This window comes from Desulfoferrobacter suflitae (assembly GCF_022603395.1).
Classification (GTDB): Bacteria; Desulfobacterota; Syntrophobacteria; order Syntrophobacterales; family Syntrophobacteraceae; genus Desulfoferrobacter; species Desulfoferrobacter suflitae.
The window spans coordinates 171,042-228,712 of sequence record NZ_JAIBKA010000001.1; the positions used below are offsets into that span (position 1 = coordinate 171,042).

Annotated in this window: 54 protein-coding genes, 4 tRNA genes and 1 pseudogene (2 of these 59 cut by a window edge); 20 read left to right on the forward strand and 39 right to left on the reverse strand. The window is 54.0% G+C overall.

Annotated elements, in window-relative coordinates; all coding sequences use genetic code 11:
• From K1V27_RS00825 to mnmG, 7 genes are all read right to left on the reverse strand, one after another.
• Positions 1-490, reverse strand: partial view of a DUF1015 domain-containing protein gene (locus K1V27_RS00825; RefSeq protein ID WP_258927627.1) — the 5' end (the start) only. It extends 857 nt beyond the left edge of the window; only the first 490 of its 1,347 coding nucleotides appear in the window; the start codon lies at positions 488-490; its stop codon lies off the left edge, out of view.
• Positions 491-631: 141 nt separating this feature from the next.
• The gene (locus K1V27_RS00830) at positions 632-1,351 is read right to left on the reverse strand and encodes a DUF434 domain-containing protein (RefSeq protein WP_258927628.1); all 720 of its coding nucleotides are present in this window, start codon (positions 1,349-1,351) and stop codon (positions 632-634) included.
• Positions 1,352-1,354: 3 nt separating this feature from the next.
• Entirely contained in the window at positions 1,355-3,043 is a 1,689-nt protein-coding gene (locus K1V27_RS00835) for a long-chain-fatty-acid--CoA ligase (RefSeq protein ID WP_258927629.1), read from the reverse strand.
• Between the two features lie 154 nt (positions 3,044-3,197).
• Positions 3,198-4,187, reverse strand: coding sequence for an electron transfer flavoprotein subunit alpha/FixB family protein (locus K1V27_RS00840; protein ID WP_258927630.1), 990 nt, complete (start codon positions 4,185-4,187; stop codon positions 3,198-3,200).
• Positions 4,188-4,206: 19 nt separating this feature from the next.
• Complete coding sequence (locus K1V27_RS00845) at positions 4,207-5,004, reverse strand: electron transfer flavoprotein subunit beta/FixA family protein (protein ID WP_258927631.1); 798 nt, start codon at positions 5,002-5,004, stop codon at positions 4,207-4,209.
• 331 nt (positions 5,005-5,335) lie between these two features.
• Entirely contained in the window at positions 5,336-5,779 is a 444-nt protein-coding gene (locus K1V27_RS00850; protein WP_258927632.1) for a Fur family transcriptional regulator, read from the reverse strand.
• A gap of 154 nt (positions 5,780-5,933) precedes the next feature.
• Complete coding sequence (mnmG, locus tag K1V27_RS00855) at positions 5,934-7,826, reverse strand: tRNA uridine-5-carboxymethylaminomethyl(34) synthesis enzyme MnmG (RefSeq protein ID WP_258927633.1); 1,893 nt, start codon at positions 7,824-7,826, stop codon at positions 5,934-5,936.
• A gap of 184 nt (positions 7,827-8,010) precedes the next feature.
• Here mnmG and mnmL point away from each other — a divergent pair, with 184 nt between their 5' ends.
• The 9 genes from mnmL (at position 8,011) to K1V27_RS00900 (ending at position 16,605) form a co-directional block, all read left to right on the forward strand.
• The gene (gene mnmL / locus K1V27_RS00860) at positions 8,011-8,952 is read left to right on the forward strand and encodes a tRNA modification radical SAM protein MnmL/YtqA (protein ID WP_258927634.1); all 942 of its coding nucleotides are present in this window, start codon (positions 8,011-8,013) and stop codon (positions 8,950-8,952) included.
• A gap of 338 nt (positions 8,953-9,290) precedes the next feature.
• Positions 9,291-9,749: a type II secretion system major pseudopilin GspG gene (gene gspG / locus K1V27_RS00865; protein ID WP_258927635.1), complete on the forward strand. Its 459-nt coding sequence runs from the start codon at positions 9,291-9,293 to the stop codon at positions 9,747-9,749.
• Between the two features lie 230 nt (positions 9,750-9,979).
• Positions 9,980-10,067 (forward strand) — tRNA-Leu (locus K1V27_RS00870).
• Between the two features lie 60 nt (positions 10,068-10,127).
• The gene (gene tig / locus K1V27_RS00875; RefSeq protein WP_258927636.1) at positions 10,128-11,423 is read left to right on the forward strand and encodes a trigger factor; all 1,296 of its coding nucleotides are present in this window, start codon (positions 10,128-10,130) and stop codon (positions 11,421-11,423) included.
• An 18-nt stretch (positions 11,424-11,441) separates the two neighbouring features.
• The gene (gene clpP / locus K1V27_RS00880) at positions 11,442-12,047 is read left to right on the forward strand and encodes an ATP-dependent Clp endopeptidase proteolytic subunit ClpP (protein WP_258927637.1); all 606 of its coding nucleotides are present in this window, start codon (positions 11,442-11,444) and stop codon (positions 12,045-12,047) included.
• A 502-nt stretch (positions 12,048-12,549) separates the two neighbouring features.
• Positions 12,550-13,803, forward strand: a complete 1,254-nt coding sequence (clpX, locus tag K1V27_RS00885; protein ID WP_258927638.1) for an ATP-dependent Clp protease ATP-binding subunit ClpX — start codon at positions 12,550-12,552, stop codon at positions 13,801-13,803.
• Between the two features lie 71 nt (positions 13,804-13,874).
• On the forward strand, positions 13,875-16,331 hold the full coding sequence (gene lon / locus K1V27_RS00890) for an endopeptidase La (protein ID WP_258927639.1): 2,457 nt from the start codon (positions 13,875-13,877) through the stop codon (positions 16,329-16,331).
• 107 nt (positions 16,332-16,438) lie between these two features.
• Positions 16,439-16,514: transfer RNA gene (locus K1V27_RS00895), tRNA-Val, on the forward strand.
• 14 nt (positions 16,515-16,528) lie between these two features.
• Positions 16,529-16,605 (forward strand) — tRNA-Asp (locus K1V27_RS00900).
• Positions 16,606-16,822: 217 nt separating this feature from the next.
• Here the strand turns inward: K1V27_RS00900 and K1V27_RS00905 are convergent.
• The 5 genes from K1V27_RS00905 to K1V27_RS00925 form a co-directional block, all read right to left on the reverse strand.
• Positions 16,823-18,247, reverse strand: a complete 1,425-nt coding sequence (locus K1V27_RS00905; protein WP_258927640.1) for an aldehyde dehydrogenase family protein — start codon at positions 18,245-18,247, stop codon at positions 16,823-16,825.
• A 235-nt stretch (positions 18,248-18,482) separates the two neighbouring features.
• Positions 18,483-20,570 carry a molybdopterin-dependent oxidoreductase gene (locus K1V27_RS00910; RefSeq protein WP_258927641.1) on the reverse strand — a complete coding sequence of 696 codons (2,088 nt, stop codon included), beginning with the start codon at positions 20,568-20,570 and terminating at the stop codon, positions 18,483-18,485.
• 653 nt (positions 20,571-21,223) lie between these two features.
• Positions 21,224-21,649, reverse strand: coding sequence for a universal stress protein (locus tag K1V27_RS00915; RefSeq protein WP_258927642.1), 426 nt, complete (start codon positions 21,647-21,649; stop codon positions 21,224-21,226).
• Between the two features lie 119 nt (positions 21,650-21,768).
• Positions 21,769-22,017 (reverse strand): DsrE family protein, encoded by a 249-nt coding sequence (locus K1V27_RS00920; protein ID WP_258927643.1) that lies wholly within the window; start codon positions 22,015-22,017, stop codon positions 21,769-21,771.
• A 37-nt stretch (positions 22,018-22,054) separates the two neighbouring features.
• Positions 22,055-22,399 (reverse strand): DsrE family protein, encoded by a 345-nt coding sequence (locus K1V27_RS00925; RefSeq protein ID WP_258927644.1) that lies wholly within the window; start codon positions 22,397-22,399, stop codon positions 22,055-22,057.
• 666 nt (positions 22,400-23,065) lie between these two features.
• Between K1V27_RS00925 and K1V27_RS00930 the strand changes: the two genes are divergently transcribed.
• From K1V27_RS00930 to K1V27_RS00970, 9 genes are all read left to right on the forward strand, one after another.
• The gene (locus tag K1V27_RS00930) at positions 23,066-23,320 is read left to right on the forward strand and encodes a sulfurtransferase TusA family protein (RefSeq protein ID WP_258927645.1); all 255 of its coding nucleotides are present in this window, start codon (positions 23,066-23,068) and stop codon (positions 23,318-23,320) included.
• A gap of 13 nt (positions 23,321-23,333) precedes the next feature.
• On the forward strand, positions 23,334-23,774 hold the full coding sequence (locus tag K1V27_RS00935; RefSeq protein ID WP_258927646.1) for a hydrogenase iron-sulfur subunit: 441 nt from the start codon (positions 23,334-23,336) through the stop codon (positions 23,772-23,774).
• A gap of 79 nt (positions 23,775-23,853) precedes the next feature.
• The gene (locus K1V27_RS00940) at positions 23,854-25,215 is read left to right on the forward strand and encodes an FAD-dependent oxidoreductase (protein WP_258927647.1); all 1,362 of its coding nucleotides are present in this window, start codon (positions 23,854-23,856) and stop codon (positions 25,213-25,215) included.
• A 36-nt stretch (positions 25,216-25,251) separates the two neighbouring features.
• Entirely contained in the window at positions 25,252-27,183 is a 1,932-nt protein-coding gene (locus K1V27_RS00945) for a CoB--CoM heterodisulfide reductase iron-sulfur subunit A family protein (protein WP_258927648.1), read from the forward strand.
• Positions 27,184-27,202: 19 nt separating this feature from the next.
• Complete coding sequence (locus K1V27_RS00950; protein ID WP_258927649.1) at positions 27,203-27,499, forward strand: hypothetical protein; 297 nt, start codon at positions 27,203-27,205, stop codon at positions 27,497-27,499.
• Positions 27,500-27,616: 117 nt separating this feature from the next.
• The gene (locus K1V27_RS00955; protein WP_258927650.1) at positions 27,617-27,928 is read left to right on the forward strand and encodes a 4Fe-4S dicluster domain-containing protein; all 312 of its coding nucleotides are present in this window, start codon (positions 27,617-27,619) and stop codon (positions 27,926-27,928) included.
• Complete coding sequence (locus K1V27_RS00960; RefSeq protein WP_258927651.1) at positions 27,921-28,847, forward strand: (Fe-S)-binding protein; 927 nt, start codon at positions 27,921-27,923, stop codon at positions 28,845-28,847. Before K1V27_RS00955 ends, K1V27_RS00960 begins: the two co-directional genes overlap by 8 nt.
• A gap of 70 nt (positions 28,848-28,917) precedes the next feature.
• On the forward strand, positions 28,918-29,286 hold the full coding sequence (locus K1V27_RS00965) for a DsrE family protein (RefSeq protein WP_258927652.1): 369 nt from the start codon (positions 28,918-28,920) through the stop codon (positions 29,284-29,286).
• Positions 29,287-29,392: 106 nt separating this feature from the next.
• Positions 29,393-30,811 (forward strand): sigma-54 interaction domain-containing protein, encoded by a 1,419-nt coding sequence (locus K1V27_RS00970; RefSeq protein ID WP_258927653.1) that lies wholly within the window; start codon positions 29,393-29,395, stop codon positions 30,809-30,811.
• Positions 30,812-30,880: 69 nt separating this feature from the next.
• On the opposite strand, the gene K1V27_RS00975 is transcribed toward K1V27_RS00970, so the two are convergent.
• Positions 30,881-31,363, reverse strand: a complete 483-nt coding sequence (locus tag K1V27_RS00975) for a hypothetical protein (protein WP_258927654.1) — start codon at positions 31,361-31,363, stop codon at positions 30,881-30,883.
• A 163-nt stretch (positions 31,364-31,526) separates the two neighbouring features.
• On the opposite strand from K1V27_RS00975, the gene K1V27_RS00980 reads away from it, so the two are divergent.
• A complete protein-coding gene (locus K1V27_RS00980; protein ID WP_258927655.1) occupies positions 31,527-32,081 on the forward strand; it encodes a hypothetical protein in 555 nt (184 codons plus the stop codon).
• A 57-nt stretch (positions 32,082-32,138) separates the two neighbouring features.
• Here K1V27_RS00980 and K1V27_RS00985 read toward each other — a convergent pair whose 3' ends face one another.
• From K1V27_RS00985 to K1V27_RS01005, 5 genes are all read right to left on the reverse strand, one after another.
• Positions 32,139-32,849, reverse strand: a complete 711-nt coding sequence (locus tag K1V27_RS00985) for a PP2C family protein-serine/threonine phosphatase (protein ID WP_258927656.1) — start codon at positions 32,847-32,849, stop codon at positions 32,139-32,141.
• Positions 32,850-32,853: 4 nt separating this feature from the next.
• Positions 32,854-34,734 (reverse strand): bifunctional serine/threonine-protein kinase/formylglycine-generating enzyme family protein, encoded by a 1,881-nt coding sequence (locus K1V27_RS00990; RefSeq protein WP_258927657.1) that lies wholly within the window; start codon positions 34,732-34,734, stop codon positions 32,854-32,856.
• Between the two features lie 72 nt (positions 34,735-34,806).
• Positions 34,807-35,940 carry a formylglycine-generating enzyme family protein gene (locus tag K1V27_RS00995; RefSeq protein ID WP_258927658.1) on the reverse strand — a complete coding sequence of 378 codons (1,134 nt, stop codon included), beginning with the start codon at positions 35,938-35,940 and terminating at the stop codon, positions 34,807-34,809.
• Positions 35,941-36,123: 183 nt separating this feature from the next.
• Positions 36,124-37,125, reverse strand: a complete 1,002-nt coding sequence (locus tag K1V27_RS01000) for a two-component system sensor histidine kinase NtrB (RefSeq protein ID WP_258927659.1) — start codon at positions 37,123-37,125, stop codon at positions 36,124-36,126.
• Positions 37,126-37,163: 38 nt separating this feature from the next.
• Entirely contained in the window at positions 37,164-38,198 is a 1,035-nt protein-coding gene (locus K1V27_RS01005) for a sensor histidine kinase (RefSeq protein ID WP_258927660.1), read from the reverse strand.
• Between the two features lie 477 nt (positions 38,199-38,675).
• On the opposite strand from K1V27_RS01005, the gene K1V27_RS01010 reads away from it, so the two are divergent.
• Positions 38,676-38,906, forward strand: a complete 231-nt coding sequence (locus K1V27_RS01010; protein ID WP_258927661.1) for a hypothetical protein — start codon at positions 38,676-38,678, stop codon at positions 38,904-38,906.
• 842 nt (positions 38,907-39,748) lie between these two features.
• Here the strand turns inward: K1V27_RS01010 and K1V27_RS22605 are convergent.
• From K1V27_RS22605 to dnaX, 21 genes and pseudogenes are all read right to left on the reverse strand, one after another.
• Positions 39,749-40,333, reverse strand: a complete 585-nt coding sequence (locus K1V27_RS22605) for a Fic family protein (RefSeq protein WP_353740497.1) — start codon at positions 40,331-40,333, stop codon at positions 39,749-39,751.
• Between the two features lie 59 nt (positions 40,334-40,392).
• The gene (locus K1V27_RS22610; protein ID WP_309573992.1) at positions 40,393-40,689 is read right to left on the reverse strand and encodes a Fic family protein; all 297 of its coding nucleotides are present in this window, start codon (positions 40,687-40,689) and stop codon (positions 40,393-40,395) included.
• A gap of 127 nt (positions 40,690-40,816) precedes the next feature.
• A complete protein-coding gene (locus K1V27_RS01020; protein WP_258927662.1) occupies positions 40,817-42,052 on the reverse strand; it encodes a tetratricopeptide repeat protein in 1,236 nt (411 codons plus the stop codon).
• Between the two features lie 3 nt (positions 42,053-42,055).
• Complete coding sequence (locus K1V27_RS01025; protein ID WP_258927663.1) at positions 42,056-43,210, reverse strand: hypothetical protein; 1,155 nt, start codon at positions 43,208-43,210, stop codon at positions 42,056-42,058.
• A gap of 76 nt (positions 43,211-43,286) precedes the next feature.
• Positions 43,287-44,348: an ATP-binding protein gene (locus tag K1V27_RS01030; protein ID WP_258927664.1), complete on the reverse strand. Its 1,062-nt coding sequence runs from the start codon at positions 44,346-44,348 to the stop codon at positions 43,287-43,289.
• 2 nt (positions 44,349-44,350) lie between these two features.
• Positions 44,351-44,827 (reverse strand): AAA family ATPase, encoded by a 477-nt coding sequence (locus K1V27_RS01035; protein WP_258927665.1) that lies wholly within the window; start codon positions 44,825-44,827, stop codon positions 44,351-44,353.
• A gap of 5 nt (positions 44,828-44,832) precedes the next feature.
• On the reverse strand, positions 44,833-45,015 hold the full coding sequence (locus K1V27_RS01040; RefSeq protein WP_258927666.1) for a DNA modification system-associated small protein: 183 nt from the start codon (positions 45,013-45,015) through the stop codon (positions 44,833-44,835).
• 22 nt (positions 45,016-45,037) lie between these two features.
• Positions 45,038-46,075: a type II toxin-antitoxin system antitoxin DNA ADP-ribosyl glycohydrolase DarG gene (darG, locus tag K1V27_RS01045; RefSeq protein WP_258927667.1), complete on the reverse strand. Its 1,038-nt coding sequence runs from the start codon at positions 46,073-46,075 to the stop codon at positions 45,038-45,040.
• Between the two features lie 18 nt (positions 46,076-46,093).
• Positions 46,094-46,732, reverse strand: a complete 639-nt coding sequence (darT, locus tag K1V27_RS01050) for a type II toxin-antitoxin system toxin DNA ADP-ribosyl transferase DarT (RefSeq protein WP_258927668.1) — start codon at positions 46,730-46,732, stop codon at positions 46,094-46,096.
• Entirely contained in the window at positions 46,732-48,879 is a 2,148-nt protein-coding gene (locus K1V27_RS01055; RefSeq protein WP_258927669.1) for an N-6 DNA methylase, read from the reverse strand. The genes darT and K1V27_RS01055 overlap by 1 nt, the downstream gene beginning before the upstream one ends.
• A gap of 266 nt (positions 48,880-49,145) precedes the next feature.
• Positions 49,146-49,394, reverse strand: a pseudogene (locus tag K1V27_RS01060) (helix-turn-helix domain-containing protein); the annotation flags it as partial.
• Between the two features lie 516 nt (positions 49,395-49,910).
• Positions 49,911-50,186, reverse strand: a complete 276-nt coding sequence (locus K1V27_RS01065; protein ID WP_258927671.1) for a GIY-YIG nuclease family protein — start codon at positions 50,184-50,186, stop codon at positions 49,911-49,913.
• An 81-nt stretch (positions 50,187-50,267) separates the two neighbouring features.
• Positions 50,268-50,543, reverse strand: coding sequence for a GIY-YIG nuclease family protein (locus K1V27_RS01070; RefSeq protein ID WP_258927671.1), 276 nt, complete (start codon positions 50,541-50,543; stop codon positions 50,268-50,270).
• Between the two features lie 33 nt (positions 50,544-50,576).
• Positions 50,577-50,652, reverse strand: a tRNA-Asn gene (locus K1V27_RS01075).
• A 126-nt stretch (positions 50,653-50,778) separates the two neighbouring features.
• Entirely contained in the window at positions 50,779-53,151 is a 2,373-nt protein-coding gene (locus K1V27_RS01080) for an FAD-dependent oxidoreductase (RefSeq protein ID WP_258927672.1), read from the reverse strand.
• 84 nt (positions 53,152-53,235) lie between these two features.
• Entirely contained in the window at positions 53,236-54,411 is a 1,176-nt protein-coding gene (locus tag K1V27_RS01085; protein ID WP_258927673.1) for a transketolase C-terminal domain-containing protein, read from the reverse strand.
• 1 nt (position 54,412) lies between these two features.
• On the reverse strand, positions 54,413-54,706 hold the full coding sequence (locus K1V27_RS01090) for a 4Fe-4S binding protein (protein WP_258927674.1): 294 nt from the start codon (positions 54,704-54,706) through the stop codon (positions 54,413-54,415).
• A gap of 3 nt (positions 54,707-54,709) precedes the next feature.
• A complete protein-coding gene (locus K1V27_RS01095; protein ID WP_258927675.1) occupies positions 54,710-55,258 on the reverse strand; it encodes a 2-oxoacid:acceptor oxidoreductase family protein in 549 nt (182 codons plus the stop codon).
• A gap of 176 nt (positions 55,259-55,434) precedes the next feature.
• Positions 55,435-56,043 (reverse strand): recombination mediator RecR, encoded by a 609-nt coding sequence (gene recR / locus K1V27_RS01100; protein ID WP_258927676.1) that lies wholly within the window; start codon positions 56,041-56,043, stop codon positions 55,435-55,437.
• 33 nt (positions 56,044-56,076) lie between these two features.
• Positions 56,077-56,403: a YbaB/EbfC family nucleoid-associated protein gene (locus tag K1V27_RS01105; protein ID WP_258927677.1), complete on the reverse strand. Its 327-nt coding sequence runs from the start codon at positions 56,401-56,403 to the stop codon at positions 56,077-56,079.
• A 2-nt stretch (positions 56,404-56,405) separates the two neighbouring features.
• On the reverse strand, positions 56,406-57,671 hold the 3' portion of the coding sequence (dnaX, locus tag K1V27_RS01110; RefSeq protein ID WP_258927678.1) for a DNA polymerase III subunit gamma/tau. The gene runs 570 nt beyond the window's last position; only the last 1,266 of its 1,836 coding nucleotides appear in the window; its start codon lies off the right edge, out of view — the gene reads right to left on this strand; the stop codon is at positions 56,406-56,408.

The following is a 57,671-nucleotide window of genomic DNA, read 5'->3' on the forward strand; positions in this document are numbered from 1 at the left end:
CGACCAGTCCGGCAGGGTCTGAATAGAGGGCAAAAACGGGGCTCAGGTTGGCCCGGGTTGTCAGCATGAGTCGCAACCGTTCGTCTTTTATAGCCTGAAAAGTCTTCTCGTGCGGGCGCACACCACCGGAAGCGAAATCCTCCAGCCGTAAAAGAGAGATAAAGCCATAGCGCGTTTGCCGCGTTTGCGGGTTCAAGGAAAAATCCAGCTCGTAGTAATATAGGGCCGGTTGATCATCTCTAATCAGAATCCTCTGCGTCAACCATTCTCGCAGAAAATGAGCAGCCCGGGTGTGCGCATTATCTTCTTCGGAATCTTCCGCTGACGATTTGCCAAGCTCCAGCCGTATCATGTTGTGCGCATTTCTCGCGTAGAAATTTTCCTGCTCACGTTTTGAAATCACATCGTATGGCGGGATAACCACATCAGCCAGATCCGGTATTCTTTCAAGATTGTAACGGAACCCTCGAAAAGGGGCAATTTCAGCCATAGTCAAAATATCCTTTCGAACCTTCAAATGCGACTGTTTTCAGCGCGAACGATGCTCTCCACAGCCACCTTAGCCGCAGGGGCTTCTCTTGCTAACACAGCCGGGGCCCTTTGACAAGCCGCCGGCAACTCTGACAGAGGATCAACTCCAGTGATATCCAGGTTCCTTGTGAACGAGAACATTGACAGGAATCAGGGTGGTAAAATCTGCAGCAGCTTGCCAGGAGAGGCTGAAATCGATCACCCAACGGGCCAGGTCGAGCCATGCAGTCGAGGCATCCAATACCGCCCGGTCACTGCTGGCCACCACCCCCTCGCGACAGGGGAATTCGTGCTCCGGGACGGGGGCGGTTCGCGCCTCCCCCGCAAGTCCCAAGCTTCTCAGGCGTCGCCGATATTGCTCCGCCATATGGCCGCTGCGACTCAAGGGGGCATCAAACAAAAACAATATTCTATTGGGCCGAAACTCCCCAAGGAAAGAAAAAAGCAGATCCATCGCCATTTCACTCACTTGCGAAAACTTGAAGGCGGCGGATTGTCCTGCCAGGTCACGCAATGCTCCATCGTTGCCAATAAGCAAAAAACGCCCAAGTAGGGCGCTCTCCAGGGTAATGTGCACGTTGTGTCCATCCACCACAAGTAGTTGCTGTTGCCAGTCAGAACCGGCACAGCGCTTCGCGCGTCGTCGCAGCGCAGTCTCCTGGGAAAAAACGCCTCGCTGGAGGAGTTCACGTTCTGTGCCGGTAAGATCACACCGGTTGCCCACCCACTGCAGAGCTGATTCGCGCGGGTAGCATTGATTTTGCAAGTAGAAAAATTGTGAGGCGGCCTGGTATAGTCTACAAAGTGGGCGGCGCTTCATCCGCTAATCTTCATTTTTCCCGACTTTTTGCTTTTCAATGGCCTCCTTGCGCAGTTCTTTACGCAGCACTTTCCCTACTGTTGTTTTGGGCAAGGATTCCCTAAACTCAACAATCTTGGGAACCTTATAGGCGGCCAGCCTGGATTTGCAGAATTGAATGATCTCCTTTTCACTGATCTCTTGGCCGGGCTTGGGCACAATGAACACCTTCACCGTTTCGCCGCGATAAGGATCAGGGACCCCAACGGTAACCGCGTCAAGAATTTTGGGGTGTTCATACAGCACCTCATCCACTTCCCTGGGGTAGATGTTATAGCCACCTGCGATGATCATGTCTTTCTTACGATCAACGATAAAGGTATACCCCTGCTCGTCTATGGTCGCAATGTCTCCCGTGTAGAGCCACCCGTCACGCAGAGTGGAACTGGTTTCCTGCGGCATTTTCCAATAGCCGAGCATCACCTGCGGCCCTTTCACCACCAGCTCGCCCACCTGCCCGAAGGAGAGCTCCTCCACCCCCATCTCCAGGTCGACAATCCTGCATTCTGTATCGGGCAGCGGGATGCCGATGGAACCTGCCTTGCGCGTTCCGTTGATGGGATTGCAGTGCGTCACTGGACTCGATTCCGTCAGTCCGTAACCTTCAATGATGATACTGCCTGTGAGCGCTTCGAATTTTTTTAATACTTCCACAGGCATAGGTGCCGACCCGGTGATACAGTAGCGAATCGACGACATATCAAAGGAGCTGATATTCTTGTGGTTGACGATGGCCACGAAGATGGTCGGGACCCCTGGGAAGAGCGTTGGCTTGGTCTGCTGGAGAGTCTTGATAAAAGCATCCAGATCGAATTTGGGGACCAAGATCACCGTGCAGCCCGTATAGAGAGGAAAATTCATCGCCACGGTCATGCCGAAAACATGGAAAAAGGGCAAAATGGCGACAAAGCGCTCCTTCCCCCAGTGCAGTGCCGGGAACCATCCGGCGATCTGGACAACATTGGCGAGAATGTTGGCGTGCGACAGCATCACACCCTTGGCCACTCCGGTTGTTCCGCCGGTATACTGAAGCAGGGCAAGATCACCAACCGCTATCGGACACGGAGGAGGACTGGGAGGCGTGCCGTCGATCAGTTTGCTGAAGTTGAACACATCGTCGCCGTAAGGCACGGCGGTGAACAGCTTGTCTTTGAAGGCCTTTATGGGATAGAGCCAATTCTTGGGAAAAGGAAGGTAATCCTTGATGCTTGTGGCGATGATCTTCTTGATGCCGGTTTTGGGGAGGACTTTGGAGATTCTCGGGTAGAGGTGATCCAGAAACACAAGAACCTTTGCCTCGGAATCGACCCATTGATGTTCCATTTCCCGTTCCACATACAATGGGTTGGTCATAACCGCCACACCGCCCAGCCACAAGACGGCATAAAAGCTGATGATGGCCTGCGGACAATTGGGCAGCATAATTGCCACCTTCGTCCCCGGCTCAACACCCATGCGACTCAAGGCATTGGCAAAACTTTGTATCTGCTTCCACAAAGCAGCGTAGGTCAAAGTCGCGCCGAAAAATTCGGTTGCCGAATTGTTTGGGTACTTTTCGGCGTTCCTCTTAACAAGTATCGGTAATGGTTCTTGCGGATACTTTAGGGCTCGCGGCACATCGGAATCATAACTACCATACCAGACGGGATCCATCCTCTCCCTCCACGGCCAAACAATTTAATAGGCAATACTGCGAATCGCCGATGTTGGGGAGGGAAGCCCACCCCAACTTATTAAGCATCATCCTGTCGGGACCCGCAGCGGGACGTGCGGTCGCCACCCGTCCGCACAGCCACCATGGAGCCGATTATGAACAAGTGCTCTTGTGCTTCTCCACTTCTTCCTTAAATGCCGGTATGAAACTAAACAGATCTTCCACGATCCCATAATCGGCCTTGCTGAATATGGGAGCTTCAGGATCTTTATTGACGGCGACAATGAATTTGGAAGATCCCATGCCCGCCAAGTGCTGAATCGCCCCTGAGATTCCCACGGCAATATAAAGGTTTGGATTGACCACTTTGCCTGTCTGGCCGACCTGATCAGAATGCGGCCTCCAACCTGAATCCACTGCAGCACGTGAAGCTCCAACCGCAGCACCCAGCAATCCGGCCAACTCCTCGATCAGTGCATAGTTTTCCGGGCCCTTCATGCCTCTGCCACCGGATATAATGATTTCGGCTTCCGTCAGTTCCACTTTGCCGGAGGTGTCCAGATCAACCCCCGTTACTCGGGAACGGGCTGCGGGAATGGATACGTCAACTTTTTCGATTTCCGCTCGTTTGTCTTCCATGGGAGCAAAGCAGTCCATGACATTGGGACGGCAGGAGATGACAGGCAGAGCGCCCTCAGCCCATTCACACCAGGCAAAGCATTTGCCGGCAAAGATGGGTCGCTTGGCCTTGACCGCACCGTTTTCGCACACTACCTCGGTGCAGTCCTGCGCCAAACCCGCCTGCAGTCGCCCGGCCAGCCGTGCTCCCAAATCCTTCCCATCTACGGAAGCAGGCAGGACGATGACCGCCGGGTCGCATTTTGCAACAATCTCGGCCACCACGGGCACATAGGCCTCGGCCACATAATTCTCCAGGGCCGGATCGTCCGCCACAAACACCTTATCGACTCCATATCGCCCCAAATCGGCGGCTTTATCGGCAACTCCGGATCCGACGGCAATCCCGCAAAGGCTTAGTCCAAGGCTGTCGGCAATTCTCTTTCCCTCACTGGCCACCTCAAAAGAAACACGGCGAAAATTTCCTCCACGAAATTCAGCAATCATACAGACACACTTAGACATGTTATTTCTCCTTGTTTCTTTAAATCACTTTTGCCTCTTCATGCAAAGCCCTTACGAGTTCCCGCGCTTTGCCCGCGGTGTCCAGGTCGCCATTGATTATTCTTCCAGCGGCTCTCTCCGGCGGCATTTCCAGTGCCGTCACGCGAATCTTGGCCGCTCCGGCTCCACACTCGGAAGGATCGACGCCCAGGTCCGCCAGTTTCTTGTTGGCCAGAGGCTTTTTCTTGGCCTTCATAATACCGGGAAGCGACGCGTAGCGGGGGTTCCACACGGCATGGGAGCCGCCGAGTGTCGCCACAGCGGGGAGGTCGGCCTCAGCGGCTACCTTCCCGCCTTCGATGGGACGATCGATTTGGACTTTACTGCCATCGGAGTCCACCGCCACTCCCAGAGCCAGGTGCGGCCAGCCGAGCAGTTCAGCCACCATAGCGCCACGCTGGCCTTCATCGTAGTCTACCGCGCGCGATCCACACAGGACGATATCGGGGTTCAATTCCTGCACCGCAGCCGCGAGCGCCTTTGCCACTCCCAGGCTGTCGCTGCCTTCCAACGCTTCATCATCGATGAGCACCCCACTGTCCGCCCCCATTGCCAAAGCCGTGCGGATGGATTCCACCACTCTCTGAGGGCCCCAACTGACGATGACAACACTTCCGCCGTGCTTTTCCTTAAGGCGAAGAGCAACTTCCACTGCAAACTCATCATACGGATTGATAATCCACTTGAGGTCATCTGTTACGATCGATTTGCCATCACCGGCAATACGAATTACCGATTCGGTGTCCGGTGTTTGCTTGAGTAGCACTGCGATATTCACGGCTAATCCTCCTTTCTTCAACAGGTCTTCCAGCATCTGGCTGCCGCTCGACAATGGGACTCGCTATTGGGCATAAGTGACACAAATTATGCGCATTGGTAAACAGGTCCATTAGCATAACCCCGTTAGATGATTCAAGCACAAACGGCGGCCGCATCAAAAAACAGGATGGGTCATAATACTTAGTAAATTTGGGATATTAGTGGAGCCGACCAAAAAAGTCCAGAGAAAAATGAATGGTCAATCATTCATTGCTACCGCCCACAAGCCGCCCTGGCGCCCAGCGAGCGATCCCCGCCTGCCAGGTCAAACCCAATCCGAAAAATGCCGGCTAGGGCGTTCCCGACTTTTCCTTTGCGTAGCACTCCGGGCAATATCCTTGAAACAACACCTGCTTGCGCAGCACATGAAATGATTCGCCCTCCGGCAAGGCGATGCCGTCGCCCAGAGATGGATCCATGACATCTTGAATCATTTGGCATTTCACACAAACCGCATGATGGTGAGGTTCCACCACCGCGTCATAGCGGGAGACGTCCGTCATGGGGCTCACCTTCTGAATCAACCCCACATTATGGAATCGTTCCAAGGTCTTGTAGACTGTTCCCAAGGATATCATCGGGAAGCGCTTTCGCACCTGCTGGTAGATGGTTTCCGCACTGGGGTGCTGTTGGGTGTTGTAAAGCGCCTGATAGATGGCCAGCCTTTGATAGGTCACTTGCAAACCGTGGTCCCTCAACACACCGATAAAATCTTTCTCGTTCGGCCCCTCCATGATTCTTGCCTTTCCTGACTGGAATTGAAGCGGATAATTGTCGACAAGCAAAAAACCCCACTTAAACGAGATCTTGCATCATATAAGACCTATCAAGCATTTACAAGTCTTTTCTCATAATGATTCGCGGTTAAATGCCAACCCTTTTGTACAATTAAGCTACCTTGATCTTCTGGACGTTGCCCCGGTCACGGAACCGTCTCACGTAAACCATCAAAGCCGCTACGGCAGCAGGCGTCACACCCGGAATCCTGGAAGCCTGTCCCAGAGAGCTCGGTCGAATAGAGCGCAGCTTTTGCTTGATCTCATTGGAGAGTCCCGGGATTTCATCAAAACAGAACCCATCAGGAATTTCCATTTGCTCCATTTGCTTGAATTTCTTTGCCTCGGCCTCCTGCCTTCTCAGATAACCTTGATACTTGCACTCGACCTCGACCTGCTGTTTGACCCGTTCCGCAAGTGCACTCGCGGACCCTTCCAGAGCTTCGATGTCTGTATAGCTCAGTTCCGGGCGTTTGAGCAGCTTGGCAAGACTGGCGGGCTCTCCCAGAGGCGCTGAATTCCTTTCCTGCAGCAGCGCGTTGACTTCCCCCGACGGACGCACACAGGTTCTCTGAAGACGTTCCAACTCGGAGCGGATGGCCTTCCTTCTCTCGACCAACTCACGGTAGGTGGCCGCGTCATGCAAACCCAGTTGGTAGCCTTTCTCCAACAATCGCAAGTCGGCATTATCTTCCCTCAACAGCAGCCGATATTCAGCCCGGGAAGTGAACATGCGGTACGGTTCGTTGGTTCCCTTGGTCACCAAATCATCTATCATTACGCCCATATACGCTTCCGAACGGTCGAGTACAAAGGGCGGCCTTTGCTGAACTTTCAGGGCCGCGTTAATCCCCGCCCACATCCCCTGAGCCGCCGCTTCCTCATACCCCGAGGTGCCGTTGACCTGACCGGCCAGAAATAAACCTTTAACCAGTTTGGTTTCCAGCGTTGCGGTGAGCTGGGTCGGTTGAATGTAGTCGTATTCGATGGCGTAGGCAGAGCGCATGATTTCGGCGGACTCCAAACCAGCAATCGAACGAATCAACTCATACTGCAGCTCATAGGGAAGCGAATTGCCGGTTCCGCTGGCATAGATTTCTTCCGTGTCCAACCCTTCCGGTTCCAAAATGATCTGGTGAAACTCCTTGTGAGGAAATTTCATGATCTTATCTTCCAGCGAAGGGCAATAGCGGGCCGATACCCCTCGAATTGAACCATTGTAGAGTGGGGAAAGGCCAATGTTGCGGCGCACCAATTCGTGGGTGCGCTCATTGGTCCTGCCCATGAAACAGGAAATCTGCGGTAAGGTGATGGCATCGGTGAAGAGCGAAAAAGGCTTTGGCTGCAAGTCCCCCTGTTGTTCATTAAATCTGGAAAAATCTATGCTGTTGCGGGCAAGGCGGGCGGGAGTACCCGTCTTCATGCGCCCCGGGGCAAACCCCAGATCGCACAACTGCTTTGCAAGAGCGGTCGATGGAAACTCGCCGGCTCGACCCGAAGGAATTTGTCGGGAGCCAATGTGAATCAATCCGTTCAAGAAGGTCCCCGTCGCCAGGACGACGGCGCGAGCTTGAAAGAACACCCCCATCTGATCCACCACACCAACCACGTGTTCGTCTTCGACAACCAGCAATTCCACCAGAGACTGTTTCAGGCTCAGATGCTCCTGCCGCTCCAGGTGGTGTTTCATGTTGGTCCGATAGCGTACTTTGTCGTTTTGCGTGCGCGTTCCCCTGACCGCCGGCCCTTTTTTAGTGTTCAGCAGGCGGAATTGAATGGCTGTCTTATCGGTCACTTTGGCCATTTCCCCACCCAACGCATCGATCTCTTTGACCAGATGTCCTTTCCCGATTCCGCCGACTGAGGGTGAACAAGGCATATGTGCCACGGTATCGAGGTAAATGGACAGCAGCAGTGTATCACAGCCGAGGCGGGCCGAAACAAGAGCCGCTTCACAGCCTGCATGACCGGCCCCGACCACAATGACATCATATTGGTTCCTCATCTTCTCTGATCCTCTTATTTGAGCTATGATCCTGCGGGGATCCTGTCCAAAAGTTGAGCCCGTATACGCTTCTGTCGTTCCGACAAAACCCGGATCCGCAGAACGGCAAACGGCAGGCGGCGCCCATGCGGGCTACTATTAGCGTTTACTATAATAGACCGGGGCATTGAAGGAAACTGCATATATGGACAAGAGACTTTACCGCGATTTCAATTCATACCTGCGTGAAGTCTTTGGATGTCGTGTGCAAAAAATCGTCATTGATGCGGGGCTTACCTGTCCCAACAGGGACGGCACCATCAGCCGAGGAGGCTGTATCTACTGCAACGCGCGCGGTTCCGGATCGGGAGCGGCCTCCCGTTTGCAAAGCATCAGCGAACAACTTGAAGAGGGTAAATCGTACCTGGCCAGGCGTTACAAGGCAAAGAAATTCCTGGCATATTTTCAATCCTTTACCAACACATATGGACCACCCGATAGACTCAAGCAACTCTATGAAGAGGCCCTTTCCGTACCTGACGTGGTGGGCTTGACCATTGGGACTCGGCCCGATTGTGTTGATGAAGAGATTTTGGAGTATCTTGGCAGGGTGGGCCGAAGCCGCCTTGTCTGGCTGGAATATGGGCTGCAATCAGCCAACAATGCGACACTGGCCCTAATCAACCGCGGTCATGAGGCGGGGGCGTTCAGCAAAGCTGTTGAGCGCACCAGGCGGCGCGATATCCCAGTGTGTGCCCACGTCATCCTGGGACTGCCGGGGGAAACCCGGGATGACATGCTCAATACGGCGCGATTCCTGGCAGCTTCACCTATCCAGGCGGTCAAGATCCATCTCCTTTATGTGGTTCGCGGAACGGAGCTCGAACACTGGTATCTGGAGGGCCATTACCGATGCCTTAGCCGGCAGGAATACGTATCCATCGTGGCTGATTTTTTGGCACTTCTTCCCCCCCAGGTCATTATACAAAGGCTGACGGGAGATCCGCACCCGGGGGAATTAGTCGCCCCCCTCTGGGCTCTGGAAAAACAAATCAATTTGCATGCCATTCAAACCCATATGCAACATCGCGGGCTTTTTCAGGGGAAAGAACACGCACTCACCCTGGAGACGTCTTGGGCCGGCTAGGGGACTGCCCGAGAGATTCCTCTCCCTTGCCGGAGAGGAATCTCCCATTTACGCACAAGATTCCTTATCCTTCGTTCGTGTCGTTCGTTCATTGACACATTCAAGCGAGTCCGTTACAACTGATTCGCACAGTTAACTATAGTGTCTAAGAAAATGATTTTGCCTTCCAAGCGGGCTGGGTTGGGGTACGAAACCCGGCAACATAAGCGTTGGGTTGAGTCACTCGAAACGCGCCACTCAACCCAACCTACGTCAAAATCATTATCTTGGGAGCTATATCGATTAGCCGTAGAACAATTATTGGAATTTTGAGAACTTCGAGTGTATGGAGATTCATTATGATTCGAGTGCATAAAAATGCAGGGGATCAAGCGGGGGAAAACGGCAGAAAGCGGCTCGACAAGGGCTTTACGCTCATTGAGTTGCTGATCGTTATGATCATCCTGGGCTTGCTTGCAGCGCTGGTGGCACCGAAAATGTTCCAGAAGGTCGGATCATCCAAGCAAAAGGCTGCCAAGGCGCAGATAGCCATGCTGGGGACCGCTCTTGACGCATTTCGCCTTGATGTGGGTAGATATCCCAATGCCCAGGAAGGCCTCGACGCCCTTCGCAAGAACCCCGGCAACGATAACTGGGATGGCCCATACCTGCCCAAAGACGTACCCCCGGATCCCTGGGGAAAACAATACGTCTACCGATTCCCCGGTGAACACGGCGACTATGACCTCTATTCCATGGGCGCCGATGGCCAGGATGGGGGAGAGGGAGAGAATGCGGACGTAGTGAGCTGGGAGTAGGTTTGTTTTGGCTCCGGTCTCCTGCGCCTTGACTTTTTCACTTGAAAATGATTATGAGTTGCATTTTGTAGGATAATTATAGCTCTCAAGAAAGAGATCTTGCACTCCAGTAGGCTGCGTTGAGCTTCGAAACCCATCAGAGCAAATGCTGGTTTCTTCATGTAACGGGTATGACTCAGCCAACCTGTGTACAAACACCATCTTGACAGCTATAGCTGGCTCTTATTTCGGCGAGAGTGGCGGAATTGGCAGACGCACTGGACTTAGGATCCAGCCCTGTGACACAGGATGGGGGTTCAAGTCCCCCCTCTCGCACCAACAACGCGGACAGCTTCCGGCGCGAGTAGATCAAATTCAAAGAAAGGTCAAACAGTGGAAATGAACGTTTCCGTAGTGGATGTAAGCACTAACCAAAAAAAGCTGCAAGTGGAAATTCCTGCAAACAAGGTCCAGGAAGAACTGGACAGTAGATATCGGGAACTGGCAAAACAAGCGAGGTTAAAGGGGTTTCGCCCGGGCAAGATTCCCCGTAGCATTCTCAAATCCTATTACGGAAAATCTATCGAAAACGAAGTTTCCAACCAGTTCATTCATGACACTTTTGCGCAAGCCTTGAGTGAGGCGGATCTCAAACCCCTCGCAGAAGCGGATGTGGATGAGATGCGTTTCGAAGACAACGGATCATTTACCTACACGGCGACCGTTGATGTCAGCCCGCCCTTCGAGCTTCAGGGGTACAAAGAGCTGGAAATCCACAAGCCCCCTGTTGAAGTGACCGATGAACAGCTGCAGGCAGAACTAGAACGTCTGCGCGAACAACATGGCGAACTGCGCACGCTGGAGTCCGAGCAGCCGGTACGGGAGGGTGATGTCGTCGTTATTGACTTCACCCCCTGGGCGGACGGAGCAATCTTTGAGAAGGGCAAGACCACGGATTACATGCTCGAAGTCGGCAAGAAGTCACTCCACCCCGACTTTGATCCTCAACTGATGGGACACCACGTGGGGGAATCGTTCAGTTTTGAAGTGGATTATCCAGAGGACGCTGCGACAGCCGAAATTGCGGGCAAACGGGTGCGCTTTGACGTCACCATCAAAGAGCTCAAAGAAAAGGTTTTGCCCGAACTGAATGATGAGTTTGCTCAAAAACTTGGGGACTACACAACATTGGATGAGCTGAAGGATGAAACGCGCAAGAGGCTTGCTCGGCAGCAAGAACAAAAAGCCAGTGCGGAAATCCGCCAGCAGATCATCGATCAGCTTGTGGGGAAGGTCGACATCGAGTTATCCAATAAGGTGATCGAAAGAGAAATCGATCAACTGATCGGGATGCTCCAGCACCAGTTCGACAGTCAGGGGCTGAAAATGGATGCAGGCAGGCTGAACACGCCGGCAATCCGTGCCGAGTATCGCCCGCAAGCGGAAAAGAACGTTCGCTGGCGATTGATTGCACAGCGCTTGGCTGAACTGGAGGGAATTCAACTCACCGATGCAGAGCTGGAGGAGATCTACCAGGATATCGCGCGACTGCTGAGAACCACCGCGGATAAGGTGAAGGTGGAATATGCCACGAGCGCCGTGGTCGAACAAAGCAAAGAAAATAAACTGCAGGAGAAGGTTTTTAACTTCCTGGAGAATGAAATCATCCGAACGGAGACCGCACACGCGGTTTAATCATACAGGAGCGGCAACATGTCTTTGATTCCCATAGTAATAGAACAAAGCAGCCGGGGGGAAAGAGCATTCGATATCTATTCCCGTTTATTGCGAGATCGCATCATATTTCTGGGAACGGCCATAAGCGATGACATCGCCAACGTGATCACCGCTCAGATGCTGTTCCTGGAATCGGAAGATCCTGACAAGGACATTCATTTTTACATCAATTCACCAGGAGGCCTTGTGACGGCAGGCCTCGCCATCTATGACACCATGCAGTACATCAAACCGGATGTTTCCACTCTATGCATGGGACAGGCCGCGAGCATGGCCGCGGTGCTCCTGGCCGCCGGAGTACAGGGAAAGCGATTCGCTTTGCCCCACGCCCGCATCATGCTGCACCAACCCATGGGCGGTTTTCAGGGCCAGGCCACCGATGTTGACATTCAGGCACGGGAAATATTGCGACTGAGGGAAGAGTTGAACCGCATCTTGACCGAACATTCGGGTAAGTCCCTTGACCAGATTGAACGGGATACGGAACGGGATTTCTACCTGTCCGGGTGGCAGGCCAAGGATTATGGGCTGGTGGATGAAGTCATAGCCTCAAGAGCCAGCAAGAAGCTGGTGGTGACTTGAGCTCAGCCTGACTGTAGTGCAAGTTCTCCACGTCCAATACCCATCCAGGTCATCCCGCCCCACCAAGGATTGAGGTAGATTGATCTCAAGTGAAGCGGTTTCACTCCATTGGAGAGTTGGTCTGGGGGGCGTACCCCCCAGAGACTTCCAAGCGCACTGGCGAATGTTTTACCTGCATTTTCCCGTTCAGAACTGTTAACCGAACCGTGTGATCAGCAAGCGAAAAAATCGCTCGCGAACAGGATTCCCGGCAAGCTCCGGGCTGTTTGAAACGAGTTGACCTTTCTCCTCTGCCAGGTTACCTGTTTTGAACTGACTCAGGCTGAATCCCACAGAGTCTGCGTTTAGTATAGTCAAAACCCCGCATGGTGATTATAATAACTCTGCCCTATTCAAGGACTGGGCAGGTTTCTGGAAATACAGTTAATTACTCGAGAGACACAGACCTTAGCAGAGTGTTCGGTGTTCTCTCGTTCATTTTGAGTGGCTGAGGAGGACCTTAATGGCTAGAAAACGTGATGAACGCGGTGGAGAGCTGAGATGCTCATTCTGTGGCAAAAGCCAGGATGAGGTGAAAAAATTAATCGCCGGACCGACCGTCTACATTTGTGATGAATGCGTCGAGCTCTGCAACGACATAATTGCCGAGGAGTATGAGAGGGAAGAGGCGTCGAAGGCGACACAAATCCCGAAACCAGCTGAAATCAAATCCATTTTGGACCAGTATGTGATCGGCCAGGAACGCGCCAAGAAGATACTCTCGGTTGCCGTCCACAACCATTACAAACGCATCGAAATGAAACTCGACAAAAACGACGTCGAGTTGCAAAAGAGCAACATCCTCATGATAGGCCCGACCGGTTCAGGCAAGACATTGCTTGCGCAAACACTTGCCAGAATCCTCAATGTGCCCTTCACCATTGCCGACGCCACCACGCTGACCGAAGCGGGCTACGTGGGCGAAGACGTGGAAAATATCCTGGTGAGCCTCATCCAGGCGGCCGATTACGATATCGAGAAAGCTTCGCGCGGCATCGTTTACATCGACGAAATCGACAAGATCGCCAAGAAATCCGACAGCCCGTCCATCACGCGCGATGTTTCCGGAGAAGGAGTTCAGCAGGCTCTGCTTAAAATCCTTGAAGGTACGGTAGCCAATGTACCGCCCAAGGGAGGCCGCAAGCACCCGCAGCAGGAATTCATCAAGATCGATACCACGAATATTCTGTTCATTTGTGGAGGTGCGTTCAACTACCTGGAACATATCATCCATTCCAGGATCGGCATCAAGGGCCTCGGGTTCGGTGCAGAAATCCAAAGCAAGCAAGACAGAAACATCGGAGAAGTGTTGGTTCGCGTGCAGCCTGAGGATTTGCTGAAATTCGGGCTGATCCCCGAGTTTGTGGGACGGCTCCCGGTGATCGCCACACTGAACGAACTGACCGAAGAAGAGCTCGTGAGCATCTTGACGGAGCCCAAAAACGCTCTGGTCAAGCAATATAAGAAGCTCTTTGAAATGGAAGACGTACGCTTGCGTTTCACGGAAGGGGCCTTGAAAACCATATCGCGCGAGGCCATCAGGCGTAAGTCCGGTGCCCGCGGACTGCGCTCCATCATGGAAAACATCATGCTGGATATCATGTATGACCTGCCGTCTCACCCCGAGATCTACGAGTGTATCGTCAACGAGGATGTTATTTTGAAACAGGAAAATCCACTATTGCTCTATCGCGGTCAGAGTCAAGAATCAGCTTAGTTGATGCGTTCAACGTCTATCAAATGGGAATCGATTGGTACCGACACATGAATGGAGAAGTTTAAGGACTTATGTTTAAGCTAAATCGGAACAAAGAAGAACCGCAAAATCACAACAGCATTTTTTCGTTGCCGCTTCTGCCCCTGCGCGACATCGTTGTGTTTCCCTCCATGGTCGTGCCCCTGTTCGTCGGCCGGGATAAATCCGTCAATGCTTTAGAGAAAGCGATGAATGTTGACAAGAAGATTTTCCTGGCAGCTCAAACCAAGGCCAAGACGGATACCCCCAGCGAGTCTGATATCTATAGAACAGGGACGGTGGCCAATATCCTGCAGATTCTTCGACTTCCCGACGGCACGGTGAAAGTACTGGTTGAAGGCGAACAGCGCTGCCGCATTCTCAATTTCGTCCCCAACTCAGAACATTTTCAGGTACAGGTGGAAACGCTGCAGGAGGTCAGTTCCGAAAACAATGAAATAGAAGCCCTGCGGCGCAACGTGCGAGTGGCCTTTGAAGCGTATTCCAAGCACAATAAAAAAATAACGCAAGAAGTACTGGATGCGGTTGCCGCCATCGATGCCCCTTCTCGCCTGGCGGATACGGTTGCCGCCTACATGCCCTTTAAGTTGGACACAAAGCAGAAGCTCCTCGAAACATTGAACGTTGCCGAGCGGCTGGAAAAACTCTTTGGTCATATCCGCGCAGAAGTTGACATCATCAAGACGGAAGAACGCATCAAAGGTCGGGTCAAAAAGCAGATGGAGAAGACCCAGCGCGAATACTACCTGACCGAACAAATGCGCGCCATCCAAAAGGAAATGGGAGAAAAGGACGATTTTAAGTCGGAATTGGAGGATCTCGAAAAGCGCATCAAGCGTAAACGCCTTAGCAAAGAAGCCGCCGCAAAAGTTCGTGCTGAGTTCAAGAAGCTCAAGCTCATGTCACCCATGAGTGCCGAAGCAACTGTGGTGAGAAACTACATCGACTGGATTCTCTCTCTTCCGTGGTTTGACAAAACCAAAGACAAAATCAATATCGACGAGGCATCGCGCATCCTGGACGAAGACCACTACGGGTTGGAAAAACCCAAACAGCGGATTCTCGAATACCTTGCAGTGCAGGCACTGGTTAAAAAGATGAAGGGACCGATCCTGTGTTTTGTTGGGCCTCCGGGCGTCGGCAAGACGTCTCTTGCCAAGTCCATTGCACGCGCCACAGGTCGTAATTTCATCCGCCTATCCCTGGGTGGGGTACGCGATGAAGCCGAGATCCGCGGGCACCGGCGAACCTACATCGGTGCTTTACCGGGAAAAATCATCCAGAGCCTGAAGAAGGTCAAGAGCAACAATCCGGTCTTTTGCCTGGATGAAGTCGACAAGATGAGCATGGATTTTCGCGGCGATCCATCGGCGGCTCTGCTGGAAGTCTTGGACCCCGAACAGAACTATGCCTTCAATGATCATTATCTCGATCTGGACTATGATCTGTCGGAAGTTTTTTTCATAACCACGGCCAACAATCTGCACGGTATTCCCGCCCCGTTGCGCGACCGTATGGAAATCATTCAAATGGCAGGTTACACGGAATTTGATAAGCTCAATATCGGCAAACAATTTTTGATATCCAAGCAATGTACGGCCAACGGCCTGAGTCTGGAAAATGTGGCCTTTGCCGATGACGATTTGCTCTACATCATACGCCACTACACCAAAGAGGCGGGCGTGCGGAACCTGGAGCGGGAAATTGCCTCCATCTGCCGTAAGGTAGCCAAAGAAGTAGTACAAAACGGACCTGAAACCAAGGTTGTGCTCAACGAAGACATCATCCAGGAATACCTCGGCATCCCCAAGTATCGCTATGGGCGCGCTGAGGAACAGGATGAAATCGGCTTGGCAACGGGACTCGCCTGGACCGAATTTGGCGGTGATACCCTGGGAATCGAGACCGTCCTGATGCCCGGTAAGGGAAAAATCATCATCACCGGTAAGTTGGGTGAGGTGATGCAGGAGTCGGCCCAGGCGGCACTCAGCTACGTCAGGTCGCGGGCAGTGAGGCTGGGCGTCGAACCCGATTTCTACCAAAAACTGGACATTCATGTGCATGTGCCGGAGGGGGCCATACCCAAAGATGGACCATCGGCCGGCATCACCATGGCGACTTCCATCGTGTCGGCCCTGACCAAAATACCAGCCCGCAGCGACGTGGCCATGACGGGTGAAATAACTTTGCGTGGAAGAGTGCTGCCGATCGGCGGTTTGAAGGAAAAGATTCTCGCCGCCCACCGGGCTCTGCTGAAGACCGTGCTAATCCCCAGAGATAATGCCAAGGACCTGAAGGATATTCCGCAGAAGATTCTGCAGGAAATCAATCTGGAATTGGTCGAACACATGGACGACGTATTACGCAAGGCCCTGGTAATAGAAAGCGATGAACAGCTCTTTCACGAACCCGTGGAACCACCGGACAAGGAGGATGCAGTACTCTTTGAACGTGAGAAGCCCGCAGCCGATGAGATTCGCACCCATTGAACAACTGCTCGGAGCCCGCAAAAAAAGCTTGACATGTAACCGTCCATCGAATACAAGTGAGCACTCGCGCGATGGATGAAAGAACACCTGCTCAAGCAGGCGTTTTGGGGCGGGTAGCTCAGCTGGGAGAGCATCGGCCTTACAAGCCGAGGGTCACAGGTTCGAGCCCTGTTCCGCCCACCAGCGCAAGACAATCAGGGGTCGTAGTTAAGATGGTTATAACGCCGGCCTGTCACGCCGGAGGCCGAGGGTTCAAGTCCCTTCGACCCCGCCAGTCAATCAGAGGGAGCCAGCCAGTGCGGCGGGCTCCCTTTATTTCTGGAAAGTGTTGTGTGCCTGCAAACCTTTTGATGCCGACCGTTAGCCGCTACGTTTGTACTCTGCCGATAGCATGAATGTTTGTCCTGGCAGAACCGATCACCCTGAAGTTTCTCACGCGGCCGGCACAAAGCGTCAGGCGGTCGGCAAGGTCTGAAGGGTCGCAGCCCTGTCTAACTCTCCAGGCGGATGGCAACCATCTGAATATTGGTCATGTCCTCTATGGCAAACCGCACCCCTTCCCTACCGACGCCACTCTTGCGGTTTCCTCCATACGGCATGTGATCGGCACGAAAGACCGGCGTGTCGTTGATGATGACACCCCCGAAGTTCAATTGACGAATGGCCTGGAATACGCGGTTGACATCACGCGTGAACACTCCTGCCTGGAGTCCGTATGCAGTGTCGTTAGCCTGCCTTAGAGCATCTTCGAAATGCTCACATTGAATGACCGAGGCAACGGGCCCGAAGATCTCTTCAGCAACAACTTTCATGTCCGGCTGCACGCTGGTCAGGACAGTCGGCCAATAGACTCCCCCATCGCGCTTTCCGCCCGTGGCGACCTGCGCCCCGCCCACTTGAGCCTCGGTGACCCAGCTGGCAACGCGCTCCGCCTCACCGATGTCGATCATCGGCCCGACATCCACCCGCTCATCCAGAGGATCGCCCACAACCATAGCCTCGCTCGCCCTGACAAACTTCTCCAGGAAAGGCTCGTACACCGCTTGCTGGCTGTAAATCCTCTGCACCGATATGCACACTTGACCCGAATTGTAGTAAGCTCCAAGGGCACAGCGCTTGGCAACATAATCAAGGTCCGCATCCGGAGCGAGAATGACCGGGGAATTATTGCCGAGCTCCAAGGTAACTCTTTTTATGCCGGCGATTTCCATGATCCGCTTTCCCACCGCAGGGCTGCCTGTGAAAGTCACTTTGGCCACGCGTGGGTCCGAAACCAGCCATTCCCCTACCGTTGCACCCGGTCCCACCACAAGATTGACAGCCCCGGGCGGCATTCCGGCCTCCATTAAGATCCTGCAGAGTTCGACAGCTGTGAGAGGCGTGCTCGTCGCCGGCTTGAGCACCACCGCATTGCCCGCCGCCAGAGCCGGCGCTACCTTGTGTGCAACCAAGTTGAGGGGAAAATTGAAAGGGCTGATCGCAGCCACAACCCCAACCGGGCGCCGTGCAAAATAGCCAAAATACCCTTCTCCCGAACTGGCAGCATCGAGTGGTACTGTTTCGCCGTGAATCCTTTTGGCTTCCTCCGCTGCAACGGTGAACGTGTTGACCGCCCTATCCACTTCAAGCCTTGCGTATTTCAATGCCTTGCCGGCTTCAGCCGCGATTGTGCGCGCCAGATCTTCTGTTTTTTCCGCAATAAGAACCGCCGTGCGCGCCAGTAGCGCGCTTCGCTTATGGGCCGCCATGGAGGCCATTACGGATGCCGCATCTTCGGCTGCCCGCAGCGCCGCGTCCACCTCTTCGTGCCTGGCGCTGGGCAGAACGCCAATCACCTCACCAGTGTATTTGGAGCGAACCTCCAAAATGTCACCACCAGCTACCCATTTCCCATTGATAAGCAGTTTGAATTCCATCGATATAACCCCTTTGTTTGTCGCGCAACACTCTTATTCCACCCTGCCGGTCACCGCTTGTCTTACAACCTTCACCAGGTACAGCTCCACGCACTGGGGTGTCCTAAATAAAGCGGGCCTGCAAGGGTGTTGATACAAAGTTGGGAGGAGACTTCAAACAGAGCAATGCTTCTGCTATTGGGCATCTCCATGAAACCACCAGCAAATTTTACCGAGGTCAAGGGGCTTCCCGCCCTCAGGAGAGTTTCCTGACGGTTACAAAGTGTTCCTGCATGGCTATGGCACCACCGGCGGGATCCCATAGATCCAAGCCTTTTGACATGAGGCAGTTGTCCGCCACTCCCTTTCCCAAAGCACGGCTTTCGACTGTCAAAGTATGTCCAAAACCGTGCACCATGAAAACCGCTTCAGGATGGATGAATTCGGTCAGCATCACTTTGATTCGACCAACATATCCATCAGCGGCTATTTCCACTTCTTCGTCGTCGACAATTTTCATTTCCGCTGCAACCGTCTTATTCAACCACAGGACATTCTCAGCCATTTGCTCATTAAGAAGCCGATTGTTTACGGTGTGTCCCTGCGTGTGTACCGGGCAACGACCAAATGCCATGCGAAACATTCCCTCGGGAGGTTTCGCCGGTGCTTCATACGGCTTGAGAGAAGCCAATCCCTGGCCTTCTAGCTTCTCACTGACGACCTCAATCCTCCCGCTCGCGGTCTTGAATTTCAACTCGTGCACTTTGCGATAGACAGGTCCGTCGCTCAAAGGGACCATGCCGGTCGCATCGAAATCCCTCATCGCAACGCCGGTGCCTTCCAACTGGTAATGCCAGATGTCCTCGATGGAATCAAAGGCAAGCGCATTCATGCCCAGTCTCCTGGCCAGACCGGTAAAGATTTCCCAGTCGGCCCGTGAATCAAAGCGCGGCTCTTGGGCTCTCTGGCGCAGGAAAAAATACGGTTTTAGACCGTTCTTGCAGGCCACAATGCTTTCCCGTTCAAGGTAAGGGGATAAGGGCAGCACCACATCGGAAAACCATGCCGTGTCGGACCAGCTGAAGGTGACCGAAAGCATAAAATCCAATTTATTGAAAGTGTTCTTCAAGACGGGCGGATCTGGAAAGCCCATCAGGGGATCATGCCGATAGGCGATGTAAGCCTTGATGGGATAAGGATCCTCGGTCTCAATGGCCTTGAAGGCGAGATGCAGCAATCCTGGACCGGCATCAAAATGTTTGTAGCGCCAGCCGACGCCATCGACTCTTTTCTCTTCCGGCTTGGGGAATAGGTCCGCCAGTTTCTTCAGTCCCTTGCATCCCACGTCAGACGGGCTGTTGGCCACGGCAAGGCCGCCCTTGGCCCCTATGGAGCCCAACAGCGCATTGATGAGATAAATGGAACGGGAGACATAAAAAGAATCCCTGTAGCGTGCGGTCATCCAACCGGGATGCCAGACAACGGCCGGTCTCGCACCGGCCAACTCTTTGACAAAGCTGACCAGGTCATCCGCCGGCACCCCCGTCTCCCCCTCCGCCCATTGCGGAGTGTAAGGTCGAATAAACTCTTGCAGCCGGTTGAAATCCTGCATCCACAGTCGTACAAATTCCTCATCGTACAATTGTTTGTTCAACAGTACATGAATGACAGCCAAATTGAACGCGTAATCCGAACCCGGTCTGACCAGGAAGAAGTTATGAGCTTTGCTCGATGACACCGTTGACCGTATGTCAATGACGCTGAGTTTGCAGCCATCCTCCATGGCGGCTGTGAGGTCATTGACTTCTTTGACATTGATTGCCTCGAAAATGTTCCTGGTCTGCAGGACGACGTGCCTGGCGTTCTTCAGATCGTAGACAACTCCTTTGCGGCCAAATCCGAACAATGAGAGTGCCGCATGTTGAACATTTCTGGCACATGAGGCATCGTGATTGGAGTAATTGGGCGACCCGAGACCCCGAACGAATGCCTGGTGCAGATCACGAAACGGCCCCCCGCGGTCGGAGAAAAGAATACTACGACTGCCGTGCTGCTCGCTCACTTCCCTTAAACGACCGGCTGTGTAGTCCAGTGCTTCATCCCAGGAAACCTCACGCCATTTGCCTTCACCCCGTTTTCCAACTCGAATCAGAGGGAATTGAGGACGTTCATTATCATTGATCAAAGCCAGCCCGGCGGCGCCTCGAGCACAGATCGCCCCTTCGATGCCGGACGCGTAGGGATTGCCCTGGACAAAAGCACAAGAACCATTTTCCACATGCGCCTCAATTGGGCAGCGCACCGTACACATGCCACAAATGCTATAAACCTTTTTAATCGCCATCCTGTTCTCCCAAAGTCTATCATACCCTAACCGGCTTCGATCCCATCGACCCTTGCCCGCTGCTAATTCCGCTTCCAAAACTTGTTGAATATTGTCGGTCACTATGCCACATTTCACATAACGCATTCAGGGCAAAAAATCCACCTCCTTTTCACCATGGATAGTTGATATGCAAAGCAACGGTAGACCTTATGAACGGTGAGCGGGACTCGGAACCGGTGAAAACCTCAAGGCCATAGCGCTCAGGACCCGATGCGGAGATTTTTTTGGCCTGCGCGCTATGTCACTCTTGACATAACCTATAAGCTCGCTTATAAAAGGAACGTCAACTTCATACAATGTTCCACTATTTCAGAAATCGGGCCGAGGTCGGCGGCCCGATTTTTTTTTTGCTCGGTAAGACTGTCAGCCTGCGTTTGTGCCTGACTGCAGAGATTGGCATCTGTCGCGTTATGCTCCATCTTGCCGGGAAGATCTTAGCGCAAAAGACAAATTGAATGAGACATCAGCAAAACTGGCTGGGTTGATCAGGGACGCCGAGCGGTTTTTTGATCTCGACGAACCTTTGACTGCCGGTGTGCATGCGGCAAAGCTCGACAACGCCCTGACCGGCCACAAAAGAAAGCATCAGCAGGCCAAGCCAAAATGCCTGATCAATTCGGGCAGGGAATCAATAGAACAGGACAGGGAGCCGATTCCAAGACGGCCGCTCCGACCGTTCCGATTCGCGAAACAGACTTGCCGCTTGGGCTCTGATGGCAGCCCACAACGATCAAATCCGCCTTGGTCTCGCGAGCCAGCCGGCAGATTTCGGTCGATGGATCGGCCTCCCAGCAGTTGAAGGCAAAATTGCGGAAATCGCCCAGCAACGGCTTCAGTTCTTCTTCAAACTGCTGCTGAGCGGTCTTGGTCAGTTCAATAATCCTTTCTTCTGGAGTTTTTGGATGCATCAATCGGTAGTCGAGCGCGTGAAAGATGAGCAGCCTCGAACCTTGTTCACGAGCCAATTCAACACTTTTTTGCAGAGCAAATCGCCCCACCAGGTTGAACCGCAGCCCAACAAGAATTCGACGGAACATGCTGATGCCTCCTAAAAACTCATGGTTTCGTATTCAGCCATTAAGTCTACCAGAAACGGAGCCCCTTCAATCCGTACCCCCGGAATCATCTCATCGGGGGATAAATACCTGTGGTCCACTCAGGCCTTGCAGGCAAACATATCGGCGCCGTTTTCCATCAAGTAGTCGATGAAAGGTTTCATCTCTTCACCCGTAGACGCTCTGGCCCCTTCAGCCATCCCCAGTTGAGCCCAGTGAATCGCGTCATCAATGAGAAAAACCTTGACCTCATGTTTTTTCTCGAGAGCGACTTTGGCGAACTGGAATGCACGGGTCGCTCTACCGACCTTTTCAAAACCATTGGAAATAATGAAGAGCATCTTTGCCATGTGAGTCACCTCCTTTCATTCAAATTTTTGAGCCACTTCAGATTTTCATGTAAAGAAAGCCCTCTTTCTGCCTCTTGATCAACTCAGCCAAGCCGTTGGGTACAGGCTGCACAAATTCCGGTAGAGAATCGACTCGGATATTGAGGCAACGCAGGGACTCTTCACAAACAACGATGGAATGCCCCGAATTCACGAATTCGGCCATTTGCTCGCGGAGACTTTTGTTACACGCAACACAAACCGCTCCGGCAAATATATCCGCCACAACTATCACCTCGAAGCACTCTCCCTGATCCAGCACCTTCAAGCTGCTCAGCTCATTGAGCAGAGAAACCCATTTGTCGCGGTCTGAAATATGGATCACTATTCGAGTATTCGCCATGCTACACTAAACCTCCAAATCTTTCCTCTGCAATCGGAACAAATCGTGATCAATGGGTTGCCCGCTAACCGAATAGCCACCTGGATCAACCTTAGGCAATTTCAATGCCACCGCCGTTGGTTCTCCTGCTATTCCAGTGTATGCCCGCAAGAGAAACAGGCTCACCGCAACGTGCCACCACCCTCACAGGCAGTGGGGCATGCCCCATCATGCCCAGAGTGTTTAAACACCTATTAACATTTAACAGATCCGTTTGGGCACCTTACAAAGAGCCAAGTTTGCTCGTATAAAAAGGTGAACAACTCAGCCGTCCCAGCCGCTCTTGCATAGGCAACCGAGCAATGTCCACCCATCTCAGGATCATGTGTAGCAACGCTTTGCCGAACTGGAATAAAGACCGGGAGGCAGCTTGCGAAAATATTTGAAACACATGTTGAATTATTTAGCAACCAAATCCCTCTAAGCCATGCAAGTCTTACTCATAAATTTTTTGCGAATAGTGTAACTATTTGTAATTAAAGGAAGAATATTTATCCTCAACGGCGTGGCATCACTTTTGCCCTGTATGCAGCCGACGGCGACAGTCACGACTCGCCTGAAAATCAACAAACGGGACAAAGCAAAGCCATAACCAAACGATCAGACAAACTGAACGAGGAGGCACCAATGAGCACTTTGGATCTCAACAGCATACAAGTCGCAAATAGGGTTGATGCACGTGGAAGCGCCTGCCCTGGCCCTTTGCTTGAAGCAAAAAAGGCCATCGGTAAGGTCAAGGTGGGAGAAGTGTTGGAGATTTTATCCAACGACACCGGCACCCGAAACGACATTCCGGTATGGGCCAACAAGGTGGGACACGAATATCTGGGGTACGCCAGTGTGGACGGGTACGATCGAATCTTTGTATGTCGCAAGAAGTAGGTCGGAATACGCCATGAAAGACACCACAATTCCAGGAAAAATATTGGTATTGGCCACCGAAAGTTGTGCCTATCCAGGAGCGGATGCGGTCGGGCAGGCACACCTCAGCTATCCTGCCAACACTTATGTGCTGCGGGTGCCGTCTCCGGTGTTGTTTCCGGAAAAATTTTACCTGGACTGCTTTGACAAGGGAATATCGGCAATCATCATCATGTCCTGTGGAGTGGAGTGCCCTTATGAAGGCGCCTACGATGCCCTGGCGCAGCGCATAGATCGAGTCTACCAGCTCATGCGCCAGCGCGGTCTTGATGTGCGCCGCCTGCGTCTGACGGCAATCTGTACGGTATGCACTCGGGCATTTGTCAAGGAAGTCAACGCCATGAACGAGCTCATCAAGGAACTGGGACCTCCCGGAACGGAAATCGAGCTGCAGGATGTGGCTCAGAGCGCGTGACCATGACGGGCATGTTTTACGTCGCTTTACCCGTTACATCCAAAAGCTCGCGACAATGCGGGAGCTCAGGAGGAAAACCATGCGTTTGGAAGCAAAGATAGAAGTGGATGCTGTGGTGATTGGTGGTGGGATTGCCGGGCTGCAGACGGCTCTGGACCTTGCCGAGCAAGATTACCTGGTTGTGGTGGTGGAAAAAGACGCTTCGGTTGGTGGGAAAATGATACGTTTGTCCAAGGTCTTCCCGACCCTTGACTGCGCCAGCTGCATCACCACCCCCAAGATGGCCGCCGCCGCACATCATGAAAACATATCGATTCTGACCTACGGCGACCTCAAGAGCCTGGATCGCAGCTCGGATGGTCGCCTTGAGGCAGTAGTTGAAAAGAAGCCCCGTTTCGTTGACGAGGCCAAATGCATCGGTTGCCGCCAGTGCGAATATGATTGTCCGATTTTGGTTGCCGACGAAAACCAGGGAGGCTTTTCAGCGCGCAAGGCCATACACATTCCTTTTTCAAATGCGATTCCCCAGGTGGCCACCCTCGATGTGGACCACTGCATTCTCTGCGGAAGGTGTGAAAAGGTCTGTCCAACTCAGGCCGTCGATTATTTTCAGCAGCCGCAGACAATCAGAATTCATGCAGCGGCGGCTGTCATCGCCACAGGTTTCCAGATGACTTCGCTCCACGACAAACCGCAGTATGGTTCGGGGGAGATCACGAATGTGATCGATGCACTCCAAATGGAGCGACTGCTTGCCCCGCACGGACCTTACAACCGCGTGCTTCGTCCGTCGGACGGCATGGAACCGGATTCCATCGCTTTTGTGCAGTGCGCCGGATCGCGCGACCGCAGCATGGGAGTGCCGTATTGCTCAAGAGTCTGCTGCATGTATGCCATAAAGCAGGCCATGCTCTTGTCGGGGGCTCTGCCCCTTGCCGATATCACCATTTATTACATGGACATCCGAGCATTTGGCAAAAACTACGAACAATTTTTCCAGAATGCTCAGGCGATGGGCATACAGTTTGTCAAGGCCAAGGTGGCCTCTCTCGCCGCAGCAGAAAACGGTGCAGTGGAGGTTTGTTATGAAGACCAGGTGAATGGTGGCGTAACCCGCACCAGCCACGATTTGGTAGTGCTCTCCCTAGGCAAGATCGCCGCATGGAACCCCTTTGGAACTTGTCCGGTGGAAGTCGCTGAGGATGGCTTCATTCGCTCGGTTTCGCCTCGCCTGGCTGCGACCTTGACCAGCATGGAAGGGGTCTTTGCGGCCGGGGCAGCGGCGGGTCCGAAGGACATTGTCGACGCCATCGCGGAAGCCGGCGCAGCGGCCATGAAAGCGGCAAGCTATCTGAGCGCATGCCACAGACCAAAACAGGCGCGATCCGGGGTATCCATCAATGTTAAACCGCAACCCTCCAGGGCTGTGGCGATGGGCTAACCTCAATTTCAGGCGCACCGGCGGGGAGGAACAGAGATGAGAGAGGTACAGATAGATTCTGCTCAACAAGCGCAGGCGGAAGAAAAAAGAGTCGGCGTATACATTTGTCACTGCGGTGGCAACATTTCAGACCACGTCGACGTAGAGGCCCTCTGTGCAAGGGCTGGGCAGGCGCCCGGGGTGGCTGTGGCGCGTACCCACATGTTTATGTGCTCCGATCCGGGACAGGAAATGATCATCAAGGATTTGCAGGAGGGCAAGGTCAACCGCGTGGTCGTAGCCTCATGCGCCCCCAGTCTGCACGAATCCACCTTTCGTGGCACCCTGCAAAGGGCCGGCTTCAATCCTTACCTGTACGAGCACGCTAATATCCGGGAACAGGTGAGCTGGGTGCATCACGGTCGGCCGGCCACGGAAAAAGCAACCGCTCTGGTGGCGGCGGCAGCAGCGAAAGCCGCACGGCTTGAGCCGTTGGAGCCAATACGGATGGACGTAATTCGGCATGCAACAGTGATCGGAGCGGGTGTTGCCGGTCTGCAGGCGGCACTGGATCTGGCCAGTCGCGGTATTCCCGTTGCCCTGATTGAGAAGAGTCCTTTTCTGGGCGGCCATGTGGCCAAGCTGGACAACATCGCACCATCCAATGAAAAAGCATCAGAGCTGCTCACCCGATTGACTCGACAAGTACTCGATCAGCCTGCCATCACTGTTCATACCTGCACTCGAGTGGTTGGCTTTGCAGGCTGCGTCGGCAACTTCACACTCAGGATAAAGGTTGATGGGGAACAAGGTCAAGACGAGGGCAAGAAGCTCCATTCAATGCCAACTAAAACTCCCAGACGAGGGGTTTTTCTCCCGCAATATGGGGTAGTGACCGGGTCCTGCCCGGAAAACCCGGCAGAAGATTCTATTGAAACCGGTGCCGTCATCTTGGCAACGGGCTTCAAGCCTTACCAGCCCATGTTCGGTGAATACGGCTACGGGCGGCACCCTCAGGTAGTTACGCTGCCCGAGGCCATTCAAGCCTTGGCCGGAGAGAATGGATCCCATCCCGTTTGGCACTGGCATGGCCGTCCCATCCGCAATCTGGCCATCATTCACTGTGTGGGAAGCCGCCAGATTCCTGGTGTGCATGAAGCCGCCGAGGGTGCCGCCCTCAATGAGTATTGTTCGCGAACCTGCTGCTCGGCGAGTCTCGGCTTCGCCAATCAAGTTCGAGAAAACTATCCGGTGACACGCGTATTTGAGTTTTACCGCGACATTCGTACCTACGGACGAGGTCAAGAGGAGCTCTATCAGCGTGCATCCAAAAACCGAGTCCTATTTTTCCGCTTTGAAGCACAAGAACCGCCGCGGATTGAATCCAACGGCACGGGCAGCGAAAGCCCTCTGCAAATCACTGTAAAAGACACACTGACCTTCGGAGAAGAAGTCCAGGTTGCTGCAGATCTGGTTGTGCTGGCGGTCGGGATGAAACCGAACGGCATTGACGATCTGGTGGAGATGATGAAACTGCCGGTCGGATCTGACGGATTTCTGCTGGAGGTTCATCCCAAACTGCGTCCGGTGGAGCTGCCAAACTCCGGTCTGCTCCTTGCCGGAACCTGTCAGGCACCAATGGACATAGGGGAAGCGACCAATGCAGCTTCGGCGGCGGCAGTGAAAGCGTCCGGATTGCTCGCCAGAGGATTCGTTGAACTCGATCCGTTCGTGGCGGAGGTGAACCTGGAGCAATGCACCGGCACCGGCGCCTGCGTGGTAGCCTGCCCGCGCGACGGCGCATTGCAGCTGGCGGAGGTTGCAGTGAACGGGAAACCGTTCAAAAAAGCCCAGGTCTCCCCGGCATTCTGCCTGGGCTGTGGCGCCTGTGTTGCAGTGTGCCCGACAAATGCGATCAACATCAAAGGGTGGACCCTCAAACAATATGAAGCAATGGTGGATGCCATTGTCGCCGACTTGGCTGCATGAACTGCGAGGAGATTAACCCATGAGTTCAGCATCACTCAAGAAATTGGAAATCAAGACGGGGCTCAAGCAACTTCGAGAGCTGCGAAAAGAGACAATCACTGCTGCCACAACCAGAATGAAGGAGCAGAAGCAAATCATCAAAGCCATCAAAAACCAGCTTCAGCAGCCCACAACCGTTCCTGCAATTGCCGAAGCTGCGGGCATCCCGCCTCACATGGTGCTGTGGTATGTGGCGGCCTTGAAAAAGTACGGGGAGGTCAAAGAAGTCGATAAGGACGGATGCTATTTCCGCTACTGCAGCATCGAAGCCTCCTGAACTTGGAAGCTTGCTGCCGGACGCACTTGCTACCATCCCGGCTTTGCATCATGCCGATGCAATACCGCCAGGCAGCCGGAACTTCAGAAGTTTTTATTCTGCCAAAGGAGAATTGCCATGATGGCCGTCACACCGGAATTTTTTGAACAGTTGGAACGTTTCGGGGTCGCAAAGACCTTCGAGTGCTTCAATTGCGGGACCTGCGCGGCAATCTGCCCACTCGTCTATGAGCATTTCCCGCGCAAATTGATCCGTTACGCTCAACTGGGAGCGCTCGACCGCATCCTGGAAAATCCCAAGGAACTGTGGCGCTGCCTGCATTGCGGACTGTGCACGCAAACTTGTCCGCGTGAAGCCAACCCGGGGGAATTGATTCTGGGCTTGCGTCGATTCGTCGTCGATCGCTGGAGGAGGTCGCAACATGTTTAATCCGCGCGACATCATTGAGCTCATTGCGCATAATGTCAAAAAATCGAGAAACCCTTTCGGAGTGCCACGGATGATCCTCAATCGCTGGTGGTGGCGAACTCCCCTCGAAAAGAAAGGGGACTCAATACTGTTTACCGGTTTGATGTATCAATCATTGCCGATCATTGCCAAGACCACCGACCAGCTTGCCGCCTTTGAGGACAGCCCCCGGGCCAGATATATTCGTCTCGCCCGCTACATGCCGGGCGCGCTGGCAGGCTTGGGAGCAGCGTTGTTGACGGGAAGAAAAGAACGGCGCCAATCGGATCAAATTTTGAAGAATATCGCCACACTTTTGCAAAAATCAGGGGTTCGCTTCGCTTATCGACCCGACCTCGACCACTACAGCGGCATTCTGCTTTATGACCTGGGCGATCAGGAAACCTTCGTCGAACATGCCCGCTATGTGGCGGGACAACTGAAACATGCCGGCATACGCCGCCTGATCACCGTGGATCCGCACACCACTTACGCTCTGCGCGAGCTCTACCCCAAAGTCACGGGGCATCGATTCGAAGTCAGAGCCTATTTCGAGTTGCTCAACGCCACGGGCGGCAATGGTCAGCGCAAGGTGGCCCTGCACGATCCCTGTTTTTATGGGAGATATTTGGAGCTTTCAGATATTCCCAACCGTCTGCTCAACGGTTTCAACATCGAATGCGTCCCGGTGAAAAATTCGGCAAACTTCACCCATTGCTGCGGCGGGCCTGCCGAAAGCATTTCTCCCAAATTATCCCACGCAGTGGTCATGCGTCGCTTTAAGGAGCTTCAGGCCACGGGCGCGCCAATTGTTGCCATGTGTCCCATATGCCTGGGCAACCTGAAAAAGGTGGGAGCCGATGTGGAAGATCTTTCGATGATCCTGGCGCGGTGCGCTTGAGATGATTTCGGATACGCCGATCAGTTGGACTGTGAATCATTCAACATCGAAAGTATGAAAGGAGATTCCAATGGCGAAAAAGGAGAAGATCATTTACATCCTAACCCATGGCGCAGACGATCCGGAGCGGGCAACCCTGCCGTTTGTGCTGGCCAATGCAGCCCAGGCGATGGATGTCGAGGCGGTGATGGTGTTGCAGGCCGCCGCAGTGTTCTTGGCTACTTCAGGCTGCCTCAGCCACGTTTTCGCGGCAGGGCTGCCCCCCCTCAAACAACTGGTGGATAATTTCATCGAAGAAGGCGGAAAGATTCTAGTCTGTACTCCCTGCATTAAAGAACGTCATATCGAAGAATCGGAGCTCATTCCAGGGATGATCCCGACTGCGGCAGGAGCGCTGGTACTAGAAATCCTGTCGGCCAATTCGACACTAGTCTACTAGTTCCCACCAAGCGTGCGTTTCAATTCAGGGGGGAGTTTGCAGCAGTTGTTGTACTTGGTTGGGTTGCCAACCACCGGCGCTTGAGATATTTTCAACAGGTGTTGCAATGTTTAACAAAAAACTGCTGGACTCCCTCATGAACGAAAAATCCATTCATCGATATTGGAAGGAAATCCTCAACACCATGAACGATGGGCTGGCTGTAATCGGCCCCGACGGCGCCATACTCATGGTCAATCAGGCCCTGGAGAGAATGACCGGCTACAGCCGGGAGGAATTGATCGGAAGCTCCTGTGCTCTTTTCAATTGCGACACCTGCGAAATTGCCCGCTCAACGGGTAAGGGCAAATGGTGCTCCCTGTTCGACCGGGGTTACCTCACCAACAAGCGATGTCTGTTGATGCGCAAAGACGGCAGCTACTTTGTCGCACTAAAAAATGCTTCGGTACTCAAGAACATCGACGGGCAGCTCATTGGGGCCGTAGAGACACTCACCGACATCTCTGAGATAGACAAACGCGACCAGCAAATCGAGCAACTTTCTAAACTCCTCGTCAGTGAAAAGGGTTTCCATGGCATCATCGGCGAGTCTCTGGCCATGCAGAGGGTATTTGAAATCATCGAAAAGGCGGCGCAAAGTGACGCCCCGGTGATTGTCTACGGCGAGAGCGGCACCGGCAAGGAACTGGTAGCGCGCGCTATCCATCAGCTCGGACGCCGCAGGGAAGGCCCCTACATCCAGCTCAACTGTGCGGCCCTCAACGAATCCTTACTGGAAAGCGAACTTTTCGGTCACGTGAAAGGGGCGTTCACCGGAGCCTATAATCATCGCGTGGGTCGCTTTGAAGCGGCCAACGGCGGTGATCTGTTCCTGGATGAAATCGGGGATGTGCCTCTGCCCATTCAGGTGAAATTGCTTCGGGTTTTGGAGAACAAACAGTTTGAACGTGTGGGGGATCATCGCTCCATCTCCGTGGATGTTCGCGTCATCACAGCCACCAATCGCGATTTGCAAAAACTGGTGACGGAGGGCAGGTATCGCGAAGACTTTTTCTTTCGAATCAATGTCATTCCTATCTATTTGCCGCCTTTGCGCGAGCGCATGGAAGACATTCCCCTATTGGTGGAATCCTTCATACGACAGCTTTCGACAAAAACCGGAAAGTCCATAACCGGGATGAGCTCGGAGGCCATGACACAACTCATGAGCTATCAATGGCCGGGTAACGTACGCGAATTGAAAAGCGCTCTGGAATACGCTTTTGTGATCGCTGAACGGGGTCTCATTCAACCCGATCAACTGCCGGCAAGCATTTTTGAGAAGCAGGTGCCATGTGCGCCGGGGGGCGCGGGACACGATCCGGTCTCTTTTTCTCTGAATGAAAAATCAACACTCATTCAAGCTCTCCAGAAGACCAAAGGAAATCAAAGCGAAGCAGCCCGGCTCCTTGGAGTCAGCCGTGTGACTGTGTGGCATCGCATGAAACGCTATGGGGTCGATCTAAAAAAAATTGTCAGATCCTGAAGCTCGCCCGGGAGGCGCGCAACCCCGTAACGGCTGTATGTTTTGAAAGTCATGTCAATTTGCGTCACACTATTTGGGTAACGTTAGCGAGCGCGGCGGAGTGTAATGAAAGCTCTTGCTGAAAGGGATGGCATCACCGGTGCTGGCGGAATGAGCCTGACCCGCATAGGCGAAAGTGAAGGCGCTTGCCCCTTGCGGAAGAGCTAATACTTTGCCAAAATTCAAGGCGCCCGATCGCGATGAGAAATCGGTTTTCGTCAAGAGTTCCATCATATCGAGTCGCTTCCCTGCCCTGTCGAAGAGGACAATCCGCAGATTAAAGTAATCAACGGTGTTGAAGGTGTCCGACACTTGAGCAGTGAAACCGACCTTTCCGGAAACTGTAAGCGTCCCAGCGCTCACACTAAACCGGTACTCAATCACAACGTCCTCTGTCTGCCGGCTGCCGGTCCCTTTACCGAGCGAAAGTTCAATAGGATCCACCTGCTGTGAGGCATGGGCGGCCCCGCCAGCCAAAGGAACGCCGACGATTAGCGAAACCAGAATTAGCATCAGCATCGACTGCAGTACACAGGTCCTGCACAAATCAAGCACCCTCGACATCGCTTTGCCCCTCCCTTCATGCCTGTCCACTCAAAGTCAGCTGGGCACTCGATCGCTACCCCGTTCGATGCTTTTTCCATGAACGGAGGAACGAGCGAGTAGATTTGTCATAATGATGTATTTTGGTCACCATACCTGCTATACAAAAATCGTCAGAAAACAATTTCTTATCACCTTTTTATCACCTCACCTCAGTGGCGTCTTGATTGTTTTGACCTACCCCAAAAAATGGATACAGGAAGCACGGGAAAAAGATGAAGAGGAATACGCCAGCGAAGACGAAGGCTTTGACTGGCGGCAGCGCATTCGAAGCTGTGAAGGCTGGCGGGTTGCACTCTTTGTCGCTGTCGTCATGTATGTGAGCATTGTCGCCACTGCCGTCATGCTGAACTTTTCCTTTGCGCTGCTGGGCGTATTGCCCGAAAGCTCCCGTCAAGTCAAGGAGATCACCCAATTTCAGATCGATTACACCTTTTGGATGAATCTGGCGGCGATTGCCGGCACCGGTGTTCTCTATTATCTTCACAGAAGCCATGTCGAGGCCCAAGGAGGCAGCATGGAGGGAATGGAAGACGGCAAGAAATTCGGCATAAAGCAGCTCGCCGTCGTTATAGCGATCCTTGCCCTGTGCCGCGGGCTGGCATCTTTTCTCCTGCAGCAAGTCTAGCCCTGGTGATTGAACGGCTCCGCCTCCTTAGAAGCTGTCGCACAGTCGCACCCGGTACTAGATCTCCAGGGCAACAAGGGTGATGTTGTCTTTTCCGCCGGCCGCCAGTGCGGCATTCAGCAAAGCATCGAGCTTAGCCTCCAAGCCGAGCTCCGTCTTGACGAGGATTGATGCCAGTCGTTGTTCGGGGACTCGATCGTGCAGACCGTCCGTGGATAAAACCAGCAGGTCTGCACTCTCCAGGGGAAGTATGCCGGTATCCATCTTGAACGGTTCGCGGCCGATACAGCTCAGAAGCACATTCCTCATTGGATGAACCCGAGCTTCTTCTTCTGAAATCTCGCCATCTTGAACCATGATGCCCGGAAAGGTATGGTCGTCGGTGATTTGCACGAGGATTCCTTGCCGCACAAGATACAATCTGCTGTCGCCGACATGCACCCAGGTCGCCGTTTGATCTCTGACCAGCACCGCCGTAAGGGTGGTTCCCATTCCTTCGAGGGCGATCTGCTGCCCTGCCAGGTCCAAAATTTCTCTGTTTGCCTGCTGAGCGAGGTGCGTCAGCTCTTTTTCCAAATCTTTTAATTTTACATCGAAATGCGATAAGTTCCGGCAAACAATCTCTGCTGCCAGCTCTCCACCCGAGTGCCCTCCCATCCCATCCGCCACGGCCAAAAGGATACAGCCCCGGGACGTTTCTTTGACCAGGTATCGGTCCTGGTTATTCGCCCTGGTCAGGCCGACGTGTGTTACGGCAAAGCTTTTCATACGCTCAGTCGGCCTCACCAACGCAACGGAAGCCGACCTTGTCGAAGGCCTCCCAGGGATGGCGCGGCAACGGTGCGGGCAGCACTGCCTGCTCCTTTTTTTGCTTGAAGATTTCCCCAAGGATTACGTATTCAACCTTTTCACCATCTCTTGCGGAAGCATCTTGGGGATGCCTTAGACCCCATTCGCCGATATTGGCATTCAGGCCACGAATGCCCACGGAATTGGGCATGTAAGCCATAACCGGAGTCGGAATCGGTAAAGCCCTTTGCGACTCAAACGAAGGAGAGCCCGGTTCCGCCGGACTCCCGCCCTTTTCTATGGCGTAATACCATTCCACATCCGTCGGCAGTCGCCTGCCGTAGTATTTTGCATAGGCGGCCGCGCCGTATCCCGTCACCCGAAGCACCGGACAGGCCGCGTGATGGGCTGCGCTCACATGGAATCGACCATCCCTGAATTCTATCGGTTCATAACCCGGCTTTACCTGCCCAAGCATCATCCAGATCTCACCTTGTGATTTTACCACCCCGTTTTCCGCCTCTATTTTCGCCAGCATCTGATTCAAGAACTCGACATATTGGTGATTGGTGACAGGGGCCATATCCATGTAAAACGATTCGACTCTGATTTGCCCGGTGCCGCCGGAGACAAAATTTTCAGGCAACATGATCTCCCCTCCGGCAATCAGTTTCAATACGGCCTCGTCCGTTCCCTTGACAGTTGTCGGCAAACTCGGCTTTTGCGGTGCGCGTTCAGGCCTCTCCTCAACCAACCGCTTTCCTTCAAGACTGCTCTCAGGCGCGCCGCCGCTGCCGGGTGCAGAAATTGGGGGAGCCGAAGGAACGCGCTCAACGGGACGCTCATAGACCAGGAAAAAGCCGGCGATGGCCACGAAGACCAGAACAACCCCCAGCACGAGCCATTTGACTGCCTGGAAGGAGCCTTTGTCGGCCGGAACGCGGCTGGTGACGACAATGGGGGGAGTTTCATGCGGAGCTTGCGCCGTGCCGAGCAGGTTGCGAATGGATTGACCGAACTCCTCGACCGAGGAAAGTCGATCTTTCTTTTCTTCCGAAGTGGCTTGTTGGACAAGGGCATCCAGCTGCCGGAAAAACGGCTCTTGGGGATCTTTCAGGCGGGCCTGCTTGAAAGGCATCTGATCCGGACCCATCTTGCCTTCGATCGCTTCATAGAGGATTTTCCCAAGGGCATAGATGTCGGCCCGGTGATCGGTTCTGCGCAGATCCATGAATTGCTCCTGCGGCATATATGGCGGAGTCCCCATGACATGGGCGGAACGGGTGATGGGTTTGGCAATACATGAGCTGGCCAACCCGAAGTCGGCAATTTTGGGCGTGCCGGCGGACAGTAAAACATTTTCCGGCTTGAGATCCCGATGTACGATTCCCCGTTCGTGCAGCGCCCCAACCCCGGCAAGAAGCGGCAGGAAGTAGGCGGTCAGCCATTCGCTGGTTCGATCTTCCTCCGGGTAGAAACCCTCATCGGACATGGTGTCCCGCAGCGTTGCCCCGGGAACGTACTCCATTGCGATATACTCAATCGCCAGTTCTTTTTCGCCGCTTCGAATCGAGGCGGAACCTTGATCGAAGATTTGCAGAACGTTCGGATGAACAATCTGTGCCATGACCTGAACTTCTCTGTGAAATCTATCCAGAGAAATCTCCATTTCTTCGGGATCGCAATCGAAGGACTTCAACCATTCAGGGGAGATGATTTTAATGGCGACATCCCGTTTCAGGTTCAACTGGTGCGCTCGATAAACTTCACCCATTCCTCCTTTTCCGATCAGTTGGAGGATCACCCATTTGCCTTCCAGCACCATTCCCGTATCGAGCGTACCACCACCGGGCGAATCGCTCATTCCAACACTCCGTGCGACCTTGTTCGCACTCATCGTCTACGGGCAGATTTACTCGCCCCCGACTTTGCGGGTCTATTGTTTGACCGCATCACTTACATCCAGTACCGTTCTAAACCCGACCTCGGCAAAACCTTCCCATGGGTAGCGCCGAATGCCGGGGTCACTGCCTTTAGTCTGCTGCAGGGGATGCACCGGTCCCCTCAGCACAACGAACTCAACCTGCCCGTTTCCGCCGGATGAGGACTCTTCGACGCGCACCGCCCACTCGCCAATGTTGGAATTCAAGCCGCGAATGCCATCCTTATCCGGAGCGTACAACACCACCGGCGAGGGAATGGGCAGTTCTTCGCTCTCGGCTTCCCCGACCGCAACCGCGTAAAGCCACTCTGTTTCGGTGGGCAGCCGTTTTCCGTAGAGCTGAGCGTAAGCCTCAGCTCCATAGGCAGTCACACGAAGGACGGCGCAGGCGGCATGATGGACCCCGTTCACCTGGAATCTCCCATCCAGGTATACAATCGGTTCATAGCCGTCTTTAACTTCTCCAAGCAGCAGCCAAATGTTGCCGTCGTTTCTCACGACTCCCCCATAGACCTCGATTTTGTCAAGGACTTTGTTTAAAAACTCCACATATTGATGATTCGTTACCGGCGTTTCGTCCATGTAAAAGGAGTGCTCCACAAACGGCGCCATATCTTTGCCTCGGTCGCGTTGCGACAACGCTTCTGCCGGCGCCGGAACCAGATGCAGAATCATGTCGTCCCGCCATTCAAGAACTGACTGGCTTGCCATCCGCTCGACGACTTTTTGCGACTTGTCAACCCCGGCTTCTTTTTCCGTTTTGGTAGATGTGGATTCAGCTGGTTTGACCGCGGTTTCGCTTGTCCCCCTCTCGCTCGAAGAACCCTGCCCGGCCTGTTCCATCGGCTCGTCGGAAGGGACTGCCTCTGTCTGAGGACCCTGCGATACGCTGCCCTTCTCGTAATGACTATGGGGCAATTCTCCTCCTTCATGGCTGTGGTAGTATTCCCCATGACGATGCCCCGTCTGCTGGACTGCCTCGCCCTGTTCCTGCTGTTCCGCAGATTGTCCACCCGCCGAGCCATGCATATGGCCGTGTCCGCCTTGCATCATAGTCTCTGCCGGCAAGGGTGCAGCGAGCAGAAAAAGCAATATCGCTATGTAAAGAAAGGCATGTCTTTTAACCATGGCCTGTTACCTCCTGGTTCTCTATTCACTCGCATTACCAAAAAACGATGGCCAAAATGGCGGTGAACTTCCCCTGGGATATTGTCCGCCCTTTCGGGTCTGATAGGTTCGTCATATCGTCGCGTTTCGGTCTGCTTGACCTGAAGTACCGCCTCAATTGGATCGACTTGTTTAGCTCCTGCCTCAACATCGTGGCAGCACCACTCTAAATGTCGCTCCCGCCCCTGCTTGATTGTTGGTGAATTCGAGTGTGCCCTGATGGGCCTGGACGATTTTTTTCACAATGGCCAGTCCCAAACCTGTACCTTCTTTTTTGGTGGTAAAAAAGGGATCGTAGATCTTTCCGCCGACGTCCTCGGGAACACCGCAACCGCGATCGATGAATTCGATCGCCACCTCATCGCCTTGCAGCCGGCCCGTGACGGTCACCGTTTCTCCCTCCGGCGAAGCTTGAATGGCATTCATCAACAGATTGACAAAAACCTGCTCAATCCTGCACGGATCGATAAGCACCGCGGGAAGTTCCGGAGAAAGGTCGGTTTTCACCTTAACCTCTTTCTCTCCGGCTCTTTCTTCGACAACCGCCAGGCTCTGCTCAAGCACCCGGCCAATATCGCCTTGGGTGCAATTGAGCTGCAAGGGCTTGGAGAAGGACAGCATGTCTCTAACCATGTTCTCCAGTCGTCGGGTTTCGCCGATGACCACGTCCAGCTTCGCATGAGATGGATCATCCCGTGGCAGGTTCTTCTGCACCAGGCGTGAGAAGCCGCCAATGGCGATCAAAGGGGTTTTCATATCGTGGGCCACCCCGGAGACCGCCTTTCCCATGGCAGCCAGGCTCTCCGATTCCAGCGCCCTCTGATGCTCTGCAGTCTCCCGGTCTTTGAGCATCCCCAAAATCAACGCCACAATGTTGTACAGCGCTATCTCCATCACTTTGCTGAAATCATCGGGCGAAAACCCCTGCCAGTGCCGCACGATAAAAGGAAGGTAGGCGGCACTGATCGCAAGAGAAGTGCAAACCGCCCCCCTGAGGCCGAACCAGAAGCCGGCCAGGATGATGGGCAAAAAGTATATCTCCCGATAAAATATATGGTAATGATGCTCTGTTAGCTGAGTGCCATAGTGCAGAGCACTTATCCCAAGCACCAGCGCTGCAATGAGCAAGATTTTGCCGGATTTCATGTTCACACCTGGAAAACGGCCCTCTCATAAAGCAAACATCACCCGTCCGCCGCACTTTTTGTATGTGCTAACGGCAGAGCCAGTTTGAATGTGCTCCCTTCGCCGGGAGTGCTCTCAACTTCGATCTCCGCCCCTTCGTCGCGCATCACTTTTTGACATGCGGCGAGTCCAAGTCCAGTACCTTTTTCCTTGGTCGTATAAAAAGGAACAAAAATCTTCTGTAAATTCTCGGCAGAAATCCCCGCTCCGCGGTCTTTTACCTCGAGAGTGCAGCGACCGCTGTCATGCTCTGAGCTGATTGTGACAACACCGCCCGGTCTTGAATGCTCAATGGCGTTCCTGGTCAATTCCATGATGACCCATTGAAGGTTTGATGTATTCATTTTTATGAAACAACCGGTGGGCTTCAAATCAAGTACAAGGCCAACCTCTTTCTTTCTGGCCAAGTCTATCAATTCATCGCGTGCCTTTAAAACCACCTCGTTGACCTCAACCACCGGTTGCGCCCGCGCTGCACGATCGGGAGCAAAGCGGGCGGCGGCCTGCTCAAGGGTGGCCAGCCTTTCGATGACTTCCTGAATCCCATCGCGCGCCGCGTTGCATTCTGCAGTGGAACTCAACAGGTTGCGTAAGGTCCGGCGAACATCTTCCAACTCATAAGACATCGCCAAAGAAGCGCGACCGAGTGCAGCCCAGTTTTCGGACTCAATGATCTGCGCCTGACGCGCCTTTTCGCGATCGGAAAGATAACCCATGGTCACCGCCACAATCACGTACACAAAGATCTGCGTCACATTGCCGAAGTTGACCCCCGGCTGAGCCGACCAGGTCATCAGTACATGGGGCAGGTACAGCAAAACGATGATAATTGAAGTGAAAAAACCCGTCCGAAGCCCATAGACAAAACTCACGAGCAGAATCGGGATGAAGTACAAATCCCGATACAGCGTGTGGAAATGGACAAGGGTCTTCATCGTGCTGTAGTGCAAAACCGTGATCACTGCGATCAAACCCCATGCAATGTACCAATCGACCCGCTTGCGCCTGCCGGAGGCATTGTCTGCATGCTTCATTGTTTTAGTCCTCTCTTTACCGGCAACCGCTCAGCCTTATGACCCGCTTCATCGCTGTGAGACTGACAACACCGGAAAGCTGGTATTCGAGAATTCAAGGTTTGTTGTCAATTCATGTTCCTGGATCGCCGACGCGTTTGTATGAACTACCAGGGTAATAGGGATACCGATCTTCTCTATAACGGTGGTCATAATGATGATAATCCTCCCGATAGTTGTCATTTCTATAATAATCATTGGGGGCGAACCTACCACCCGGCTGTCCATATCCATATCCACCGCAACCATAACTATAACCGTTCATGGCACCCGACCGGCCGTGGTGATACCAGGTAGACCCGTGTCCCATTCGACTGGTTCCCTGACCGTGTCCGCCGTTCATGGCCCGGGCCCCGATCGCCAGAAAAAAGAACGTCACTATACCGGAGCAACTTTGGTTTTTCCTGGCACATTTTATGCCTTGCTGGTGGCTATGATTTGGAACTTTTCCACCATATAGCCTTGCTGGGCTGCCTGTTGCTGAGCATCTTTTTGGCGGCAACGTCGATTAGTCTGGCCGACGACCACAAAAGAGACAAAGATCACTTGTTTGCCTATCAACACAAGAAGTATTTAAATGGTTTCAGAAAAGCCATTGGCGGTGAACGTGATGACGGCAACGAAACGACGGTCAGCTGGTTATGGATTGACATGGCTTTTTATGCGTGATTAGGGTTCGATTGTTGGGTGCCCGCTTTAAACTGGAGTCAAAATGGAAGAGAAATTATACAGACTGGCTCAATACTGTATCATTGAACAGGTTAGTGGCGAAATTCGGTGGGAAGCTCATGGAGGCCTTGGATCCCTTAAGAGGGGAAAATGCTTTGTCGAAGGGAATATCCTTTTCATTGGTCCCTGTAACGCAGAAGAGGCCGGCCTTTTAAAGAGGGAATTTCTCGAAAAAGTTCACCAATTGCCTGAATGGGATAAAACCAAATATTATTGCGCCAGGTACTCGATCCATGAGTGCATTAGCGGGAACCGAGATGGGCAAGCGGTAACAATCCGAGCCGGCAAAACGGAAGGCCAACAGCAGATGTCTTCAGTTGCACCCAGGAAGCGAATCGTTGATGATATAATTACCCGGACTCAGAGCCATACAGCAAGATTTCAGGATATTGGCCAAACGATCGCCAAAGGTTTTGCGTCGATTAAATCCAGTTTCCGGAGGGTGAGATTTAGAAGGTAACTCCAGGGCAACTACCTATCTGAGAAATGCAAATCCATTCTGAGGTTAAGGATTTGCAGGTTTTTTTGGGCGAGGAATTCTCCTGACCTTGTTCCTGGCTGGCTCCCCGAGTGCAACCCTCTTCATAACCGTTCTCGTTCTCAGGCAGTTAACTGAAAACCTTCAATATCAACGGGTTATCATAGAGCAGGCCGTTGCCGGTGGGACGGAAGCGGCGTTGAGTCACGTTTCAGGTTTGCTGTGGCTTCAACCTCATGTCACAGCTTGTCACAGTCCTTGTCATAGTATGTCACAGCTATGTGTCACAGCATGACGCAGCAACTCAATCGGATAATTTTCCTGCCAGGATGTAAATTTTGGTCGGATCGGTGGGGCTTGAGGCTTTCTCGATAATCAGGCCCTTGTCCACCATTACCCTGAGGTCTCTTTGTAAGGTGCGGCGGCTGACACGAGAGCTGAGGCGCTCAAAGTCCTGGATACTCACTCGACCATGGACAAGGATATGAGACAGGGCCAAAGCCTGGCGGTCGGAGAGGCTATGCTCCTTGATGATCACATCCTTGCGGATGGCCTGTTCGCCGCGCTCCCTGACCTCGGCAAGCTGAGTGCTCAGGCCATCGACAAAAAATTCCAGCCAGATGGTCATGTCCATGCCGGCTTCCCGTAACCCCTGGATAGCCCGGTAAAAAGCGGGGCGATCCCGGTCGTAGTATTCGCTGATCGTGAACAGTCGCTTGAAGTCGTACCCCGCCCGGTAAAGGTACAGAGTGGATAGCAGGCGGGACGTGCGGCCGTTGCCGTCCAAAAAGGGACGAATATGGACCAGTTGGAACTGGGCAATCCCACTCACCAAAACCGGGTGTGTATCCCCTTCGCTGCTCAAAAAATCCACCAGTTCGGCCATCATGATGGGCACATCGTGTGCCGGGGGCGGCGTGTAAATGGTTTCACCGGTTGCGGAGTTGACTAAAAAATCTGGATTTTCCGGTACTGGCCAGGTGCCGCCGAGCCACCTCTGACCCCTTCTACCAGCCGCTTGTGAATTTCACGGATAAGACCCTCCGTGATCGGATCTCCGCTGGCAAGGTACTCCGAAACGAAATCAAAGGCCTTACGGTAATTCAGAAGTTCTCTGACGTCGTCAGGGTCGGCCTCGGGGACAACATTGCCTGCGAGGAGTCTCTCTGCCTGATCCAAGGTCAGACGTGTGCCTTCGATATGGGTCGTATGATGGGCCTCCAGTATCAGCGCCCGCCGCCCCATCTCCCTCACTCAGTCCTCTGAAAGGGTCGCGGCCTGCAGGAAACCCCGGGCCCGCTCAATGCGGGTCAGTCCGGAAGTGATCCTGTTGGTTATCGTGAATATCTGTTTGAAGGTCTTTATCATTCGATTACTCGTTTTCTCGATCCTCCCAGGCCGTTTTTGCCTTCACCTCGTCGATAAGAAACCGCACGCCCTGGTTATCCGACGGGTTCAGCCAGAGCATCTTCTCAAATATGTGCGCCGCCTCGTCAAAGCGTCCAAGACGCCAGAGACACAATCCATAGCCGTGCATACAACGCAGAAACGGACGGTTGTCGATCAGGCCCCACGCCAGCACGCCGGTAAAATCGTCGCCCAAAGACAGCTCGCCGATGCGCAGGCCAACATCGTAATGTCGGATGGCATCTTGGGGATGGTGATCAAAGACGAAATTGCCCAGATGCGAATGGGCATCGAGGCAGCGCAGGTCCGCCTGGCACAGCTCCATCAGGATCTTTTTTGCCTCTACCCGCTCGCCGGCATCTTTGAGATCATTGGACCGGGTGATGGGGTCATTGAAAGGATCGTCAGGGTCCTCGCCGGGCAGCACCTGCTCCATTTCGAACATGGGGCGGGGGCCGTGAGCGATGATCGGCTTGGCCCATTCCTCGATGGGTTCGTCTTCTTCTCCCCAGTACTCTTCATTGGGGTCCCACATGCCCATCTCTTCGAGCCCCAGAGGCACGAGATCGAGGGCCTTCACATCGATCCGGGTCGATTGAATATCGCCGGAAAGATACGGATGACCGCCGTAACGCCACTGTTTTCCTGGCTTGACCGTGACGATGGCGCCAGGCACCACCTCCCAAAGGCGGCTTGCGCGCAGGGTAATGATCCGGTTGCTTCCCAGCAACTGGCACCGGGCGGCCCGCTCCTTGACCGATAGAGCGACCAGTCCGACCGGTTTGCTCAGGTCGATGTCATCGTCGGTGGCCTTCTGCTGCCGCTGGCGACGGGAAAGTTTCTTGGCATCGGCAGGGTAAGGCTCGAGGTTGAGCCACCTGCGGTAGGCGGCGATGTAGCGCGCTCCTGCCGATGCCTGCGGCAAAACGACTTCAGAGACCGCAATTACATATTCCGACCCGTCCTCCCGGCGGCAATTGGCTGTCAGACCGCGCCGTTCGTTGCCGTCGTAGTCCACCGCGATCACTGAAACCGGTTCCCCGATAACGAAACCGTCGGCCGGCAGGGCAACGTCATCCTCAAAGGCCTGCCGAAAGGCCCAGAGCTGTTCATCATCGCCGTATGCGTCGACAGTGATTTCCTCAACAAGTCTGTCCAAGGCTTCGAGTTTCTTACCATCTTTCTTGCTTCGCGTACTCATCTTTTATTGGCCCTTCCAGATACCGGCCTTCACCAGCCGTTGAATCAGCGCCTTGCGCCGCAGGTGGCCGACCATGAATTTCTCTAATTCTTTCTGGAATTGCTTTTTGGTCGCAAACAGGTCATAGGCCTCGGCGATGTCGACAAGTATACGGCATGCTTCGTCATACCCCCGTCCCGATCCACGCTCGATGGGTTCTTTAACCAACGCCCAGGCCTTGGGAAAATCATTTGAAAGACTCTCCAGATACTCCTTGCGTTTCTCCCGACGCTTGATCTCCCGTTGCTTTCGGTCCCGTTTTTGTTTTTCCATCCGGATTAGACGCGCCTTTTCGGCGTTCTGCCGCAACTCTCCCACTGTACGCCGGGGTGCGTCGGTATCGCTATTCTGTAAGCCGCGCCGCCATGATGCGAACCGGTTCCTGATGGACCGTTCGGCCTGCTGCCCCTTGCCCTCCAGCAATTGTTTCAGGATCGAATGGATTTCTTCTCTTGGCAGGGCATCGATCCACTTTTCCATTTCCCGTCGTGAAACTTCCGTCTCCTGCACCGCCGGGCTGCCCATGCCGGCACCCGCCAGAAGGTCCGGGTCCACCTCCAGAAATTCGGCCAGCGCCTTCTGGCTCGCCGTCAGGCTTGCCAAATCGTTTACGGACAGCGGCTCCGTCTCATCGTCATCCATCATTTCTCCGGCCACAGCCGGCAGCCATCCGATATACAGGCTGCGCAAATCCCCGCGCAGCAGTTCATCCCGCACCGGGGCCAGATGCGCCATCCAGCCCCGGCCGTCCTCCATGCCGAAGCGGTCGTAGTTTTCCGACTCCTCCAGGCTCCAGGTGATGATCCAATGGGTCTTGGTGGCCTTGATATCCAAAAGATAAGGGGCGGCGACGGCCTTGGCGGTCTCTTGGGTCAATGCCTCAATGGGCAGCCGCACCATGAAAATGGCCGTCATCCAGTTGGCCACATAGACATGGGCATCGAAATAGCGCTGCATCAGCTTGTCGGGATAGCCCTTGAAGTTGCCCCAATTGTATTCGTTGGTGAAGCTCACCGGCGTGATCGTGGCCCGCGTGGAAAGCGCCCGCAACTCGGCCATTTCATCCACTGTCAACGGCCGGTCTATGGCCAGAAACTCGTAGTATTGGTATTCGCTCATGGGTTCAGTTCAGCCTTTATCCGCCGGTATTGGTCCGGATATTTACGTTCGAGCAAATCGACAATCGATTTGGACTTCAGTAATTTTTATAAAATGCCTCCGCCGTGAATTTCACGAACTCCTCTGTCTTTTCCGGGCTGCGGGCCACCACTTGCCAGGGTTCCAGGCGTGCAATTTCGGTTTGCAGGTCTTTGGCGGTTTTATTGCTACAGCCCAAGATATCCTGGACCGATGCCGCCGAAACCCCTTCGCATTGAAAGATGAAAGCAAACTCCAGCAACTCCTGAAAATTGAAAAACTTCTGCTGGTAATCGTTGGGGGACTGGCTGGCAAAGAAAACCACGATACCCTTGGAGCGCCCCTCGCGAATGATGCGCTGCAAAAAAATATTGCGCTGGCTCAGGTAGTTGTGGGCCTCGTCGATGACCAGGATGGATCGAATGGTGCGCCGCCCGTCCCGGACCGGGCTGTCGGGCAACAGCGCCATTTCCTTGTAGAGTCGCTCGATCACCAGGTAAGCCACCAATTCCTTCAACACCGGCATGGCATGCACATCAATCAGCAAGGTTCGATTGGAAAGCCGGTCGATGGGGGCCACATCACTGCCATGCCGCCAGAACAGATCGAAATCCGAGAGGTCCCGCAGCACCTCGATAAGGCTGTCGTCTTTTTTGTTATCCGCTTCGTACATGGCCGCCACCATGCGGTACACATCGTGGAAATCCGGATAGGGAGCCGCCGAATCCGCCCTTTGTGCATAGGCGGCGCGGATCGCCTCGGTCAGCGCGCCCTTTTGCACCACCCCCAGCTTGCTGTTGATGGAGGCAAAGCTTTCGGCCTTTTCCCGAGCCGACACATTGACCGTCTGCTCATCGTAGGCCGGCAAGACAAAAGGATTGATAGGCAGGCTCTCTCCGCCCTGGAGCAGCCGGAAGGGATGGACCTTGGCGGTCTCCAGGAAGCGTTCATTGTCCACCACATCGCCCTTGTAGTCGAAATAGATGAAATTGGTCTGATAGTTGGACTGCTGGCGGATATCGGTCAGGATTTTCAATACGAACTGGGTTTTTCCCGTACCCGGTTTGCCCATGATGGCCAGGTGCGAGTTGGCATGCTTGGCGGTATTATTGAGTTCCATGATCATTTCATGCTGCTGCAACAGGGTCCGGCCGATGAAAATATCCAGTCCGTGCCCGGCGGGATCATGGAGCGGATAAAGTCCTGCCAGATCTCCTGGTTCTGCACCGAGACCCGCTTGCCGTCGCGCACCACCACTAGCCGCTCCGTCAGGTCCTTGGGTTTGGGATCGTCGGCCACCCCCGCGCTCCAGGAGCGCTTGACCACCAGCTCCGACTGATCATCCATTTCCATCACCAGCTCAAAAGAAACCGATGCGTTGCCCCGGGCCTTTTCCCGGCGGTTGATGCTGCGGAATATCTCGTCCGCCTTGGCGCCGTACAGACAAAAATTGACCGCCTCCATGATGGACGTCTTGCCCGCACCATTCATGCCGCCGATCAAAAAGATACTCCGGCCGTCTTCGCCCACCGGGAAACGGATTTCCGTGGCGAACTGAAAGGACTTGTAGTTCTCGATGGTCAGTTTGCGGAATTTCATATCGATTATCCTTCAGCATTCGGGCGACTTTTCAAGATTTCCCGCAAGGCGTCATAAACGCCGGTACGCCGTTCCTTGAACTCATAATCGTAAACCGTTTCCAGCAGCTTGCGCACCTTGGCCAGGCTCACATTGTTTTGCCGGCACAATTCATCGAGCAATCGCTGGTCTTCTTGGGATAGTTTCATGGTTTTATCTCCCGCTTGCTTGTCACGCCTTTAGCCACCCTTCGGCCTGAAGCCTCTCCCAGGCCAGCCGAATATGCGCCGGCTTGAACAAGCGCCGTTTGCGATCGTTCCAGCGGGCCATAGCCGCGACGGCGCTTTCTGCATCCGAGACTTCGCCGTCATGGACAGCCGACCAATGAACCGAAGCGAGCAGCTCCATGCCGTAAGGCGTCTCAAATCCATCCACGAGATCCGCCACCCGCTCGAGGTGCCCTGCGGCGCTTTGATTTTTCTGAAGGAAATGGTCGGCGGCTTTATCGGCATCCGGAAGCAGCGTGATTTCCACATCCGGTTTCTGGGTATCCCCATAACCCCGAATATGGTGCCCCTCGAGGATTTCCAGCACCTTGTTGAGGTTATGGGCATAGGGGCCATACAGGTGCTTGACATACCGCAGCTTCAGATCCATGCCCGATTCCTGTAAAAAATAGGCGAGCTTCTGTATCTCCAGCAGCGTCAACCGGTATGCGAATCGCGCATACTGCTTCATGAGTTTGATAAGCAAGGCCCGGGCCACGGTCATCTTCGGTTTGGCGGTGCCCACCGGCATATCCTTGGCCTCGGGGCTGCCTTTGGGCTCGTAAAGCTTTACCCGGACGTCCGGCATTTGCTCAAACGCCGCTTCGATCATCGCTTTGACCCGGCTCCACTGTAGCCCGCCCAATCCGGAGCCCAAGGGCGGTATAGCAATGGATCGGATCTTTCGCTGCCGCACTTCCTGCACCAAGGCCTTGAGGCCGCTTTCGATATCCTCATAGCGGCTTTTGCCGCGCCAATGCCGCTTGGTGGGAAAGTTGATGATATAGCGCGGATTGAACATCTGGCCGGTTTCGAACACGAACATACGGCCGGGTTTAACCTCTTCCCTTCGGCAGGCAGCTTCGTAGGCCTTAAAATTCTCTGGAAACGCCTTCTTGAACTGCAAAGCAATTCCCTTACCCATTACCCCGACACAATTGACCGTGTTAACCAGGGCTTCCGCATCGGCTGTAAGAATATTGCCGCGGGTTGGTTCAATCATTTTCTCTTACCCTCCCGGTTAGTAGTACCATTGCCGGCGCACTTCCACCGGCATGGAAACATTTTTTCGGTTCAAAATGCGCTCAACCCTTTCCTTGACGGCCTCATTCAACACGCCGATCCGGTTGACCACTTCCCACGGGCAGAACCGATGCACCAAAAATTCGGCCTGCTTGCGCCGCTGCCGGTCCATGTCATCCACGGTGTCGGCCCAGTAATCGGCATAGACCATATCCCAATCGACCTTATCCAGATCTTTGAGATCGTCGAACCATTGCGTAAAGGCGGCAATGCCGTGGCCGTCGGAAAATACAAATTCAAGTTCCGCCTGAACGATGGTCTCGACCGTGGAAACCGCATAGATCAAAGGTTCCTGGCCTTCATCGTAGCCTTCCACTCTGCCCGTGTGCAATTGAAGGAGCATTGGCGAGCGTAGCCCTAAATAAAAGGCCACATAATCGTGCACCGTACCGCCCGGCCCGCAGGCAATGGGGCGCTGCCGCCGGATCTGCTGGATATCCACGTTGTGTATCGCCCGATAATCGCATGCGCCTTCAGGGGGGTGATTGGGCGCATGCATCCCGCCGCAGTCCAGGATCACCGCAAGGTTGTCGATATGCAGGAGGCGATAGATGGGTGTCGGGCGAGGGATTGGCATTATAAGTTCCCCCTTTGTTCTTCAGCCGCCTCCTCGATGAGTTGTTCCACGCGGGCTTTGGCTTGCTCGAGCAATTCCCTTGATTGTCGCTCGCTTTCGGCAGCTTGGTCATAAAGTTTCCGGATTTCTGCCTGAAAGGAATCTGGAGCCACCCACACAAGAAATTTTCGAATATCAAAAGGATAAAGTTCAAGCTGACCAGAGGTACCTCTCTGGTGCATTTCAACCTGAAGCTGGCCAGCTTGGCTATTCAGATAAAAGGACAAATAGGCAGGATCGGGGGTCGGGGAACGCAGAATCGTTACATGGTTGTCTGGGATTGCCGGATTTTCATTGAGATAGGGTGCTGCGCGCCCCAATGTGCCGCGGCCCGTCCCGTTCATTAAAACATCGCCGTGACGGATCTGGGGATCGTTACCATTATTGAGAATCGCTGAACGATTATCTTCGAGGACGATCTTGTTGTTTTGAACATGCTTGGAATTAATCACCGGCAACCCCTTGCCGGAGTAGTGCGGCTGCTTGCCACGCTGACAGAAATTAAGTTGGGGGCCAAGCGAAACCAAATTAATGGAACGTGGTAACTTGGCCACAAGGTTTTGAAACGCAGGATAAAAATGTTCGGGATCGGCCCCGGCCAGCAGGCGTGCTTTTTTCAGAATCCACTCGCGGATAAAGGCCAGGGACGAATTGTTGAACTTGCCCTGGGGCAGTACGATGGCGGCCCGGCCCCCGGGTTTGAGCATCTTCAAGACCCGCTCGATGAAGAGCACGTCGCGCTCCTCCTTGGGGGCCTTGTCCTTGGCGCGCTTGAGGGCCGGCTTGGCCAGCTCGTAATGGGCCAGCATCTTGCGGTCCTTCATCTCGCCGGCAAAGGGGGGATTGGTGAGGATCACGTCGAACTTCAGGTTCTCGAAATACGCCCAGGCATGGTCGTCGTCCCGCAGGGTTTCCTGGGCTGGAATCCTTTTAATGGTCAGTTTCTTTTCCCGCAGCCCGTGCATCAGGGCTTGGCCCGAGGCGGTTTCGTACCAGGTCTTGGGGTCCAGGCTGCTCACATCCGGACCGAAAATGTTGGTGTGGCCGTCGCCGGCGATGAGCATCAAGGCCCGGGCGGTTTTGGCGGCGCGGGTTTCAAAGTCGATGCCCCACAGGTATTTGGAGGCATATTCGAACTTTGGCCATCTGCGTTTATCGTGGTTTTGGGCCGGGTAGCACCACTCCATGGCGTGCAATAGGAATCCGGTCGAGCCGCAGGCCGGGTCCATGACATACTCGTTGCGTTTGGGATTGAGCATACGCACGCACATTTCCACCACATGGCGAGGGGTGAAAAACTGGCCTTTCTTTTTCTTGGCCTCGGTGGGCAGCAGGTATTCAAAAGCATCGTCCATGACCCGCAGGTTCGATCCCAAAAGCCGCACGCCCTCAATCGGTCCCACGCAGACTTGCAGGTGGCGCTTGGTCAACTCGATGTCTTCGCCGTCACGAAGGTTGCCGGGCCACTGGTCGGCGGCTTTCTGGAACAGGGCATTGATGCGGTCGTAGGTGATGTTCGGGTCCAGGGCCTTGCGGAATTCCACCACCTTGTCCTTACGGTTTTCCTGTGCCTCACGTTCATCCCAGATTTTAGCGAAGATGAGTTTGAAGATCTCGTTGAACTCGTCCTTGCCGCTGTCTGCCAGGACCAGCTCCTCCAGATCCTGGACGATCTTCTTGAAGTTGAATTCCGTTCTGAGTTGCAGCAGGGTCTTTTTGGCCTCCAGCACGTCCTTGGGTTCCTGGCCACGCCGGGGAATATCTACCAGGGTGTCGTCGAACTCCCTGGGATAGGGGCGGTACAGAATCACGCTGTCGCTGCCGTTGGACCAGACCGCCACCGGCGCGCCCTTGGCGTTCATGTAGCTTTTGAGCTGCTCGATGCCGTCCTTGCGCTTGGGTTTTTTGCACTCGACGATGATCTTGGGCGTCTCCTTGTCGGCATCGGTGTATACTATGATATCAGCGGCCTTGGTTCCGACCTCGGTGCCGAACTGGACACTTTTTTCCAGGTCGATCTCATCCGGCTGGTAGCCGTACTGGTGGATCAGCTTGTACACCCAAAGCTGACGGACGATCTCCTCGGGCGCCGACTTGCCGCCCTCCACATAGACCTGGACCTCGTCCTTGCCCGAGGCAAAGGAAACCTGGCTCTTCAGAAAATATTTGGTCTTGCCGGCATCACGGCCTGTGTCCACACTTTTAGCCTGAATACTGAGAATCTCATGGATCGGCCTGCCCAGGGTTTCAAACTCGGTAAGTTCGTATTTGATGCCCGGTTCCTTGAAGATGCGGTCAATGATTTCCCTGGTCGTGCTCTTGCTCATCGTGTTTGCTCCCAAAGCGTATGTTTCACTGCCGTAATCCATCCTGTCTACACCGGCTCATCGCCGAGGAGTTCAGCGAGTAGATCGCTGCCCCGCTCTCCCATGCTGCGCAGCAGTGCCTCTATTTTTTCCATGGCCAGCGGCGACGGCCGGGCGCGGCCGTTTTCCCAGCGGTTGATGGTGGGGAAGGTCACTCCGAGCCTGGCGGCGAACTTTTCCTGGGTCAGACCCGTGCGATCCCGCAGCTCACGGACCAGTCGAGGAATATCGGTCCGGGCGTTCAATGGCGCTCTCCTTGAAAAGTCGGGGAAATCTTAACGGCACAGAATTCATATCACGCGCTTTATTAGATGATCTATCGTACGATAAGCAAAATTCCTGTCAAGTAACAATTCCACCATGGGATTTCCTCTCGACCAACTCCCCAATGAATCGGCTACCGAAAGCTTGTTCGGCTATTTTTAGGCTACTGCCCATCGAATGTGGTGTCCCCAAAAGAACCGGCCTGTTAACCAAGGAATTCTGAAAAACGAAGAATCGGAGAATTCCGCGTTCGTTTCAGGGTCCGAAGGCGAATTTCAGCTTAAATATTCGGCGCTGGACATGAAACAGGCTTTTTGGCGGAGAATCGAGAATGCAGCCGGGAATGTCGGTGATGGCGTAACTTTATGAAATTACTGTGCTTATAAAAACGAAGCCCCGCATCATCGATGCGGGGCTCTATTCGTTAAGCAACCGGTTATGAAAAGGGTTGCATTCCTGGCTGGCTCCCCGGGACGGACTCGAACCGCCAATCCCGCCACGGGGCGGGATTAACAGCCACTTCCAACAGCCTTTAAAAAACGTGCGATACCGCGTTTCTTGATCTTACGCTCCAGCCGAACCGCTTCCTTGCCATCGGGTACTTCTATGCACCACAACAGTTCCCACGGTCCCGGGAAACGCTTCGTGGTTTTTGCCAGATCGTTATCCGCAGCGTTGTGCTGCGCCAAACGCACTTGCAGGTCGCGCGTTTGCCCGCAATAATAGCGGCCGCTGCTAATGCTCTGAAGTATGTAGACGTAGTGTTTCATGCACGCTAAAAACAAAAGGCCAGGAATTCTCCTGGCCTTGTTCCTGGCTGGCTCCCCGGGACGGACTCGAACCGCCAATCCCGCCACGGGGCGGGATTAACAGCCACTTCCAACAGCCTTTAAAAAACGTGCGATACCGCGTTTCTTGATCTTACGCTCCAGCCGAACCGCTTCCTTGCCATCGGGTACTTCTATGCACCACAACAGTTCCCACGGTCCCGGGAAACGCTTCGTGGTTTTTGCCAGATCGTTATCCGCAGCGTTGTGCTGCGCCAAACGCACTTGCAGGTCGCGCGTTTGCCCGCAATAATAGCGGCCGCTGCTAATGCTCTGAAGTATGTAGACGTAGTGTTTCATGCACGCTAAAAACAAAAGGCCAGGAATTCTCCTGGCCTTGTTCCTGGCTGGCTCCCCGGGACGGACTCGAACCGCCAACCTAGTGGTTAACAGCCACCCGCTCTGCCGATTGAGCTACCGGGGATCTCACTTGAAGCGAGAGGCATTCACTACCAGAATGAATCTCCCTTGTCAATAAAAAGCTGCCCAGTTCTTAAGGAAAGTGCAATTGAAACCCATTCCAGCGAGTCGGAGCTGCAGCATGTGCTTTTCACTTGAGCCCACAACGCTGGAGCAGTGCATCATAGTCCGCATCGACACGTTGCTGGATTTTCTGGATTTCGACCTCAGTCAGATGCCGAAAGCGGCGCTGTGCCGCCATGTATTCGGAAACCGGGATACGCCCCTCGTCGGGACGGCTCACACCGCAGTGCAGACAGCACTGGGATTCCTTCACCGCCTGTTCTTCGGTAAAGCCAAGGTGCACTTCGTCAAAAGACCGCCTGCGTGCCTCTCCGGAAAGCCGCGGCATAGCCGTACGCCGCCCTGCAAGGGGAGTTACCGGCGGCGGCAGATCGTCGCGCTCGCGGGTCCTGGCCCTGCCTGCCGCCAGGTCCTTCCTGCTCAGATACCGGTCGATGGAAATAGCCACTTCCTTGCCGGCCTCGATAGCCCCGACCACCGTCGCTGCGCCGGTCACTACGTCACCTCCGGCAAAAACCCCGGGAGTTGACGTAGCATAGGTGATCGGGTCAACTTCGAGAGTATCCCACCGACTGATCTTGGGTTTTTCTTCCCCTCCGTTGTTCAGAACCGATAAATCTGTGGCCAGTCCTATGGCAGCCACCACGGTATCAGCCTCTATGCTATAATCCGATCCGCTGATCGGCTCCGGCCGGCATCGGCCGCTTTCATCAGGTTCACAGAGCTGCATGCGGATGCACTTGATCTCCTTTACCCGGCCGTCAGCATCTCCCGAAAGCTCCACCGGAGCAGCCAGAAAATGGAAGGAAATTCCTTCCTCTTCCGCTTCTTTGATCTCTTCTTCCCCAGCCGGCATCTCCTGGCGACTTCTGCGATACAGCACGAACACTTCTTCGGCTCCAAGCCGCAGGGCCATGCGGGCCGAATCCATGGCCACATTGCCGCCGCCAACCACCACCACGCGGCGGCCCAAGCCGGCAACCTGGCCCATATTCGCCTGCTTGAGGAAATCACCTCCGGCAAAAACCCCGGCGAGTTCTTCCCCGGGAACGTTCAACTTGAGGCTTTTCTGCGTTCCGACGGCGATAAAGAAAGATTGAAAACCTTCTTTTCTGAGCTCCTCCAGAGTCGTATCAACTCCCACTTTCACCCCGGTGCGCAGTTCCACACCGAGCTTCAAGATAAGGTCAAATTCCGCTTTCATGATGTCGCGCGGCAGCCGAAAGGCTGGAATCCCATAAGTCAGCCACCCGCCAGGCTCCGGCATCGCCTCAAAAATCGTGACCGGGTAACCTTCCAGCGCGAGAAAGTAAGCCGCCGTCAGTCCTGCAGGCCCCGCGCCGATGATGGCCACCTTGTCTTTCTTGCTCCCTTTCTTGGTGGGGATGTAGGCCTTGTCCTGCCTGAGGTCGAGGTCGGCCACGAAGCGCTTCAGGAATTCGATGGCCACCGCACCATCGGTTTCACAGCGGCCGCAGGCAAACTCACAAGGATGATGACACACTCTGCCGCAAACTGCGGGTAGAGGATTGTCCTGTTTTATGAGCTGCAGGGCTTCCTGAAATTTCCCATGGGCGATCAGTGATACGAATCCCTGCACATCGATTCCCGCAGGGCATGCAGCACCGCAGGAGGCCTTCTCGGCCCGCGACAGGATCCATTTGCCGTCGATCACTTCATAAAGGGGGAAGACATTGCTCAACACGGCCTTTCTTGCCACTTCCACGCTGGTCTCGGGAGAACTGCGCCAGCCCGTCGGACAAGGAGAAAAGATGTGAATGTAGGCTGGACCGGGCATCATCGCCGCCTTTTTCACCTTGTTCATCAGATCCACCGGGAAGGCCGGCGATGCCGTAGCCACATAAGGAATGCCGTGGGCGGCAACGATGGCCGGCAAGTTTTTCTTCCAGGTAGACTGACCGATGCTTTTTTTCCCGGGAGGCGAGGTGGTGGTCATGGCCCCGTATGGGGTCGATGAAGAACGCTGAATTCCGGTATTCATGTAGGCTTCATTGTCCAAACACACGTAGATGAAGTTGTGGCCCCGCTCCAAGGCACCGCTCAGGGACTGAAGACCGATGTCAGCAGTGGCGCCGTCGCCCCCGTATGCCAGAAAGACCACATCCTTCTGATCGATCTTGCCCTTGCGATTCATTGCCTTATAGGCTGCTTCCACGCCACTCACCACGGCTGAGGCGTTCTCGAAGGCCACGTGCAACCATGGAACGTTCCAGGCCGTTTGCGGGTAGGGGGAAGTGACAATTTCCATACACCCGGTTGCGCTCACCACCACGACCTCTTTACCGAGAGCTTTCATCACCTGCCGCAGCGCCAACACTTCACCACATCCCTGGCAGGCCCGATGCCCTGCTGACAGCGGCTCCTCAACCGGCATCCGACTCATGCGGAAACCCTTAAATTCCTTCAATTGTTCTGCCATATCGCATCCTCGATTTGCGGGGGCCAGAGGCGAAAGAGTTGATCTCCCGGCCCGCCATGGGCCATCGCCACTGTTCCTCCTCAGCTATTCTCGCACATTGATAATCTCATAGCCCATTGGTGCACCGCGCTCGGCCGCCTCAACCACGCCGTCAGACATCTCCATGAAGTTTTGGACGGTGACATCACGGCCGCCCAGCCCCACGATGTAGTTCTGCAGGTAGGGATGCAGGTCGCGATCATATAAGGCTGATTTGAGTTCAGCGCAGACCGGCCCGCACACCCCGTTAAGAGTCAGGGCTCGATCCATCACCGCCAATGTCCTGGCTCCCTTGACGGCGGCAATCAGCTCTTCGGTCGGAAACGGACGCCACAGCCGAATGCGAGCCAACCCCACACTCCTGCCATCGGCCCGCATGGCATCAACAGCGGTCATGGCTGTCTCGGAAATACTTCCCATGGTGATCAGTATGGTTTCCGCATCCTCGGTCTTGTAGGTTTCCACCGGGTGGTAATACCGTCCAAAAAGATCGCCGAATTCCTTCCAGGCTTCGGTGATGACCGCCCTGGAAGCTTTCAAAGCTTCGTCATGAGCTACTTTGGATTCGGTATAGACCTCCGGCATTCCTACCGGTCCCATGGTGATGGGTTCTTTGGGGTCGAGGCGAAGTTTGGGTCTATACGGGGGCAGGTACCTGTCCACTTCTTCCTTGTCAAGGAGGATCATCGGTTCGATCATGTGGCTCAAAATGAACCCGTCCAGATTGACAATAACCGGCAGCAAAACCCGCTGGTCTTCGGCCACCCGAAAGGCATGAAACACCAGGTCGATGACCTCCTGGCCATTTTCAGCTACGGTTTGTATCCAACCCGTGTCCCGGCTCATCATCATGTCGGCATGATCATTCCAGATGCTGATGGGGGCGCTCAGCGCGCGATTGGCGGTGAGCATGACGATGGGCAGGCGCAACCCGGCCGCAATGTAGCAGATCTCGGACATCAACGCATAGCCCTGCGAACTGGTCGAGGTGAAGGTTCGCGCTCCCGCCGCCGCAGACCCCACGCAGCAGCTCATGGCGCTGTGTTCCGATTCGACGGGGATGAACTCGGCATCTAAATGTCCATTGGCAACCAATTCGGAGAGATGTTCGACGATGTGGGTCTGCGGGGTAATGGGGTAAGCAGCAATCACATCGACATCAGCCAATGCTACAGCCTCGGCTGCAGCAATGGAGACTTCCATTCCAATTCGCTTGGCCATCTTAATCGCCCTCCTGCACCATTTTGATTGCGTCTACAGGACATTCATGGGCACAAATCCCGCAGCCTTTGCAATAGTAGTAGTTCTGCTCGTAGTAACCCTGCTCGTTGCGCACATAGACCATATCGGGACAATAAATGTAGCAGCGGCCACACTTAATGCACGCTTCAAAATCGGTGACCGGATACATGGACCGCCAGTCTCCGGTCTTCAGTTCACCCGCGCTGCCCGGTTGTCGAATAGCGGTACCCAGCTCCAATTCCTTCCAACTGCAAATTCCGGTTTCCTTAGGCACGGTTCAACCCTCCACATTGGTTTCATCAAAAGCGCGCAAGCATGCCGCTAGATTCTTTTCGGCAATGGGGCCGAATCGGTTTTGAATGGGACTGCGCAGCGCGTCGATGGGCATGATGCCGGACGCCTTCAGTAATGCCCCCAACATGGTGGTGTTGGTGATGGGAAGTCGCATGGTCTCCAGGGCAATCTTGGTGGCATCCACGATGGCCAGCCTGGCCTTCAGACCTGTTTCGCGGCGCAACTCTTCGGCGCTCTTACTGGTGTTCAAAACCACCAGCCCCCCTTCCCGCAAACCCGCTTCAACATTGACTATCTCCAGCAACGACGGATCCAGCACCACAACAATGTTCGGCTCATAAATTTTCTCACGAGTGCGAATCTGCTGTTCACTCACCCGCACAAACGCCATGACCGGGGCGCCCCGTCGCTCAGGACCAAAACTGGGGAAGGCCTGGGCAAACTTACCTTCTTCGATGGCCGCCAAAGCCGTAAGCTCTGCAGAAGTCACAGCTCCCTGGCCTCCGCGTCCATGAAAGCGTATTTCAACCATAGCTAGTCTCCACATTGAACGATTTGAAATCAAAACTCACCTTAAGAAGGCCCAACTCCAGGCGGCTTGAGCACACTCACGGCGATCCTTCGAGCGAAGTGACCATTAGATATCTTGTAACTTATAGCAACATTGTGCAAAAAAGGTCAAGGTAATTGTGCCCTCCATCAACAATACTAGTCAAAGGCCAGGCGCCCCTTGAGGGCCCGCTCCAGAGTAATCCTGTCGATGTATTTGAGATCTCCACCCATGGGTATGCCATAAGCGATCCGTGAGATGCGCAATGCTCGATCTTTCAGAAGTTTGACCAGGTAGTGAGCCGTAGCCTCGCCTTCATTACTGGGATTGGTGGCAATGATCAGTTCGCGAATGTTTTCTTCATCGAGGCGCCTGAGCAGTTCCCGGATGCGAATATCATCCGGCCCGACGGCATCCAACGGAGCCAAAACCCCCTGCAACACATGATAGCGTCCCTTGAACGCCCCCGACTGTTCCAGCGCAAGTAGGTCGGCTGTGGTCTCAACCACACACAGTTCTCCCGTATCACGGTTTGGGTCGGCACAGATGGAACATATCTCTGCATCCGTGAAATGAAAGCAGCGGGTGCAGGCGTGAATCCGGCTCTTCATTTGCTGAATGGATCGAGCCAAAGCAAAGGTTTCCTCATCGGAGGCCCGCAACAAATGCATGGCAATCCTTGTGGCACTCTTTTCGCCCAAACCGGGCAGTTTGCTCAGTCTCCGAATCAGATCCAGCAGAATCGGGGGGTACCCATTTAAGTTCATTATTTCAGATGATTATCCTGTTTGCTCGATCCGCTAAAACAACCCTGGAATCTTCAGTCCCGGGATGTTCAATCCACCCGCAATCTTGCCCATTTCACTCGCCATCAATTCCTGTGATTGCCGCAGCCCATCATTGACGGCAGCGACGACCAGGTCTTGCAGCATGTCAATATCATTGGGGTCCACTACCTGAGGTTCGATTTTTATGCTGACGACCTCCTGACGCCCGTTGACGACAACCGTCACCATGCCACCCCCGGCACTGGATTCTACTGTCCTGGCAGCCAATTCCGCCTGCACTTTTGCCATCTTATCCTGCAACGCCTTGACCTGTTGCATCGGGTTGAAGCCTTTAACCATGATTATTTTTCTCCTTCTTTTAGGTTCTTTATGTCTATAAGCTCTCCACCCAGGATTTCCAAGGCCTGCTGCACCATGGGATGCTCCAAAACCAACAGTCTGGTGCTGGTTTTGGATCTCTTTGAACCACCCCGGCTCTTCTTGCCGGTCTGCAACTGAGACGACGAACGACCCTTGATGACCCAGCTAGGCTTTATACCCAAGAAAGAACCGGCCAATTGCGAAAGTTTATTTATGCTACGCGGATCTTTCAGAGCATCGGCATACACATCGAGAACCTCCAACTCTACTAAGCCCTCAGATGTCGCACTGATCCGGCTGCTGAAAAGCTTGGCCTGAAGTACCGGGTCATTGGCTTGCAGCCACTGGAGAAAACTGTCCCAGCGGGAGAGCGCCTCCTCTGTTAAAATGGGTTGCGCCGGAAACCGATCCATCATCGTCACAGTTGCAGCCGCGTCGGGAGGCGGTCCAGAATCAGGTAAATGTGCGTCTTCCGGCGGCAGAGCCTGTTCCGCATCATTGATCTGGGGCGGGGGTTCCCACACATGATTTTCCTGAGGTGCGTGAACCAGCTCACCGCATGCCCCGCCGGCAAGGCGCGTTTCCAGGCCGGCAAGTTTTTCCAGCAGCAATTCCAGCGACTCCAGCTGCGGCATTCTGGCCAAACGCACAAGAAGCATTTCCAGGGCGATTCTTGGCATTGAGGAGCGACGGATTTCCTCTTCACCCCTCAGCAGCATCTGAAAAAACAGGTACAGGGACTCAGCATTGGTCTTGTGGGCCTGTTCCTCCAGAAGCCTCAGTTCTTCTTGAGGCAAATCGACATTGCGGGAGGCATCAGCCTGACTGACTGTCCAAAACAATAAATTCCTGAAATGGTCACAGAGTTGTTGGCAAAAACGTCGGCTGTCGATACCACGCCGGTAAAGGTCACTGACTATCTGAAGGCAGCCGGAGACATCTCCTTCCAAGATTGCCCGCCCCGTACGGTGCACGCTCGTGCGGTCCACCACGCCAAGTACATCCAGGATTTCGTCATCTTTGAGGCCTTCCGCGCTAAAAGCCAGCAGCTGTTCCAGCAGGCTCTGCGCATCGCGCATGCTGCCGTCCGCTTCACGCGCAACGGCATACAGCACATTGTCTGAAATGTCGGTTTGCTCATGATGGGCTATGTTTTTAAGCTGTTTTACAATTTCACCGGTGGCAATACGTCGGAAGTCGAACCGCTGGCAACGACTCAAAATGGTGCTGAGTATCTTGTGCGGTTC

Bases quoted from the DNA above. Each gene is read 5' to 3' on its own strand.
- K1V27_RS01035 (WP_258927665.1), bottom strand. From the start codon at position 44,827: ATGAAATTCCGCAAACTGACCATCGAGAACTACAAGTCCTTTCAGTTC.
- K1V27_RS00915 (WP_258927642.1), bottom strand. From the start codon at position 21,649: ATGTTCCGTCGAATTCTTGTTGGGCTGCGGTTCAACCTGGTGGGGCGA.
- K1V27_RS00840 (WP_258927630.1), bottom strand. From the start codon at position 4,187: ATGTCTAAGTGTGTCTGTATGATTGCTGAATTTCGTGGAGGAAATTTT.
- darG (WP_258927667.1), bottom strand. From the start codon at position 46,075: ATGATTGAACCAACCCGCGGCAATATTCTTACAGCCGATGCGGAAGCC.
- K1V27_RS00975 (WP_258927654.1), bottom strand. From the start codon at position 31,363: ATGCTAATTCTGGTTTCGCTAATCGTCGGCGTTCCTTTGGCTGGCGGG.
- K1V27_RS00850 (WP_258927632.1), bottom strand. From the start codon at position 5,779: ATGGAGGGGCCGAACGAGAAAGATTTTATCGGTGTGTTGAGGGACCAC.
- K1V27_RS01105 (WP_258927677.1), bottom strand. From the start codon at position 56,403: ATGGTTAAAGGCTTCAACCCGATGCAACAGGTCAAGGCGTTGCAGGAT.
- K1V27_RS01040 (WP_258927666.1), bottom strand. From the start codon at position 45,015: ATGAAACTATCCCAAGAAGACCAGCGATTGCTCGATGAATTGTGCCGG.
- clpX (WP_258927638.1), top strand. From the start codon at position 12,550: ATGGCTAGAAAACGTGATGAACGCGGTGGAGAGCTGAGATGCTCATTC.
- K1V27_RS00980 (WP_258927655.1), top strand. From the start codon at position 31,527: ATGATGTATTTTGGTCACCATACCTGCTATACAAAAATCGTCAGAAAA.
- mnmG (WP_258927633.1), bottom strand. From the start codon at position 7,826: ATGAGGAACCAATATGATGTCATTGTGGTCGGGGCCGGTCATGCAGGC.
- K1V27_RS01085 (WP_258927673.1), bottom strand. From the start codon at position 54,411: ATGGCCAAGCGAATTGGAATGGAAGTCTCCATTGCTGCAGCCGAGGCT.
- clpP (WP_258927637.1), top strand. From the start codon at position 11,442: ATGTCTTTGATTCCCATAGTAATAGAACAAAGCAGCCGGGGGGAAAGA.
- K1V27_RS00960 (WP_258927651.1), top strand. From the start codon at position 27,921: ATGTTTAATCCGCGCGACATCATTGAGCTCATTGCGCATAATGTCAAA.
- K1V27_RS00955 (WP_258927650.1), top strand. From the start codon at position 27,617: ATGATGGCCGTCACACCGGAATTTTTTGAACAGTTGGAACGTTTCGGG.
- recR (WP_258927676.1), bottom strand. From the start codon at position 56,043: ATGAACTTAAATGGGTACCCCCCGATTCTGCTGGATCTGATTCGGAGA.
- K1V27_RS00835 (WP_258927629.1), bottom strand. From the start codon at position 3,043: ATGGATCCCGTCTGGTATGGTAGTTATGATTCCGATGTGCCGCGAGCC.
- K1V27_RS00965 (WP_258927652.1), top strand. From the start codon at position 28,918: ATGGCGAAAAAGGAGAAGATCATTTACATCCTAACCCATGGCGCAGAC.
- K1V27_RS01005 (WP_258927660.1), bottom strand. From the start codon at position 38,198: ATGAAGCATGCAGACAATGCCTCCGGCAGGCGCAAGCGGGTCGATTGG.
- K1V27_RS00930 (WP_258927645.1), top strand. From the start codon at position 23,066: ATGAGCACTTTGGATCTCAACAGCATACAAGTCGCAAATAGGGTTGAT.
- K1V27_RS00950 (WP_258927649.1), top strand. From the start codon at position 27,203: ATGAGTTCAGCATCACTCAAGAAATTGGAAATCAAGACGGGGCTCAAG.
- K1V27_RS00905 (WP_258927640.1), bottom strand. From the start codon at position 18,247: ATGGAATTCAAACTGCTTATCAATGGGAAATGGGTAGCTGGTGGTGAC.
- K1V27_RS00910 (WP_258927641.1), bottom strand. From the start codon at position 20,570: ATGGCGATTAAAAAGGTTTATAGCATTTGTGGCATGTGTACGGTGCGC.
- K1V27_RS00920 (WP_258927643.1), bottom strand. From the start codon at position 22,017: ATGGCAAAGATGCTCTTCATTATTTCCAATGGTTTTGAAAAGGTCGGT.
- K1V27_RS01095 (WP_258927675.1), bottom strand. From the start codon at position 55,258: ATGGTTGAAATACGCTTTCATGGACGCGGAGGCCAGGGAGCTGTGACT.
- K1V27_RS01000 (WP_258927659.1), bottom strand. From the start codon at position 37,125: ATGAAATCCGGCAAAATCTTGCTCATTGCAGCGCTGGTGCTTGGGATA.
- K1V27_RS00995 (WP_258927658.1), bottom strand. From the start codon at position 35,940: ATGGTTAAAAGACATGCCTTTCTTTACATAGCGATATTGCTTTTTCTG.
- darT (WP_258927668.1), bottom strand. From the start codon at position 46,732: ATGCCAATCCCTCGCCCGACACCCATCTATCGCCTCCTGCATATCGAC.
- gspG (WP_258927635.1), top strand. From the start codon at position 9,291: ATGATTCGAGTGCATAAAAATGCAGGGGATCAAGCGGGGGAAAACGGC.
- K1V27_RS00935 (WP_258927646.1), top strand. From the start codon at position 23,334: ATGAAAGACACCACAATTCCAGGAAAAATATTGGTATTGGCCACCGAA.
- K1V27_RS00925 (WP_258927644.1), bottom strand. From the start codon at position 22,399: ATGGCGAATACTCGAATAGTGATCCATATTTCAGACCGCGACAAATGG.
- tig (WP_258927636.1), top strand. From the start codon at position 10,128: ATGAACGTTTCCGTAGTGGATGTAAGCACTAACCAAAAAAAGCTGCAA.
- mnmL (WP_258927634.1), top strand. From the start codon at position 8,011: ATGGACAAGAGACTTTACCGCGATTTCAATTCATACCTGCGTGAAGTC.
- K1V27_RS00940 (WP_258927647.1), top strand. From the start codon at position 23,854: ATGCGTTTGGAAGCAAAGATAGAAGTGGATGCTGTGGTGATTGGTGGT.
- K1V27_RS22605 (WP_353740497.1), bottom strand. From the start codon at position 40,333: ATGATGGCCGAACTGGTGGATTTTTTGAGCAGCGAAGGGGATACACAC.
- K1V27_RS00990 (WP_258927657.1), bottom strand. From the start codon at position 34,734: ATGAGCGATTCGCCCGGTGGTGGTACGCTCGATACGGGAATGGTGCTG.
- K1V27_RS01020 (WP_258927662.1), bottom strand. From the start codon at position 42,052: ATGAGTACGCGAAGCAAGAAAGATGGTAAGAAACTCGAAGCCTTGGAC.
- K1V27_RS01025 (WP_258927663.1), bottom strand. From the start codon at position 43,210: ATGAGCGAATACCAATACTACGAGTTTCTGGCCATAGACCGGCCGTTG.
- K1V27_RS00945 (WP_258927648.1), top strand. From the start codon at position 25,252: ATGAGAGAGGTACAGATAGATTCTGCTCAACAAGCGCAGGCGGAAGAA.
- K1V27_RS00985 (WP_258927656.1), bottom strand. From the start codon at position 32,849: ATGAAAAGCTTTGCCGTAACACACGTCGGCCTGACCAGGGCGAATAAC.
- K1V27_RS00970 (WP_258927653.1), top strand. From the start codon at position 29,393: ATGTTTAACAAAAAACTGCTGGACTCCCTCATGAACGAAAAATCCATT.
- K1V27_RS22610 (WP_309573992.1), bottom strand. From the start codon at position 40,689: ATGGGGCGGCGGGCGCTGATACTGGAGGCCCATCATACGACCCATATC.
- K1V27_RS01080 (WP_258927672.1), bottom strand. From the start codon at position 53,151: ATGGCAGAACAATTGAAGGAATTTAAGGGTTTCCGCATGAGTCGGATG.
- lon (WP_258927639.1), top strand. From the start codon at position 13,875: ATGTTTAAGCTAAATCGGAACAAAGAAGAACCGCAAAATCACAACAGC.
- K1V27_RS01030 (WP_258927664.1), bottom strand. From the start codon at position 44,348: ATGGAACTCAATAATACCGCCAAGCATGCCAACTCGCACCTGGCCATC.
- K1V27_RS00830 (WP_258927628.1), bottom strand. From the start codon at position 1,351: ATGAAGCGCCGCCCACTTTGTAGACTATACCAGGCCGCCTCACAATTT.